The 57,671-nt window shown below is 73.2% G+C and carries 46 protein-coding genes, 1 tRNA gene, 1 pseudogene and 1 riboswitch (2 of these 49 only partly in view); of the genes and pseudogenes, 34 read left to right on the top strand and 14 right to left on the bottom strand.

Annotated features, from left to right (window positions below; genetic code table 11):
- The 9 genes from IE305_RS25900 to IE305_RS25860 form a co-directional block, all read left to right on the top strand.
- Nucleotides 1-1,420: the 3' portion of a penicillin-binding transpeptidase domain-containing protein gene (locus tag IE305_RS25900; RefSeq protein ID WP_190132166.1), read on the top strand. The gene continues 191 nt to the left of window position 1, outside the view; 1,420 of the gene's 1,611 nt are visible here — the last part of the coding sequence; its start codon lies beyond the left edge, outside the window; the stop codon is at nt 1,418-1,420.
- Between the two features lie 118 nt (nt 1,421-1,538).
- Nucleotides 1,539-2,402: an EamA family transporter gene (locus IE305_RS25895; RefSeq protein WP_190132165.1), complete on the top strand. Its 864-nt coding sequence runs from the start codon at nt 1,539-1,541 to the stop codon at nt 2,400-2,402.
- A gap of 141 nt (nt 2,403-2,543) precedes the next feature.
- Nucleotides 2,544-2,987, top strand: a complete 444-nt coding sequence (locus IE305_RS25890; protein WP_190132164.1) for a DUF6299 family protein — start codon at nt 2,544-2,546, stop codon at nt 2,985-2,987.
- 59 nt (nt 2,988-3,046) lie between these two features.
- The gene (rsmI, locus tag IE305_RS25885; protein ID WP_190132163.1) at nt 3,047-3,901 is read left to right on the top strand and encodes a 16S rRNA (cytidine(1402)-2'-O)-methyltransferase; all 855 of its coding nucleotides are present in this window, start codon (nt 3,047-3,049) and stop codon (nt 3,899-3,901) included.
- A 182-nt stretch (nt 3,902-4,083) separates the two neighbouring features.
- Nucleotides 4,084-4,563: a hypothetical protein gene (locus tag IE305_RS25880; RefSeq protein WP_229891534.1), complete on the top strand. Its 480-nt coding sequence runs from the start codon at nt 4,084-4,086 to the stop codon at nt 4,561-4,563.
- 51 nt (nt 4,564-4,614) lie between these two features.
- Entirely contained in the window at nt 4,615-5,532 is a 918-nt protein-coding gene (locus IE305_RS25875; protein WP_190132162.1) for a TatD family hydrolase, read from the top strand.
- Nucleotides 5,533-5,657: 125 nt separating this feature from the next.
- Nucleotides 5,658-7,265: a resuscitation-promoting factor gene (locus tag IE305_RS33575; protein ID WP_190132161.1), complete on the top strand. Its 1,608-nt coding sequence runs from the start codon at nt 5,658-5,660 to the stop codon at nt 7,263-7,265.
- Nucleotides 7,262-8,152: a 16S rRNA (adenine(1518)-N(6)/adenine(1519)-N(6))-dimethyltransferase RsmA gene (gene rsmA, locus IE305_RS25865; protein ID WP_190132160.1), complete on the top strand. Its 891-nt coding sequence runs from the start codon at nt 7,262-7,264 to the stop codon at nt 8,150-8,152. The genes IE305_RS33575 and rsmA overlap by 4 nt, the downstream gene beginning before the upstream one ends.
- Nucleotides 8,149-9,087 (top strand): 4-(cytidine 5'-diphospho)-2-C-methyl-D-erythritol kinase, encoded by a 939-nt coding sequence (locus IE305_RS25860; RefSeq protein WP_190132159.1) that lies wholly within the window; start codon nt 8,149-8,151, stop codon nt 9,085-9,087. Before rsmA ends, IE305_RS25860 begins: the two co-directional genes overlap by 4 nt.
- Before the next feature lie 77 nt (nt 9,088-9,164).
- Here IE305_RS25860 and IE305_RS25855 read toward each other — a convergent pair whose 3' ends face one another.
- Nucleotides 9,165-10,436 (bottom strand): acyltransferase family protein, encoded by a 1,272-nt coding sequence (locus IE305_RS25855; RefSeq protein WP_190132158.1) that lies wholly within the window; start codon nt 10,434-10,436, stop codon nt 9,165-9,167.
- 305 nt (nt 10,437-10,741) lie between these two features.
- On the opposite strand from IE305_RS25855, the gene IE305_RS25850 reads away from it, so the two are divergent.
- The 7 genes from IE305_RS25850 to IE305_RS25820 all read left to right on the top strand — a co-directional run bounded on the left by IE305_RS25850 (nt 10,742) and on the right by IE305_RS25820 (nt 20,486).
- Nucleotides 10,742-12,553, top strand: coding sequence for an ABC-F family ATP-binding cassette domain-containing protein (locus IE305_RS25850; RefSeq protein ID WP_190132157.1), 1,812 nt, complete (start codon nt 10,742-10,744; stop codon nt 12,551-12,553).
- A gap of 315 nt (nt 12,554-12,868) precedes the next feature.
- Nucleotides 12,869-14,833, top strand: coding sequence for a PQQ-binding-like beta-propeller repeat protein (locus IE305_RS25845; protein ID WP_190132156.1), 1,965 nt, complete (start codon nt 12,869-12,871; stop codon nt 14,831-14,833).
- 332 nt (nt 14,834-15,165) lie between these two features.
- A complete protein-coding gene (locus IE305_RS25840; protein WP_229891531.1) occupies nt 15,166-15,945 on the top strand; it encodes a response regulator transcription factor in 780 nt (259 codons plus the stop codon).
- Nucleotides 15,946-16,191: 246 nt separating this feature from the next.
- Nucleotides 16,192-17,235, top strand: a complete 1,044-nt coding sequence (gene galT, locus IE305_RS25835) for a galactose-1-phosphate uridylyltransferase (RefSeq protein ID WP_190132155.1) — start codon at nt 16,192-16,194, stop codon at nt 17,233-17,235.
- A complete protein-coding gene (gene galE, locus IE305_RS25830; RefSeq protein WP_190132154.1) occupies nt 17,232-18,218 on the top strand; it encodes a UDP-glucose 4-epimerase GalE in 987 nt (328 codons plus the stop codon). The genes galT and galE overlap by 4 nt, the downstream gene beginning before the upstream one ends.
- Nucleotides 18,215-19,351 (top strand): galactokinase, encoded by a 1,137-nt coding sequence (gene galK, locus IE305_RS25825; RefSeq protein WP_190132153.1) that lies wholly within the window; start codon nt 18,215-18,217, stop codon nt 19,349-19,351. The genes galE and galK overlap by 4 nt, the downstream gene beginning before the upstream one ends.
- 304 nt (nt 19,352-19,655) lie before the next feature.
- On the top strand, nt 19,656-20,486 hold the full coding sequence (locus IE305_RS25820) for a response regulator transcription factor (RefSeq protein ID WP_229891529.1): 831 nt from the start codon (nt 19,656-19,658) through the stop codon (nt 20,484-20,486).
- Here the strand turns inward: IE305_RS25820 and IE305_RS25815 are convergent.
- On the bottom strand, nt 20,445-20,942 hold the full coding sequence (locus IE305_RS25815) for a MarR family winged helix-turn-helix transcriptional regulator (protein ID WP_190132151.1): 498 nt from the start codon (nt 20,940-20,942) through the stop codon (nt 20,445-20,447). The two genes, IE305_RS25820 and IE305_RS25815, sit on opposite strands and share 42 nt — an antisense overlap.
- Before the next feature lie 72 nt (nt 20,943-21,014).
- Here IE305_RS25815 and IE305_RS25810 point away from each other — a divergent pair, with 72 nt between their 5' ends.
- A complete protein-coding gene (locus IE305_RS25810) occupies nt 21,015-21,812 on the top strand; it encodes a trans-aconitate 2-methyltransferase (protein WP_190132150.1) in 798 nt (265 codons plus the stop codon).
- A gap of 18 nt (nt 21,813-21,830) precedes the next feature.
- Here IE305_RS25810 and IE305_RS25805 read toward each other — a convergent pair whose 3' ends face one another.
- Nucleotides 21,831-22,511 carry a TetR family transcriptional regulator gene (locus tag IE305_RS25805; RefSeq protein ID WP_373311747.1) on the bottom strand — a complete coding sequence of 227 codons (681 nt, stop codon included), beginning with the start codon at nt 22,509-22,511 and terminating at the stop codon, nt 21,831-21,833.
- Nucleotides 22,512-22,524: 13 nt separating this feature from the next.
- A complete protein-coding gene (locus IE305_RS25800; protein ID WP_190132148.1) occupies nt 22,525-23,517 on the bottom strand; it encodes an acyl-CoA desaturase in 993 nt (330 codons plus the stop codon).
- Nucleotides 23,518-23,709: 192 nt separating this feature from the next.
- On the opposite strand from IE305_RS25800, the gene ppc reads away from it, so the two are divergent.
- Nucleotides 23,710-26,433 carry a phosphoenolpyruvate carboxylase gene (ppc, locus tag IE305_RS25795; protein ID WP_190132147.1) on the top strand — a complete coding sequence of 908 codons (2,724 nt, stop codon included), beginning with the start codon at nt 23,710-23,712 and terminating at the stop codon, nt 26,431-26,433.
- A gap of 64 nt (nt 26,434-26,497) precedes the next feature.
- On the opposite strand, the gene pth is transcribed toward ppc, so the two are convergent.
- From pth to IE305_RS25765, 6 genes and pseudogenes are all read right to left on the bottom strand, one after another.
- A complete protein-coding gene (gene pth, locus IE305_RS25790; protein ID WP_190132146.1) occupies nt 26,498-27,088 on the bottom strand; it encodes an aminoacyl-tRNA hydrolase in 591 nt (196 codons plus the stop codon).
- A 94-nt stretch (nt 27,089-27,182) separates the two neighbouring features.
- Nucleotides 27,183-27,464 (bottom strand): annotated as a pseudogene (locus IE305_RS25785) (50S ribosomal protein L25); the annotation flags it as partial.
- A gap of 217 nt (nt 27,465-27,681) precedes the next feature.
- The gene (locus IE305_RS25780; RefSeq protein ID WP_190132144.1) at nt 27,682-28,659 is read right to left on the bottom strand and encodes a ribose-phosphate diphosphokinase; all 978 of its coding nucleotides are present in this window, start codon (nt 28,657-28,659) and stop codon (nt 27,682-27,684) included.
- A gap of 73 nt (nt 28,660-28,732) precedes the next feature.
- The gene (gene glmU / locus IE305_RS25775; RefSeq protein WP_190132143.1) at nt 28,733-30,190 is read right to left on the bottom strand and encodes a bifunctional UDP-N-acetylglucosamine diphosphorylase/glucosamine-1-phosphate N-acetyltransferase GlmU; all 1,458 of its coding nucleotides are present in this window, start codon (nt 30,188-30,190) and stop codon (nt 28,733-28,735) included.
- A gap of 118 nt (nt 30,191-30,308) precedes the next feature.
- A tRNA-Gln gene (locus IE305_RS25770) sits at nt 30,309-30,379 on the bottom strand.
- Between the two features lie 11 nt (nt 30,380-30,390).
- Nucleotides 30,391-31,086 (bottom strand): hypothetical protein, encoded by a 696-nt coding sequence (locus IE305_RS25765; protein ID WP_190132142.1) that lies wholly within the window; start codon nt 31,084-31,086, stop codon nt 30,391-30,393.
- A gap of 155 nt (nt 31,087-31,241) precedes the next feature.
- On the opposite strand from IE305_RS25765, the gene IE305_RS25760 reads away from it, so the two are divergent.
- On the top strand, nt 31,242-32,600 hold the full coding sequence (locus IE305_RS25760) for a sensor histidine kinase (RefSeq protein ID WP_190132141.1): 1,359 nt from the start codon (nt 31,242-31,244) through the stop codon (nt 32,598-32,600).
- Between the two features lie 8 nt (nt 32,601-32,608).
- Here IE305_RS25760 and IE305_RS25755 read toward each other — a convergent pair whose 3' ends face one another.
- A complete protein-coding gene (locus tag IE305_RS25755) occupies nt 32,609-33,103 on the bottom strand; it encodes an SUKH-3 domain-containing protein (RefSeq protein WP_190132140.1) in 495 nt (164 codons plus the stop codon).
- Nucleotides 33,104-33,115: 12 nt separating this feature from the next.
- Complete coding sequence (locus IE305_RS25750) at nt 33,116-33,655, bottom strand: YwqJ-related putative deaminase (protein ID WP_190132139.1); 540 nt, start codon at nt 33,653-33,655, stop codon at nt 33,116-33,118.
- 405 nt (nt 33,656-34,060) lie between these two features.
- Here IE305_RS25750 and IE305_RS25745 point away from each other — a divergent pair, with 405 nt between their 5' ends.
- From IE305_RS25745 to IE305_RS25735, 3 genes are all read left to right on the top strand, one after another.
- A complete protein-coding gene (locus tag IE305_RS25745) occupies nt 34,061-35,038 on the top strand; it encodes an SMI1/KNR4 family protein (protein ID WP_190132138.1) in 978 nt (325 codons plus the stop codon).
- A 7-nt stretch (nt 35,039-35,045) separates the two neighbouring features.
- On the top strand, nt 35,046-38,531 hold the full coding sequence (locus IE305_RS25740; RefSeq protein WP_444546174.1) for an SUKH-4 family immunity protein: 3,486 nt from the start codon (nt 35,046-35,048) through the stop codon (nt 38,529-38,531).
- A 186-nt stretch (nt 38,532-38,717) separates the two neighbouring features.
- A complete protein-coding gene (locus IE305_RS25735; RefSeq protein ID WP_308440276.1) occupies nt 38,718-39,611 on the top strand; it encodes a coiled-coil domain-containing protein in 894 nt (297 codons plus the stop codon).
- A gap of 67 nt (nt 39,612-39,678) precedes the next feature.
- Here the strand turns inward: IE305_RS25735 and IE305_RS33570 are convergent, their stop codons facing one another.
- Nucleotides 39,679-41,508: a lytic transglycosylase domain-containing protein gene (locus IE305_RS33570; protein WP_190132136.1), complete on the bottom strand. Its 1,830-nt coding sequence runs from the start codon at nt 41,506-41,508 to the stop codon at nt 39,679-39,681.
- A gap of 546 nt (nt 41,509-42,054) precedes the next feature.
- Between IE305_RS33570 and mfd the strand changes: the two genes are divergently transcribed.
- Nucleotides 42,055-45,600 carry a transcription-repair coupling factor gene (gene mfd / locus IE305_RS25725; protein ID WP_190132135.1) on the top strand — a complete coding sequence of 1,182 codons (3,546 nt, stop codon included), beginning with the start codon at nt 42,055-42,057 and terminating at the stop codon, nt 45,598-45,600.
- Between the two features lie 27 nt (nt 45,601-45,627).
- Here mfd and IE305_RS25720 read toward each other — a convergent pair whose 3' ends face one another.
- Nucleotides 45,628-47,082, bottom strand: a complete 1,455-nt coding sequence (locus IE305_RS25720) for a DUF2079 domain-containing protein (RefSeq protein WP_190132134.1) — start codon at nt 47,080-47,082, stop codon at nt 45,628-45,630.
- A gap of 270 nt (nt 47,083-47,352) precedes the next feature.
- Between IE305_RS25720 and IE305_RS25715 the strand changes: the two genes are divergently transcribed.
- From IE305_RS25715 to IE305_RS25665, 11 genes are all read left to right on the top strand, one after another.
- Nucleotides 47,353-47,973, top strand: a complete 621-nt coding sequence (locus IE305_RS25715) for a SurA N-terminal domain-containing protein (RefSeq protein ID WP_190132133.1) — start codon at nt 47,353-47,355, stop codon at nt 47,971-47,973.
- A 71-nt stretch (nt 47,974-48,044) separates the two neighbouring features.
- Complete coding sequence (locus IE305_RS25710; protein WP_190132132.1) at nt 48,045-49,037, top strand: nucleoside triphosphate pyrophosphohydrolase; 993 nt, start codon at nt 48,045-48,047, stop codon at nt 49,035-49,037.
- Between the two features lie 76 nt (nt 49,038-49,113).
- A complete protein-coding gene (locus tag IE305_RS25705; RefSeq protein WP_190132131.1) occupies nt 49,114-49,533 on the top strand; it encodes a DUF6479 family protein in 420 nt (139 codons plus the stop codon).
- Nucleotides 49,534-49,575: 42 nt separating this feature from the next.
- Nucleotides 49,576-50,907, top strand: a complete 1,332-nt coding sequence (locus tag IE305_RS25700; RefSeq protein ID WP_190132218.1) for a cytochrome P450 family protein — start codon at nt 49,576-49,578, stop codon at nt 50,905-50,907.
- 142 nt (nt 50,908-51,049) lie between these two features.
- Nucleotides 51,050-52,111 (top strand): LysM peptidoglycan-binding domain-containing protein, encoded by a 1,062-nt coding sequence (locus IE305_RS25695; protein WP_190132130.1) that lies wholly within the window; start codon nt 51,050-51,052, stop codon nt 52,109-52,111.
- 271 nt (nt 52,112-52,382) lie between these two features.
- Nucleotides 52,383-52,559: riboswitch (cyclic di-AMP (ydaO/yuaA leader) on the top strand.
- Nucleotides 52,560-52,562: 3 nt separating this feature from the next.
- The gene (locus IE305_RS25690; RefSeq protein WP_190132129.1) at nt 52,563-53,309 is read left to right on the top strand and encodes a LysM peptidoglycan-binding domain-containing protein; all 747 of its coding nucleotides are present in this window, start codon (nt 52,563-52,565) and stop codon (nt 53,307-53,309) included.
- 260 nt (nt 53,310-53,569) lie between these two features.
- A complete protein-coding gene (gene eno, locus IE305_RS25685; protein WP_190132128.1) occupies nt 53,570-54,859 on the top strand; it encodes a phosphopyruvate hydratase in 1,290 nt (429 codons plus the stop codon).
- A 131-nt stretch (nt 54,860-54,990) separates the two neighbouring features.
- Complete coding sequence (locus IE305_RS25680) at nt 54,991-55,470, top strand: FtsB family cell division protein (RefSeq protein WP_190132127.1); 480 nt, start codon at nt 54,991-54,993, stop codon at nt 55,468-55,470.
- Between the two features lie 77 nt (nt 55,471-55,547).
- Nucleotides 55,548-56,111 carry a DUF501 domain-containing protein gene (locus IE305_RS25675; protein WP_190132126.1) on the top strand — a complete coding sequence of 188 codons (564 nt, stop codon included), beginning with the start codon at nt 55,548-55,550 and terminating at the stop codon, nt 56,109-56,111.
- Entirely contained in the window at nt 56,108-57,049 is a 942-nt protein-coding gene (locus IE305_RS25670) for a Ppx/GppA phosphatase family protein (protein ID WP_190132125.1), read from the top strand. Before IE305_RS25675 ends, IE305_RS25670 begins: the two co-directional genes overlap by 4 nt.
- A gap of 358 nt (nt 57,050-57,407) precedes the next feature.
- A protein-coding gene (locus IE305_RS25665) for an NAD(P)/FAD-dependent oxidoreductase (protein WP_190132124.1) crosses the window boundary here: on the top strand, nt 57,408-57,671 show its start. It continues 1,122 nt past the right edge of the window; the window shows 264 of its 1,386 coding nt (coding positions 1-264); its start codon is at nt 57,408-57,410; the stop codon falls past the right edge of the window.

Here is a 57,671-nt window from a genome sequence, read left to right as displayed (position 1 = left end):
CGGCGGCGACACCGCCAGGGCCGCCGCCCTCACCACCGACGCCGGCGCCGCCGGCACCGCCCTCGCCGGCTACCGCGAGACCGCCCACGTCGAACAGGTCGCCTTCAAGCGCGGCACCGCCGAGGGCGCCAAGGTGCCGTTCTCCGTCACCGCCCACGTCGCCTACGGCGACAAGCGCTCCACCTGGACGTACGACTCCGCCCTCGAGGTCGTCCGCGGCCGCACCACCGGCAAGGCCCTCGTCGACTGGCGGCCCGCCGTGCTCCACCCGAAGCTCACCCCCGGCCAGACGCTGCGCACCGGCCCCTCCGGCACCCCGCAGGTCGCCATCACCGACCGGGACGGCAGGGAGATCTCGGAGAGCGACTACCCGTCGCTCACCCCGCTCCTGCCCGCCCTCCGCAAGCGCTTCGCGGAGAAGGCCGGCAGCACCCCCGCCATCGAGGTACGCGCCGAGGGCGGCACCGCCCCCACCGCCGGCCGGCCGCCCCTGCACACCGTCGCACCCGGCAAGCCCGGCACCCTGCGCACCACCATCGGCGCCGCCGCCCAGCGCGCCGCCGAGTCCGCCGTCTCCCGGCACGCCGACGCCTCCGTCGTCGCCGTCAAGGCGAGCACCGGCGAGATCCTCGCGGTCGCCAATGCCAAGCGCACGGAATTCAACCCCGCGCTCAGCGGCCAGACCGCCCCCGGCTCCACCCTGAAGATCGTCACCTCGGCGCTCCTCCTCGAACAGGGCAAGGCGTCCCCCGGCAAGCCCCTGCCCTGCCCCAAGACGGCCACCTACGGGATGACCTTCCACAACGTGGAGAGCAGCGAGAACCCCGGCGCCACCTTCGCCCAGGACTTCGCCGCCTCCTGCAACACCGCCTTCATCGGCCTCGCCGGGCAGCTCTCCGACGACGCCCTCGCCACCGAGGCCCGGGACGTCTTCGGGCTCGGGCTGGAGTGGAAGGCCGGCGTCCCCACCTTCGACGGCAGCGTGCCGTCCGACGGCGGCGCCGGGAAGGCCGCCGCGATGATCGGCCAGGGCCGGGTGCAGATGAACCCCCTCAATATGGCCTCCGTCGCCGCCACCGTCCGCGCCGGCTCGTTCCACCAGCCCTACCTCGTCGACCCCTCCGTCGACGGCCGCACCCTCGCCCGCGCCGCCCGCCCGCTGCCCCCGCAGGTCGCCGGCGACCTGCGCGCGATGATGCACCGCACCGCCGTCTCCGGCACCGCCGCCAAGGCCATGTCCGGCCTCGACGGCGACACCGGCGCCAAGACCGGCTCCGCGGAGGTCGACGGCCAGACCGCGCCCAACGGCTGGTTCACCGCCTACCGCGACGACGTGGCCGCCGCCGCGGTCGTCCCCGGCGGCGGCCACGGCGGCGACTCCGCGGGCCCGGTCGTGGCGGCGGTGCTGCGCGCGTCCTGACGGGTGACCGGCGCTACTGCCGGCGCCCCCAACGGGCGCTAGCGTCACGCCACATGAGCCTCCCCGTACGGATACCACCGGCCCCCGGCCACGCCCGGCACGCCCGGGGGCGTGCCGCATGACGCCCCTCGTCGTCTGCGCCGTCCTCGTCGCCGCCGTCACGCATGCCGGCTGGAACGCCATGGCGCACGCCGTCAAGGACCAGCTGGTGGCCTTCACGCTCGTGGGCGGCGGGGGCGCGCTGTGCGCCGTGGCGATCCTGCCGTTCGTCCCCGCGGTGGCCGCCGCCACGTGGCCGTACCTGCTGACCTCCGTCGTCCTGCACGTGCTCTACCAGCTGCTGCTCATGCGGTCGTTCACGCTCGGCGACTTCGGGCAGATGTACCCGATCGCCCGCGGCACCGCGCCCCTGGCCGTCACCGTGCTGGCCGCCGTCCTCGCCGGCGAACTGCCCGGCGGCGCCCAGCTCGCCGGCGTCGCCGTGGCCTCCGCCGGCCTGGTAGGGCTCGCCGTGTGGGGCATCCGCGGCTCGGGCACCCGGCCGCCCTGGGCCGCGATCGGCGCGGCCGCGGCCACGGGCCTGGCCATCGCCTCGTACACGGTCGTCGACGGCATGGGCGTCCGCACCTCCGGCTCCTCCCTCGGCTACCTCGCCTGGCTGCTGCTCCTCCAGGGCGTCGCCATTCCCGCGTACGCGCTGGCCGTACGGCGCGGCGCGCTCGCCGCCCAGCTGCGGCCCGTGGTCGTCCGCGGCCTGCTCGGCGGCGCGCTGTCGGTGGCGGCGTACGGGCTGGTGCTGTGGGCCCAGACGCGGGCGGCGCTGGCGCCCGTGGCCGCGCTGCGCGAGTCGTCCATCCTCGTGGGCGCGGCGATCGGGGCGGCGGTGATGAAGGAACGGTTCGGGGCGCCGCGGGTGGCCGCGGCCGGGCTCATGGTCGTGGGCATCGGCCTGATGCTGCTCGGCCCGGCGCACGCGGCCTGACTCGCGCCGGGCGTACGGGACGTGACGCGCCGTCCGACGCGCCGCCGCGCGGGTGATGTACGCACCAGGAACGCGCCCCCGGGTGTATCCATGGCCGTCCGTCCAGCCCGAGCCGTCCGACCCCGAGGGACCCCTGACGCCATGCGCCTCCGCGAAGCCGTCGCCGCCACGCTCACCCTGACCGCCGCCGCCCTGACCCCGGTCACCGCCCAGGCCGCCCCGGCCCCCCGGCAGACCGCCCACCGCATGACCATCGACCCCGTCGTCAGCCTCGCGCCCGACGGCACCGTCACCATGACCGGCACCTACCGCTGCACCCTCGGCCGCCCCCTCACCACCGTCTACATCGGCAGCAACCTCATGCAGAGCGCCCGCACCGAGGGCATCGGCGGCTCCACCGCCACCTGCGACGGCCGCGTCCACCGATGGCGCAACTCCGCACGCCCCTCCCGCGCCCCCTTCCAGCCCGGCCCCGCCCGCGCCGACGGCACCCTGATGCACTTCCGCCCCGACCACAGCGGCATCCCCGTGCCCCACTTCCTCGCCGTGACGTCGGTCCGCACCGTCACCGTCGTGGCCCGCTGACGCCCGCTGACGCGCCGGCGCGCGGCACCCCCGCGCGCCACCCCTGCGAGGATGGGGGAGTGACAGGAACGCTCGTACTCGCAGGAACGCCCATCGGCGACGTCGCCGACGCCCCGCCCCGGCTGGCCCAGGAGCTCGCCGCCGCCGAGGTGATCGCCGCCGAGGACACCCGGCGGCTGCGCCGGCTCACCCAGGCGCTGGGGGTGCACACCACCGGCCGCGTCGTGTCGTACTTCGAGGGCAACGAGTCGGCCCGCACCCCCGAGCTGGTGGAGGCGCTGGCCGGCGGGGCACGGGTGCTGCTCGTCACCGACGCCGGCATGCCGTCCGTGTCCGACCCCGGCTACCGGCTGGTCGCCGCGGCCGTCGAGCGCGACATCAAGGTGACCGCCGTGCCGGGCCCCTCCGCCGTGCTCACCGCGCTGGCCGTCTCCGGGCTGCCCGTGGACCGCTTCTGCTTCGAGGGCTTCCTGCCCCGCAAGCCCGGTGAACGGCTCTCCCGGCTGCGCGAGGTCGCCGCCGAGCGCCGCACCCTCGTCTACTTCGAGGCCCCGCACCGCCTCGACGACACCCTCGCCGCCATGGCCGAGGTCCTCGGCGCCGACCGCCGCGCCGCGGTCTGCCGCGAACTCACCAAGACGTACGAGGAGGTGCGGCGCGGCCCGCTCGCCGAACTGGCGGCCTGGGCCGCCGAGGGCGTGCGCGGCGAGATCACCATCGTGGTGGAGGGCGCGGCCGAGCGCGGCCCGGAGGAACTGGACGCCGCCGAGCTCGTGCGCCGCGTCCGGATCCGCGAAGAGGCGGGGGAACGTCGGAAAGAAGCCATCGCCGCGGTGGCCGCCGAGGCCGGGGTACCCAAGAGGGGCGTGTTCGATGCCGTCGTTGCGGCAAAAAATGCCGCACAGCGGGATTGAATATAAGGTAAAGGGCTGAGCTGAAAAGCAAAGCCCAGGCATGGCAGCCACGCGTCCAGGGCATGAAGCCGCCAAGTTTGCCCCAATTCGCGGGCCGGGCTGCTGCGCCGGCGGCGGGATGGGCGTTCCCTGGTGGTGGGACGTCCGATCCCGGACTTGTCCTCCGGACAAGAGGAGCTGCCATGAGCGAGACCGCAGGAGCCCCCAGCGGCGTCGACCCGGTCACCCGCACGCACCCGGTCACCGGCGCCGGCGCCTCACCCGGCACCGGCCCCGGCACCGCACCGGGCACCCACGTGGGCCACGAGTCGTACGCGTTCGCGTGCATGAGCTGCGGGCACGGCTGGGAGCAGTCCTACGAAATACGGCACTACACCGACGCCAAGGGCCGCCCCTTCGTCGTGTACTACGCCGACGGCGAGCGCGTCCCGTCGCCCCTCGGCCGCCCCACGTGCCCCAACTGCGACGCCCACGTCGTCCGCATCATGCGCTCCGGGCAGGTGTCCGTGATCGCCGACGCCCTGCACCTGACCCCGCGCACCGAGGTGCCGCGCACCGACCAGCCGGCCGCCGGCCCCGTCTTCGACGGCGGCGGACGCGAGTCGCAGCAGCACCACCACTGGCACCTCTCCGACCTGCTCAAGCCCTTCCACCGGAAGTGAGGCTTCCACCGGAAGCGAGGCCCGCCGCCCGTCGTCCTTAGAATCGGCGGCATGGCGGCAAGAGCATCGAACAGCGGCGATACGGACCACGGCAACGGCGGGAAGGACGTCCCCCCGCCGCCCCCGCCCCCGCTGAACGTCCCCGTGGCCGACTCCCACACCCACCTGGACATGCTGCCGCACGGCACCACCGTCCAGGACGCCCTGGACCAAGCCGCCGCCGTCGGCGTCACCACCGTCGTCCAGGTGGGCTGCGACCTCGCCGGTTCCCGCTGGGCGGCCGACACCGCCGCGGCGCACGACGCCGTCTGGGCCACCGTGGCCCTCCACCCCAACGAGGCGCCCCGCATCGTGCTGGGGGATCCCGACGGGTGGTCGCGGCAGGGCGAGCGGGCGGCCGGGGGCGATGCGGCCCTGGAGGCCGCGCTCGAGGAGATCGACCGGCTCGCCGCGCTGCCGCACGTCCGCGGCGTCGGCGAGACCGGCCTCGACTTCTTCCGCACCGGCGACGAGGGCCGGGCCGCCCAGGAACACTCCTTCCGCCGCCACATCGACATCGCCAAGCGGCACCGCAAGGCCCTGGTCATCCACGACCGCGACGCCCACGACGACGTGCTGCGCGTCCTGCGCGAGGAGGGCGCGCCCGAGACCGTCGTCTTCCACTGCTACTCCGGCGACGCCGCCATGGCCAAGATCTGCGCCGACGCCGGCTACTACATGTCCTTCGCCGGCAACGTCACCTTCAAGAACGCCCAGCCGCTGCGCGACGCCCTGGCCGTCGCCCCCGACGACCTCGTCCTCGTCGAGACCGACGCGCCGTTCCTGACGCCCGCGCCGTATCGCGGACGGCCCAACGCGCCCTACCTCATTCCGGTCACCTTGCGCGCGATGGCTGCCGTCAAGGGCGTCGACGAGGACGCGCTGGCCACGGCCGTCGCCGCCAATACCGCACGCGCCTTCGGCTACTGACACCACGATCCGCGACACCGTGTGACCATACGACTTTGGTCCGTGACAGTCCCTCCGCTACAGTCCCGGACCTAGGTCGTCCCCGTCCCCTGGCCGGATCCACCGAGGTGCCCCGCGGGAGTGTCGTGAGCCAAGCACAGGGCAGCCCCCAGGCTGCGCCCCGCACCACGACGAACACGTCGTACGACCCCTACGCGCCGTACGACCCCCACCGCCCGTACGACCCGTACGGGCCGCAGGACCACCAGGCCCCGTACGGGAGCCCGTACGAGCCCTACGTCCCGTACGACCCGTACGGGCCCTACGGGACGCCCGGCACCCCCGGGCCCTACGACCCGTACGGGTCCTACGGGTCGGCGCCGGCCGCCCCCGCGCCCGCCCCCGACGCCCTCCACGACCCGTACGGGCCGTCCGGCCCGCCCACGGCCGGCGCCCCGCACGGCCCCGCCGAGCCGCTGGAGCCCTTCGGCCGCCCCCACCTGCCCCGCCAGGCCGGCGACCAGCACGGTGACCCGCAGCAGGCACCCGGCACCGACACTCCCGGCACCCCCGCCACCGTCCCCGCCGACGCCCTGCCCGGGTCCCGCGCGGCCGCCCGCCGCGCCGCCGACCGCCGCAAGCGCCCCGCCGGCCGCGACCGCACCGACCAGCTGCGCCGCCTCCTGCCCCAGGCCCTCGTCGTCGCCTTCCTCGCCGGCGGCACCTCCGCCTTCCTCGCCGGCGACAAATCCGTCCAGCTCAGCATCGACGGCAGGCCCCGCACCCTGCACACCTTCGCCGGCGACGTCGCCGAGCTCCTCGCCGACGAGGGCATGACCGTCGGCGACCACGACATCGTCGCCCCCGGCCCCGACCACGACCTCGCCTCCGGCGACCGCGTCGTCGTCCGCTACGGCCGCCCCGTCGACCTCACCATCGACGGCGAACGGCACCGCGTGTGGACCACCGCCCGCACCGTCGACGCCGCCCTGCGCCAGCTCGGCGTCCGCGCCGAGGGCGCCTACCTCTCCGCGTCCCGCTCCGCCGCCATCGGCCGCAAGGGCCTCGACCTCGACGTCCGCACCGAGCGCACCGTCACCTTCATGGCCGACGGCCGCGAACGCACCGTCCGCACCAACGCCGCCACCGTCCGCGAGGCCATCGAACAGGCCGGCATCACCCTCAACGGCGAGGACACCACCTCCGTCGACCCCGACAGCTTCCCCCGCGAGGGCCAGACCATCTCCGTCATGCGCATCACCGGCACCCGCCAGATCCGCGAGGTCCCCATCGACTACGCCACCGAACGCCACGACGACCCCACCCTCTACAAGGGCACCGAGGTCGTCGCCCAGCGCGGCGAGAAGGGCGTCGAACGCGTCACCTACGAGCTGCGCACCGTCAACGGTGTCCAGCAGAAGCCCAAGCGGATCTCCTCCGAGATCGCCAAACAGCCCCGCACCGAGATCATCAAGGTCGGCACCAAACCCCGCCCCACCTCCGTGCAGGGCGCCGACGGCCTCAACTGGCAGGCGCTCGCCCAGTGCGAGGCCGGCGGCCGGCCCAATGCCGTCGACCCCTCCGGCACCTACGGCGGGCTCTACCAGTTCGACGTGCACACCTGGCGCTCCCTCGGCGGCGACGGCCGCCCCCAGGACGCGCCCGCCTCCGAGCAGACCTTCCGCGCGAAGAAGCTGTACGTCAGCCGGGGGGCGAGCCCCTGGCCCGTGTGCGGCCGTAAACTTCACGGGTGAGCTCCAGCCCCAGCACAGACGAGTCCGGCGAGTCCGGCGCCCTCCTCGGCCCCGCCGACGTCCGCGACCTGGCCACCCGCCTCGGGGTCCGCCCCACCAAGCAGCGCGGCCAGAACTTCGTGATCGACGCCAACACGGTCCGGCGCATCGTCCGCACCGCCGGGGTCCGTCCCGACGACGTCGTCGTGGAGGTCGGCCCCGGCCTGGGCTCCCTGACCCTCGCCCTGCTGGAGGCCGCCGACCGGGTCACCGCCGTCGAGATCGACGACGTGCTCGCGGCGGCGCTGCCGGACACCATCGCCGCGCGCCTGCCCGGCCGCGCCGACCGCTTCGCGCTCGTCCACACCGACGCCATGCACGTCACCGAGCTGCCGGGCCCCGCGCCCACCGCGCTCGTCGCCAACCTGCCGTACAACGTCGCCGTGCCCGTGCTGCTGCACATGCTGGACACCTTCCCCAGCATCGAGCGCACCCTCGTCATGGTGCAGGCCGAGGTCGCCGACCGGCTCGCCGCCGACCCCGGCTCCAAGGTCTACGGCGTGCCCTCGGTGAAGGCCAACTGGTACGCCGAGGTCAAGCGGGCCGGCGCCATCGGCCGCAACGTCTTCTGGCCCGCCCCCAACGTCGACTCCGGCCTCGTCTCCCTGGTCCGCCGCGAGAAGCCCGTCGAGACGACCGCCACCAAGGCCGAGGTCTTCGCCGTCGTCGACGCCGCCTTCGCGCAGCGCCGCAAGACGCTCCGCGCCGCCCTGGCCGGCTGGGCCGGCTCGGCCGCCGCCGCCGAGGCCGCCCTCGTCGCCGCCGGCGTCTCCCCGCAGGCCCGCGGCGAGTCCCTGACCGTCCACCAGTTCGCCGCCATCGCCGAGCAGAAGGGCGCCGCCCAGTGACCCGCTCCGTCACGGTCCGCGTACCGGCCAAGGTCAACGTGCAGCTCGCCGTCGGCGGCCTGCGCCCGGACGGCTTCCACGACCTGGCCAACGTCTTCCTGGCCGTCGGCCTGTACGACGAGGTGACGGCCACCCCCGCCGACGAGCTGCGGATCACCTGCGCGGGTCCCGGCGCCGCCGAGGTCCCGCTGGACGCCACCAACCTGGCCGCCCGCGCCGCCACTGCCCTGGCCCGCCGGCACGGCCGCACCCCGGCCGTGCACCTGCACATCGCGAAGGACATCCCGGTGGCGGGCGGCATGGCCGGCGGCAGCGCCGACGCCGCCGGCGCGCTCGTCGCCTGCGACGCCCTGTGGGGCACCGGCGCCTCCCGCGAGGAGCTGCTGGAGATCTGCGCCGAGCTGGGCAGCGACGTGCCCTTCAGCCTCGTCGGCGAGGCCGCGCTGGGCCGCGGCCGCGGCGAGCTGCTGGAGCCGCTGCCGGTGGGCGGCACCTTCCACTGGGTCTTCGCCGTCGCCGACGGCGGCCTGTCCACGCCCGCCGTGTACGCCGAGTGCGACCGCCTGCGCGAGGCCGCCGGTACGGGCGCCACCACCGCGGACGTCCCCGACCCCGAGCCCTCCCCGGCCCTGCTGTCCGCCCTCCGCTCCGGCGACGCCACCGCCCTGGCCGCCGCCCTGAGCAACGACCTCCAGCCGGCCGCGCTCTCCCTGCGCCCGTCGCTGGCGGCCACGCTGGAGGCCGGTACGCGCGCGGGCGCCCTGGCCGCCCTCGTCTCGGGCTCGGGCCCGACGACGGCGTTCCTGGTGGCGGACGCGGAGCAGGCGGACCGGGTGGCGGCGGCGCTGCGCGCCTCGGGCACCTGCCGCACGGTCCGCACGACGACGTCCCCGGCGCCGGGGGCGCGAGTGTGCGAGCCCGCCACGGCGCACTGAGAACGCAAGAACGCAAGAACGCAAAGAGGTGCCCCCGGCCGCTGACGGCCGGGGGCACCTCTTGTTGCGTCCATCGCTCAGGAGCGCTGGCCGAACCAGTCCGGCGCGGGCGCCGTGGTCTGGGCCGGGGCCGCCACGGGGGGTGCGGCCGGCACGGTCGCGGCGACCGGCTCGTACGGGTGCGGCTGCGCCGGCGTACGATCCTCGGCGGCGGGGCGCTCGCGGCCGGAGTGCTCGGCGCTGCGGGGGGCCGGGGTGTGCAGGCGGATCTCCGCCATGCCCTTCTTGAGGGCGGTGCGCAGCTTCTTGCCCAGCGGTACCTCGATGTAGCGCTGCATGAGCCAGGCGGCGCCCAGCATCACCACGACGAGGCCGGCCACGAGGAGCGGGGCGGGGACGCGGTCGCGGAGCGCGTAGATGATCGTCAGGCCGATGTACTGGTGCAGCAGGTACAGCGGGTACGTCAGGGCGCCGGCGGTGGTGAGCCAGCGCCACTGGATGCGGTTGAACCAGCCGTTCGCCATCATCGCCATGATCACGAAGGCGACCAGGACCATCAGCCGGGCCGGCCAGTAGGGGGCGCCCGGGTCGACGTTGTCCTTGACGCGCTTGATCATGTGGTGGTCGGCGAGCAGGAACGAGATGCCGACGATGCCCCACAGGACGGCGGTGGGCCGGTAGCGGTACATCAGGTAGAAGGCGATGCCGGCCACGAAGTAGGGGGCGAACAGCGGCATGGCCCAGGTGGTGAGCAGCTTGTTGTTCACCGAGGGGGCGATGACCGCGGCGACCGTCCAGACGCCGCAGAACAGGACGCAGCGGCGGTAGGTGACGCCCATGGCCACGACGACGGCGAACAGCAGGTAGAACTTGAGCTCGGTGAAGAGCGTCCAGTAGACGCCGTCGACGTCCCACACGCCCAGTCCCTGCTGGAGCATGGTGAGGTTGGTGAGCACCACGTCGAGGTCGTGGACCTGGCGGACCTGCGGCCAGGTGATGATCACCCCGGCGGTGATCAGGACCGCCGCCCAGTATCCGGGATAAAGCCGGGACGCCCGGGAGATCACGAAATCACCCAGGGTCCGGCCCCAGGTGCTCATGCAGATCACAAAGCCGCTGATGAGAAAGAAGATCTCCACGCCGACCCAGCCGTACTGGGCGTATTTGTGCAGCGTGGGAAAGATCGTTTTGGGGCTGTGCCCCCAGCCGCCCTTCAGGGCGAGGTAGTGGTAGAACACCACCAGGAGTGCGGCCACCAGGCGGAAGCCGTCCAGGGCGTAGAGCCTGGGCGGGGCACCCGGGGCGGTTATCCGCCCGTCGTCGAGTGGCCCCCGTCGGGCGAAACGCATCCCGCCTTCTCCCTATCTGTTCGGTGTCTGCTCGGTATCTGCTCGGTCCAGGTACCTGGCGTCAGCGCATTCTCACAGAAATGCGACAAAAAATCGGCGCCTTCGGTCGTGAGAGAGCTCTCTTCTGGCATGAGGGCACCCGGCGGAGCGTACCCCCCGGAGCAATGCCCTCCACTCCCGCCCCGAGAACCGGAACCTTCCGCTCCAGGGTGACTGCGGGCCGCCGGGCCCTCCGTCCCCGGGACCGGGACCCGCCACCCGGGGCCCGTGGGATCCTGGAGACAGTCCCACGAGCGAGGAGCCCCATGGCAGCCAACCTGGTCAATCTGGAAGCCGTCGACAAGGTGTACGGCACCCGTGCCCTGCTCGACGGCGTCTCCCTCGGCGTCAACGAGGGCGACCGGATCGGCGTGGTCGGACGCAACGGCGACGGCAAGACCACCCTCATCCGCATCCTCGCCAAGCTGGAGGAGGCCGACAAGGGCCGCGTCACGCACGCCGGCCACGTCCGGCTCGGCGTCCTCACCCAGCACGACTCGCTCGACCCCGCCGCCACCATCCGGCACGAGGTCATCGGCGACCTCGCCGACCACGAGTGGGCCGGCAACGCCAAGATCCGCGACGTGCTCACCGGCCTCTTCGGCGGCCTCGACCTGCCCGCCTTCCCCCAGGGCCTGGACACCGTCATCGGCCCGCTCTCCGGCGGCGAGCGCCGCCGCATCGCCCTGGCCAAGCTCCTCATCGCCGACCAGGACCTCATCGTCCTCGACGAGCCCACCAACCACCTCGACGTCGAGGGCATCTCCTGGCTCGCCGGCCACCTCCGCGCCCGCCGCTCCGCCCTCGTCTGCGTCACCCACGACCGCTGGTTCCTCGACCAGGTCTGCACCCGCATGTGGGACGTCCAGCGCGGCACCGTCCACGAGTACGAGGGCGGCTACAGCGACTACGTCTTCGCCCGCGCCGAACGCGAGCGCATCGCCGCCACCGAGGAGGCCAAGCGGCAGAACCTCATGCGCAAGGAGCTCGCCTGGCTGCGCCGCGGCGCCCCCGCCCGCACCAGCAAGCCCCGCTTCCGCATCGAGGCCGCCAACGAGCTCATCGCCGACGTGCCGCCGCCGCGCGACAACGCCGAGCTGATGAAGTTCGCCAGCTCCCGCCTGGGGAAGACGGTCTTCGACCTGGAGGACGTCACCGTCACCGCCGGCCCCAAGCAGCTCCTCGAGCACCTCACCTGGCAGCTCGGCCCCGGCGACCGCATCGGCCTCGTCGGCGTCAACGGCGCCGGCAAGACGTCGCTGCTGCGCACCCTTGCCGAGGCCGCCGTCTCCGAGGGGGAGAAGCAGCCCGCCGCCGGCCGCATCGTCGTCGGCAAGACCGTCAAGCTCGCCTACCTCTCCCAGGAGGTCGCCGAACTCGCCCCCACGCTGCGCGTCCTGGAGGCCGTGCAGCAGGTGCGCGACCGCGTCGACCTCGGCAAGGGCCGCGAGATGACGGCGGGGCAGCTGTGCGAGAAGTTCGGCTTCACCAAGGAGAAGCAGTGGACGCCGGTCGGTGACCTTTCCGGCGGCGAGCGCCGCCGCCTCCAGCTGCTGCGGCTCCTCATGGACGAGCCCAACGTCCTCTTCCTCGACGAGCCCACCAACGACCTCGACATCCAGACCCTCACCCAGCTCGAGGACCTCCTCGACGGCTGGCCCGGTTCGCTCGTCGTCATCAGCCACGACCGCTACTTCCTGGAGCGCACCACCGACCGGGTCCTCGCCCTCCTCGGTGACCGCACCCTGCGCATGCTGCCGCGCGGCGTCGACGAGTACCTGGAGCGCCGCGAGCGCGCAGCGCAGGCCGCCGCCGCGCCCACCGTGCCCGCGCAGGCCGCGCCGGCGGCCGCGAAGGCCAAGCCGGCCGCCGACGCGCGCGCGGCGAAGAAGGAGCTGCAGAAGATCGAGCGGCGCCTGGACCGCATCGGCGAGCAGGAGGCGAAGCTGCACGAGCGCATCGCCGAACAGGCCACCGACTTCGAGGCGGTGGCGAAGCTCGACGCCGAACTGCGCGAGCTGGCGGCCGAACGCGAGGAGCTGGAGACCCGCTGGCTGGAACTGGCCGAGGACGCCTGACCGTTCACCCCCCAAGGGGGGATGCCGGGGCGCGCGGGCTGCGCACCCCGGCGCGCGGGTCCCGCGCCGGGCGCCCGGCGCTCGCGGCGCAACAGTCTCGTCACGGCCCGGTCTCAGGTGGTGGATTCGGCTGAGACCGGCCCGTGGCCCGTCGGTGGTGAGTGATACAAAGAACACCCGCTCGCCAGCCGCACACCGGCGGGATTCACACCCGATGCGCTCCTTCCCGGACGCACCCGGCCCCCGGGCCGCCGTGCCACCGGGATCGCGGGGGAGGCCGGTCGGGCCGTGGACCCGCGCAAAAGAGGAAAGCTGATGTCACAGCCGCCCCAGCCGCCCCAGCCACCGGCCCAGCCGGGCGGAGGCTTCGGCGCGCCGCAGGACCCGCCCGCCGGGGACGCCGGGGAGAAGCCCAAGCCCGGCGCCGGTTTCGGCGCGCCGCCGCCCTCGCAGCCGCCGGCCCCGCCCGCGCAGCCCCCCCAGCCGCCCGCGGCACCGGCGCAACCCGGTTACGGCTACCCCCAGGCACCCCAGGCACCCCAGGCACCCCAGCCGCCCCATGCCCCGCCGCCCCCGCCGGGCGCCCCCGGCGCACCCGGCGCACCCGGCGGCTACGGCTACCCGGCCGCGCCCCCGCCGGGCACCCCCGACGCCGCCGCGCACGCCGCCATGCCCACCCAGGCGTTCGGCGCCGCCGCACCCCCGCCGCCCCCGCCGCAGCAGCCCTACGGCGCCGCGCCCGGCGGCTACGGCGCGCAGCAGCCCTACGGCGCCCAGCAGCCGTACGGTGCCCAGCCGCCGTACGGCGGGTACCCGGGCCCCGGCCAGTACCCCGGCGCCCCGATGCCCGGCGGCCCCGGCTCCGGCGGCGGGTCCAAGCAGAAGATGGCCATCATCGTGAGCGCCGTCGTGGCCCTCGCGCTGGTCGTCGTCGGCGGCGTCTGGTTCGCCACCAAGGGCGGTGGCGGCGACGAGCCGAACGCCAAGCCCACCGGCCAGGCCAGCGGCAACACCAAGGGCGGCGGTGGCGGCGGCAAGGACCTGCCGAAGAACGCCGACGCCAAGCTGCTGTTCAGCGTCGACCAGCCCATCGCCGACGACCTCGTGTCCGTCAAGGGCATGTGGGCCACCGACCAGGTCTTCGCCAAGGTCGACCTGTACAAGGTCGTCGGCTACGGCCTGTCCGGCGGCAAGAAGTGGGAGCTGCCGCTCGACGGCGAGATCTGCTGGGCCTCCCGGCAGGCCACCGCCGACGGCAAGACCGCCATCCTCGTCAAGGACGGCAAGCCCAGCGCCGACAAGAAGTACGGCGGCCCCTGCACGCAGGTCATCGCCTTCGACCTGAACAACGGCCGCAAGCTGTGGCAGAAGACCGCCAAGGACGGCGACGACGACGTCCGCTTCGACGAGGTCACCGTCGGCGGCGGCACCGTCGCCGCGGGCGGCGTCAGCGGCGGTGCCGCCTGGTCGCTCGCCGAGGGCAAGGAGCTGTGGAAGCCCAAGCGCGGCGAGGACTGCCGCGACGACGGCTACGCCGGCGGCTCCAAGCTCGTGGCCGTGCGCCGCTGCGGCGACTACGAGCGCCCGCAGATGCAGGTGCAGACCCTCAACCCGGCCACCGGCGCCGTCCAGTCGAGCTTCAAGGTGCCCTCGGGCCTGCAGTACGTGCACGTGGCCTCGACGAACCCGCTGGTGATCGCGGTCGACGCGGGCACCTTCACGTCCGACTTCATGGCGATCGACGACAGCGCCAAGGAAGGCAAGCTGCGCAGCAAGATCTCCACGGAGAACAAGAAGTACACGCCGCGCTGCCCGGCCACCGACGTCGAGGGCTGCTTCAAGGTCGCGGTCAGCAAGGACATGCTGTTCATGCCGACCGAGGACCACCAGAGCGGCAACTCCGACGTGATCGGCCGCATCAACGAGATCGTCGGCTTCGACCTCGCCACCGGCCAGGCCAAGGGCAAGGCCGAGGGCACCGCCGGCTCCACGATGATCCCGCTGAGCACCGAGCAGGACGGCTCCGTCATCGCCTACCAGGGCGCCACCTACCGCCTCGGCGGCAAGGTCGTACGGATCGACTCGAAGACCTTCAAGACCGAGGTGCTGCTGAAGAACCCGGCCGAGTCGGCCGACAGCGAGAGCAACCTGTCGCCCGACATCCACCCCGCCCTGTGGGCGCAGAACCGGCTGTTCCTGGGCGGCGAGTACGCCCGGGAGAAGCAGCGGTCCTACGGCCTCGGCAAGGAGTACCTGGCCATGGTGTTCGGCGCCAGCTGAGCCCACGGGGGTGATCCCGGTGCGATTCCGGGGCGATCCCGGGGCCGCCCCGGGGCGCCCGCCGACTGATCACCGGTGAGCGCTCCGGGCGCATCCCTGGCGTAACCTGCCGGAAGCCTGCCGTATCCCTGTCCATCGCGCGTACATGCCTGAACGATCCGTTTCAGTCGCGAAGTACACGTGATTGGCAGGGATTTCGGCATTCCGGGGGACTTCTCACCGGTAGGGGGCGCGGAACGTCGAACAAGCGTGTAGCTTCCGGAGACAAGAGGGTGCCGGGGAGACGCGCGCGGGCGCCAGGGGTGGCGACGGGCGATCAGGGGGGAAGCACAATGGGCGTGCGGCTCATGGTGGTCGACGACCATCGTCTGCTGGCCGAGGCCCTCGCCTCGGCACTGAAGCTGCGGGGCCACCGCGTGCTGGCCGCCGCCGCACCGAGCGCCGGCGCGGCCGAGCTCGTCATCAGCCGCGCCCCGGAGGTCTGCCTGCTCGGCACGGCCTCCCCGGCCGAACCGGGCGTCTTCGACCCGGTGGTGCGCATCAAGCGGGAGCGGCCCCAGGTCGCCGTCGTCGTGCTCGGCCCCGTGCCCAGCCCCCTCGGCATCGCCGCCGCCTTCGCCGCCGGCGCCTCCGGCTACGTCCGGCACAACGAACGCATCGAGGGCGTCGAGCGCGCCATGATGAAGGCCCGCGCCGGCGAGGCCGCCGTCGACCCCCAGCTGCTCCAGGGCGCCTTCACGGAGCTGCTCAACCCCGCCGTCCAGCCCGACGACGAGGGCGCCCGGCTGCTCCAGCTGCTGACCCCGCGCGAGGTCGAGGTGCTGGTCCGGGTGGCCGAGGGCGAGGACACCCGGCTGATCGCGGCGGGCATGGGCATAGCGCCCAGCACGGCGCGCACGCACGTCCAGCGGGTGCTGATGAAGCTCGGCGTCGGCTCCCGCCTGGAGGCCGCCGCGCTCGCCGCCCGCACCGGCCTGCTGGACCGCGCCACCACCGGCGTCCCCGCCCAGCCCACGGCCCCGCCGCCCGCGCCCCCGCAGGCCCCCGGCCCCCCGCCGGGCCTCCAGCGCGGCCTGCCCCCGGGCCCGCCCCGCCCCCCGACGGCCCGGTAGACGCCCGGGGACGGGGCGCGGGCCGCGCCGGGCGCCCGGGTGCCGGCGGCCGGACGGACGGGCGGCTGCCGGGCGGCCGGACGCGGGTGCCGCGCGGCCGGGGGTGGTTGACCGCCGCCCCCGCGCGTGATTCGTTGGGTGCCGGTGCGGTCCCGGCGGCCCGTGCGTCCCCTGCGGTCCGCGCCACGCGTGCGGCACCGCAGCACCGCGGTGACTGAGGAGCGCGGAGGAGGGCGGTGTGGCGGTGTGAAGAAGACGGCGACCCGGCTGTCCGACGGCCGTGAGCTGCTCTACTACGACTCCCACGGCAACGCCGGCCGCGACGCCCCCGACCTGCGTGGCCTGCCGCCCGCCGCACCCGCCGTCGAGGTCCGCCACGACGTGCTCCTCGGCGAACACGTCGCCATCGCCTCCCACCGCCAGGACCGCACCCACCTCCCGCCCGAGGGCGCCTGCCCGCTGTGCCCCTCGCGCGACGGCCGGCTCACCGAGATCCCCGCCGCCGACTACGAGGTCGCCGTCCTCGAGAACCGCTTCCCGTCCTTCGCCGGCGCCACCGGCCGCTGCGAGGTCGTCTGCTTCACCGCCGACCACCACGCGTCCTTCGCCGGCCTCGGCGAGGACCGCGCCGCCCTCGTCCTCGCCACCTGGACCGACCGCACCGCCGCCCTGTCCGCCCGGCCGGGCGTCGCCCAGGTCTACTGCTTCGAGAACCGCGGCGAGGAGATCGGCGTCACCCTCGCCCACCCCCACGGCCAGATCTACGCCTACCCCTTCGTCACCCCGCGCACGGCCCGCATGCTGGAGACCACCGCCGCCCACGCCGCCCGCACCGGCGGCCGCAACCTCTTCGACGACGCCGTGGCCCGCGAGTACGCCGACGGCCGCCGCATCGTCCTCGACGGCGACCACTGGGTCGCCCACGTCCCGTACGCCGCCCGCTGGCCGTACGAGGTGCACCTGCACCCCCGCCGCCGCGTGCCCGACCTCACCGCGCTCGGCGACGCGGCCCGCCGCGAGTTCCCCCGCGTCTACCTGGACCTGCTGCGGCGCTTCGACCGCCTCTTCGGCGACGGCCGGCCCACGCCCTACGTCTCCGCCTGGCACCAGGCGCCGGTACGCCACCCCCACCGCGCGGAGTTCGCGCTCCACCTCGAGCTCTTCACCGTCCGCCGCGCCGCCGGAAAGCTGAAGTTCCTCGCCGGTTCCGAATCCGGCATGAACGTGTTCGTCAATGACGTGCCGCCCGAGGCCGCGGCACGACGACTGCGGGAGGTAGCCGGTCCGTGAGCGGGAAGCACAGCGAGAAGTACCTGGTCACCGGGGGCGCCGGCTATGTCGGCAGCGTCGTCGCCGCCCACCTGCTGGCCGCCGGCCACCAGGTGACCGTCCTCGACGACCTCTCCACCGGCCACCGCGACCTCGTCCCCGCCGGCGCCGCGTTCACCGAGGGCCGCGTCCAGGACGCCGCCCGGCACCTCGACGCCTCGTACGACGCCGTCCTCCACTTCGCCGCCTCCTCCCAGGTCGGCGAGTCCGTCACCCACCCCGAGAAGTACTGGCGCAACAACGTCTGCGGCACCCTCGACCTGCTCACCGCCATGCGCGACGCCGGCGTCCGCCGTCTCGTGTTCTCCTCCACCGCCGCCACCTACGGCGAGCCCACCGCCGTCCCCCTCACCGAGACCGCGCCCACCGCGCCCACCAGCCCCTACGGCGCCACCAAACTCGCCGTCGACCACATGATCGCCGGCGAGTGCGCCGCGCACGGCCTCGCCGCCGTCTCCCTGCGCTACTTCAACGTGGCCGGCGCCCACGGCCCGCACGGCGAACGGCACGTCCCCGAGACCCACCTGATCCCCCTCGTCCTCCAGGTCGCCCTGGGCCGCGCCGACGCCGTCCGGGTCCACGGCGAGAACTACCCCACCCCCGACGGCACCTGCGTCCGCGACTACCTCCACGTCGCCGACCTCGCCGAGGCCCACCTCCTCGCCCTCACCGCCGCCCGCCCCGGCCGGCACCTCGTCTGCAACCTGGGCAACGGCACCGGCTTCTCCGTCCGCGAGGTCGTCGAGACCGCCCGCAAGGTCACCGGCCACGCCATCCCCTGCACCACCGGCCCCCGCCGCCCCGGCGACCCCGCCGTCCTCGTCGCCTCCGCCGACCGCGCCCGCGACCTCCTCGGCTGGCGGCCCACCCGCACCGACCTCGCCGGCATCATCGCCGACGCCTGGGACTTCGCCCGCCGCGACGCCGCCCCCACCACCCCGTGACCACCGCCGCCCGCGCGGCCACCGCCTTCCGGGCCCGCTACGGCACCGGCTGCGCCGGCGTCTGGGCCGCCCCCGGCCGCGTCAACCTCATCGGCGAGTACACCGACCTCAACGAGGGCTGGGTGCTGCCCCTCGCCCTGCCCCACGCCACGTACGTCGCCGCCCGCCCCCGCGCCGACGGCGTCCTGCACCTGCACTCGGCGGCCGCCCCCGGTGTCGTCCGCGTCCGCGCCGGCGACCCGGCGCCCGGCTGGGCCGCCTACCCCGCCGCCGTCGTCCGCGCCCTGCACGAGGCCGGGGCCGCGGTGGGCGGCGCCGACCTGCACGTCGAGAGCGACGTCCCCACCGGCGCCGGCCTGTCCTCCTCGGCCGCGCTCCTCGTCGCCACCGCCCTCGCCCTGGACGGCCTGTACGGGCTCGGGCTGGCCCGCGAGGACATCGCCCGCCTGGCCCGGCACGCCGAGAACGCCCACGTCGGCGTCCCCTGCGGCGTCATGGACCAGACCGCGTCCGCCTGCTGCACCGAGGGCCACGCCCTGCACCTGGACACCCGTCACCTGACGTACCGGCAGCTGCCGCTGCCGCTCGCCGCGCAGGGGCTGCGGCTGCTGGTCGTCGACACCGGCGTGACCCACGCCGTGGGCGCCGGGGAGTACGCGCGGCGGCGCGACGGCTGCCACGAGGCGGCGCGGGCCCTGGGCGTCCGCGCCCTGCGTGACGTGCCGTACGAGGAGCTGGAGCCGGCCACCGCCGCCGTACCGCCGCGGCTGCGCGGGCTGCTGCGGCACGTCGTCGAGGAGAACCGGCGCGTGGCCGCGGTCGCCGCGCTGCTGACGGCCGGGGACCTGCGGGCCGTCGGGCCGTGGCTCACCGCCGGCCATCGCTCGCTGCGCGACGGCTTCCGCGTCTCCTGCCCCGAGCTGGACCTGGCCGTGGCGGCGGCCTGCGCGGCCGGGGCGCTGGGCGCCCGCATGACGGGCGCCGGCTTCGGCGGCTCGGCGGTGGTGCTGGTGGAGGAGGCGGGCGCGGACGAGGTGGGACGCGCCGTCCGGGACGCCTTCGCGACCGCAGGGTTCCGGCCGCCGCGCGTCTTCCCAGCTGTTGCGGCGGCGGGCGCACGCCGCGTGGCGTGACGGCGCTCGGCGTGATGGCGCGAAAGTGTTGTGAACCGGACGTTCACCGCCTCAATACTGAACAGAAAGCTCACCATAAACAGCTGGGCCAGGCAGTTTTGCCAATCGGCTTCCGATGCCCCACCCCGGCCGTACGCTGATGCACAGCGTCGGTGGGGGCCGACGCTGATCAGGGGGCGAGACAGGCAGGTACGACGCCCGGGGCGGGGTCCTGGCGGGACACGGCGGCGGCCGTGCGCCTGCGACGGCCCCGGCTCCGGGCGCCGTACCCGCACTGCCTTGCCGTCGGGACTTGGGGGTGGTTGTGGCACGTATTCGGGTCTTGGTGGTCGACGACCACCGCATCTTCGCCGAGTCGCTGGCCGCCGCCCTCGCGGCGGAACAGGACGTGGACGTCTCGGCAGCCGGCAGCGGGCCGGCGGCGCTGCGCGCACTGGAGCGCGCGGCCGGTGAAGGACGGCGCTTCGACGTCCTGCTGATCGACGCCGACCTCGGCACGGTCGGCCCGGACCCGGCGCAGCAGGCGCCGCGTCCGGCCGGGCCACCGGGGCCCACGGGGCCGCCGGGACACGCGGCACACGCCGGGCACGAGAGCGGCGGCGGGCCGGGCGACGGCGTGGTGGACGGCATCTCGCTGGTGGCCCGGGTGCGCGCCGCGCATCCCGGGGTGCGGACGGTGGTGCTGGCCGAGCGGGACGACCCGCGGCGCGCGGCCGGCGCGCTCCAGGCGGGCGCGGGCGGCTGGGTCGCCAAGGACTGCTCGCTGTCGCGGCTGCTCGCGGTGATCCGCGGGGTGCTGCGGGACGAGACGCATCTGCCGCCCGCGCTGCTCACGGGCGTGCTGCGGGAGCTGACGGCGGCGCGCAAGCACCGTACGGAGAGCGAACGGCTGGTGGAGTCGCTCACGCCGCGCGAGCGCGAGGTGCTGCGCTGCATGGTGGCGGGGCTGGGCCGCAAGGCGGTGGCCGAGCGGCTCTACCTCTCCCCGCACACGGTCCGTACGCACATGCAGAACGTGCTGGGGAAGCTCGGCGTGCACTCCACGCTGGCCGCGGTGGCGCTGGCGCGCCGGGCCGGGGTGGGGCCGGCCGACCTAGCCGGGGACGTTGTCGAACGGGGCGGTCAACTGGCGTAGCAGTCCGGCGAGTTCGCCGCGCTGGGCGGGGGACAGCTCGGCGAGGATCGCGCGCTCCTGGGCGAGCAGCCCGGCCAGTGCCTGGTCGGCGCGGTCCCGTCCCTCGTCGGTGAGGCGGACGAGCACGCCGCGCCGGTCGTTGGGGTCGGGTTCGCGGCGGACCAGGCCGCGCTTGGCGAGGCGGTCGATGCGGTTGGTCATCGTGCCGGAGGTGACCAGGGTCTGGGTCAGCAGCTGCCCGGGGGAGAGCTGGTAGGGCGCGCCGGCCCGGCGGAGCGCGGTGAGGACGTCGAACTCCCACGGTTCGAGCTCGTGCTCGGCGAAGGCGGTGCGGCGCGCGCGGTCGAGGTGCCGGGCGAGCCGGCTGACGCGGCTGAGCACCTCCAGGGGCTCCACGTCGAGGTCAGGGCGCTCTCGGCGCCAGGCTGCCACCAGTCGATCGACCTCGTCCTCCATGAGGTCAGTGTAGTAGGTGTGTCGACATGAAGTCTCTTGACGTCGAGATATTTGCGGGGTGATGCTGGCGGCATGTCGCAGCCCGCCTGGGACCCGGCCCAGTACCTCCGGCACGCCGACCACCGCACCCGCCCCTTCCACGACCTCCTCGCCCGCGTCCCCGACCCGGCCCGCCCCGCACCCCGCATCGCCGACCTCGGCTGCGGCGCCGGCAACGCCACCGCCCTCCTCGCCCGCCGCTGGCCCGACGCCCACGTCACGGGCCTCGACAACTCCCCGGCCATGCTCGAACGCGCCGCCGCCCACGCCGGCCCCCGCCTGGCCTTCCGCCACGCCGACCTCACCACCTGGACCCCGCACCCCGGCACGTACGACCTGCTGATCTCCAACGCCGCCCTGCAATGGGTCCCCGGCCACGCCGACGCCTTCCCCGCCTGGCTCGCCGGCCTCACCCCCGGCGGCACCCTCGCCCTCCAGGTCCCCGGCAACGACCCCGCCCCCAGCCACACCCTCCTGCGCAACCTGTGCACGACCCCCCGCTGGCGCACCCGCCTCGCCGAGGTGGGCAACCGCACCCTCGACGGCCTCACCCCGCAGGAGTACCTCGAACGGCTGACACAACTGGGCTGCGAGGTCGACGCCTGGGAAACGACCTACCTGCACGTCCTCCAGGGCGACGACCCCGTCCTCGACTGGATGCGCGGCACAGGCCTCCGCCCGGCCCTCACAGCCCTGGCGGACGACGAGGAGGCGACGACGGCCTTCCTCGACGAATACGGGGCCCTGCTCCGCGAGGCGTATCCGAGGCGCCCGTACGGGACGGTGTTCCCGTTCCGGCGGGTGTTCGTGGTGGCCCGCACCCAGGGCTGACGGCCACCACACGCACCCTCAGTTCTTCCGGTGCCCCACCAGTCGCGGCTTCGGCTCCAGGCCGTCCAGGCCGTGCCAGGCCAGGTTCACCAGGTGCGCCGCCACCTCGGCCTTCTTCGGGCGGCGTACGTCCAGCCACCACTGGCCGGTCAGCGCCACCATCCCCACCAGCGCCTGCGCGTACAGCGGCGCCAGCTTCGGGTCGAAGCCCCGGGCCTTGAACTCCAGGCCCAGGATGTCCTCCACCTGCGTCGCGATGTCACTGATCAGCGACGCGAACGTCCCCGTCGACTGCGCCACCGGCGAATCCCGCACCAGGATGCGGAAACCGTCCGTGTACTGCTCGATGTAGTCCAGCAGCGCGAACGCCGCCTGCTCCAGCAGCTCCCGCGGATGGCCCGCCGTCAGCGCGCCCGTCACCATGTCGAGGAGCTGCCGCATCTCCCGGTCGACCACGACCGCGTACAGCCCCTCCTTGCCGCCGAAGTGCTCGTACACCACCGGCTTGGAGACCCCCGCCTTCGCGGCGATCTCCTCCACCGATGTGCCTTCGAACCCCCGCTCGGCAAACAACGCGCGACCGATGTCCAGCAGCTGCTCCCGGCGCTCCGCGCCCGTCATCCGTACCCGGCGCGGGCGCGAGCGCCGCGCCGGCGCCGGGGAAGTCGGGCCGTTGTCTCCGGAGGTCCTGCTGTCGATCGCCACCCGACCATCATGCCGCCTGAGCGGCGCCTTCCTTCTCCGGGGACCGGCGCCGCGACGCGATCCGGTTCGCGTCCGGCCACCGCACGTCGTACGCCCAGCCCGCCTTCTCGAACCAGCGGATCAGCCGCGCGCTCGAGTCCAGCTGGCCCTTCAGCACCCCGTGCCGCGCCGACGTCGGGTCCGCGTGGTGCAGGTTGTGCCACGACTCACCGCACGACAGCACCGCCAGCCACCACACGTTCCCCGACCGGTCCCGCGACTTGAACGGCCGCTTGCCCACCGCGTGACAGATCGAGTTGATCGACCACGTCACATGGTGCAGCAACGCCACCCGCACCAGCGACCCCCAGAAGAACGCCGTCACAGCCCCCTGCCACGACCACGTCACCAGGCCCCCCACCAGCGGCGGCAGCAGCAGCGACACCACCGTCCACAGCACGAACTGGCGCGAGATCGCCCGGATCACCGGGTCCTTCACCAGATCCGGCGCGTACTTCTGCTGCGGCGTCTGCTCCTCGTCGAACATCCACCCCACATGCGCCCACCACAGGCCCTTCAGCAGCGCCGGCACGCTCTCCCCGTACCGCCACGGCGAATGCGGGTCACCCTCCGCGTCGGAGAACTTGTGGTGCTTGCGGTGATCCGCCACCCACCGCACCACCGGGCCCTCCACCGCCAGCGACCCCATGACCGCCAGCGCGATCCGCAACGGCCGCCGCGCCTTGAACGCACCGTGGGTGAAATACCGGTGGTAACCGATCGTGATGCCATGGCAACCGATGTAGTACATCGCCGTCATCAGCCCCAGATCCAGCCAGCTCACCCCCCAACCCCACGCCAGCGGCACCGCCGCCAGCAGGGCCAGGAACGGTACGACGATGAACAGCAACAGCGTGATCTGCTCGACCGACCGCCGCTGCTCGCCGCCCAGTGTGGCGGAGGGCAGCGCGGTCTCCTGGGCCTTCGGCGCGTCTTCCAGCACGTCGGGGCTTGCAGTCATGAAGATCCCTCGGGGGGTTCGGGGGCTTGGCTACGGTTCCGTAACCTACGGCGACGTAAGTATGGCAGGGCCCGGCCCCCCGGCACGAGGCCGCAGGCAACCGCGTCGCCCCGCGACCTATGCTGGTGACCGTCGGACAGCGCGGTCCGCCACCCCTCCAGATGCACGGAAACACCGCAAGGAGCCGCACCTGTGAGCAGTGCCGACAACACCAACGCCGCCCTGCGCGCCGACATCCGCCGTCTCGGTGACATCCTCGGCGAAACCCTGGTCCGCCAGGAGGGTGAAGAACTCCTCGACCTCGTGGAACGCGTCCGCGCCCTCACCCGCACCGACGGCGACGCCGCCGCCGCGCTCCTCGGCCGCACCGACCCGCAGACCGCCGCCAAGCTGGTCCGCGCCTTCTCCACCTACTTCCACCTGGCCAACGTCACCGAGCAGGTGCACCGCGGCCGCGAGCTGCGCGCCCGCCGCGCCGCCGAGGGCTCGATCCTCGCCCGCACGGCCGACCAGCTCAAGGACGCCGACCCCGACCACCTCCGGCAGACCGTCGAGCACCTCGGCGTCCGCCCCGTCTTCACCGCACACCCCACCGAGGCCGCCCGCCGCAGCGTCCTCAACAAGCTCCGCCGCATCGCCCAGCTCCTCGACACCCCCACCACCGGCACCGGCGACAAGCGCCGCACCGACCTCCGCCTCGCCGAGAACATCGACCTGCTCTGGCAGACCGACGAACTGCGCGTCGCCCGCCCCGAACCCACCGACGAGGCCCGCAACGCCATCTACTACCTCGACGAACTCCACGCGAGCGCCGTCGGCGACGTCCTCGAGGACCTCCAGGCCGAACTCGACCGCGTCGGCCTCACCCTCCCCGCCACCGCCCGCCCCCTCACCTTCGGCACCTGGATCGGCGGCGACCGCGACGGCAACCCCAACGTCACCCCCCACGTCACCCGCGACGTCCTGATACTGCAGCACGAACACGGCATCACCGACGCCCTCGCCGTCGTCGACGACCTCCGCGGCGCCCTCTCCAACTCCATCCGCAACAGCGGCGCCACCGAGGAACTCCTCACCTCCCTCCAGCGCGACCTCGAACTCCTGCCCGAGATCAGCCCCCGCTACAAGCGCCTCAACGCCGAAGAGCCCTACCGCCTCAAGGCCACCTGCATCCGGCAGAAGCTCCTCAACACCCGCGAACGCCTCGCCCGCGACACCCCCCACCAGGAAGGCCGCGACTACCTCGGCACCGCCGAGCTCCTCGCCGACCTCCAGATCCTCCAGGACTCCCTGCGCGCCCACCGCGGCCGCCTCATCGCCGACGGCCGCCTCGAACGCGCCATCCGCACCCTCGCCGCCTTCGGCCTCCACCTCGCCACCATGGACGTCCGCGAACACGCCGACGCCCACCACCACGCCCTCGGCCAGCTCTTCGACCGCCTCGGCGAGGAATCCTGGCGCTACGCCGACATGCCCCGCGACTACCGGCGCAAGCTCCTCGCCAAGGAACTCCGCTCCCGCCGCCCCCTCGCCCCCAGCCCCGCCCCCCTCGACGCGGCCGGCGCCAAGACCCTCGGCGTCTTCCACACCATCCGCGACGCCCTCGAACGCTTCGGCCCCGAAGTCGTCGAGTCCTACATCATCTCCATGTGCCAGGGCGCCGACGACGTCTTCGCCGCCGCCGTCCTCGCCCGCGAAGCCGGCCTCGTCGACCTCCACGCCGGCTGGGCCAAGATCGGCATCGTGCCGCTGCTGGAGACCACGGACGAGCTCCGCGAGGCCGACCGCATCCTCGACGACATGCTCGCCGACCCCTCCTACCGCCGCCTCGTCGCCCTCCGCGGCGACGTCCAGGAGGTCATGCTCGGCTACTCCGACTCCTCCAAGTTCGGCGGCATCACCACCAGCCAGTGGGAGATCCACCGCGCCCAGCGCCGCCTCCGCGACGTCGCCCACCGCTACGGCGTCCGGCTGCGGCTCTTCCACGGCCGCGGCGGCACCGTCGGCCGCGGCGGCGGCCCCACCCACGACGCCATCCTCGCCCAGCCCTGGGGCACCCTCGAAGGCGAGATCAAGGTCACCGAACAGGGCGAGGTCATCTCCGACAAGTACCTCCTCCCCTCCCTCGCCCGCGAAAACCTCGAACTCACCGTCGCCGCCACCCTCCAGGCCAGCGCCCTCCACACCGCACCCCGCCAGTCGGACGAGGCCCTCGCCCGCTGGGACGCCGCCATGGACACCGTCTCCGACGCCGCCCACCACGCCTACCGGCGCCTCGTCGAGGACCCCGACCTCCCCGCCTACTTCTTCGCCTCCACCCCCGTCGACCAGCTCGCCGAACTCCACCTCGGCTCCCGCCCCTCCCGCCGCCCCGACTCCGGCGCCGGCCTCGACGGCCTCCGCGCCATCCCCTGGGTCTTCGGCTGGACCCAGTCCCGCCAGATCGTCCCCGGCTGGTACGGCGTCGGATCGGGACTGAAGGCGGCCCGCGAAGCCGGCCTCGACACCGTGCTCGACGAAATGCACGAGCACTGGCACTTCTTCCGCAACTTCCTCTCCAACGTCGAAATGACCCTGGCCAAGACCGACCTCCGCGTCGCCGGCCACTACGTCGACACCCTCGTCCCCGACGAACTCCGCCACGTCTTCGACACCATCCGCGCCGAACACGAGCTCACCGTCAAGGAAGTCCTCCGCATCACCGGAGAAGACGAACTCCTCGACTCCAACCCCGTCCTCAAGCAGACCTTCCACGTCCGCGACGCCTACCTCGACCCCATCTCCTACCTCCAGGTCTCCCTCCTCCACCGGCAGCGCCAGGCCGCCGCCCACGGCGAGGACCCCGACCCCCTGCTCGCCCGCGCCCTGCTCCTCACGGTCAACGGAGTGGCGGCGGGCCTCCGCAACACGGGCTGAGGACGGACGGACACAGACAGGCGGGGCGCCCCGAAGGGGGCGCCCCGCCTGTCTGTGTCCACGCTCAGGAGTTGTACGTGCTCTGGGCCCGCTCCAGACCCTCCAGCACCAGCGCCTCCACCGCGTCCGCCGCACGGTCCACCTGGTAGTCCAGCTCCTTGCGCTCCGTGGACGAGAAATCCTTCAGCACGAAGTCCGCCACCTGCATCCGCCCCGGCGGCCGCCCGATCCCGAACCGCACCCGGTGGTACGCCGGCCCCATCGCCTTCGTGATCGACTTCAGACCGTTGTGCCCGTTGTCGCCCCCGCCCAGCTTCAGCCGCAACGTGCCGTAATCGATGTCCAGCTCGTCGTGGACCACCACGATCCGCTCCACCGGCACCTTGTAGAAGTCCCGCAACGCCACCGTCGGACCACCCGACAGATTCATGAACGACATCGGCTTCGCCACCACCACCCGGCGCGACGACACCCCCGGCGCACCCAGCCGGCCCTCCACCACCTGGGCCCGCGCCTTGTGCGCCTTGAACCTCCCGCCCATGCGCTCCGCCAGCAGGTCCGCGACCATGAACCCCACGTTGTGGCGGTTGCCCGCGTACTCGGCACCCGGATTGCCCAGGCCCACGACCAGCCAGGGACTGCTGTCGTCCGTCATCTGCATGTCTCCTTCATACGCCAACCGCCGCCCCGCTCCGGACAAGGAGCGGGACGGCGGTCGGAGCGAAAACCCGAAAGGGCCTCGGTCAGCCCTTGACGACCAGCAGGTCGACGTGCTCCAGGAAGCCCTTCAGCGCGTCACGCTGGACCTGCTTCGGAACGACGACCTCGGTGCGGCCCTCGATGTCCAGGGACAGGACGACACCCGGGTTCTTCAGCGCCATCATCAGGTCGTGACCCGGCAGGGTGACGTGAACCGGCTCGGAACCGGAGCCGTAGACGACACCGGGAACGCGGTCCTCGCGACGGACACGGCGGGCGGCACCCTTGCCGAAGTCGGTGCGGATGGTGGCGGCGAGCTTGATCTCGGCCATGATGCACACTCCTCGTGAGCAGTTGAAGTGGACGGTCACCCGGCCACGACTGGCCTGCTACGAAGAGCGCGTCGATAACGGACCGCCGCACGCAACAGTGCGGCCTCCCTCGCCGAGCAACTCGAGGAGTCTACCCGGCGAAGGAGGCCGCCCAAAAATCGATCAGAAGCCGATCGGAAGTCGATCAGGAATCGACCAGAGAATGATCAGGAGTCGATCAGCCCAGCTCGTCGAAGAGGCTGGTCACCGAACCGTCCTCGAACACCTCACGCACCGCACGCGCGATCGTCGGAGCGATCGACAGCACCGTGATCTTGTCGAGCTCCAGCTCGTTCGGCGTCGGCAGCGTGTTCGTGAACACGAACTCGCTCACCTTCGAATTCTTCAGCCGGTCCGCAGCCGGACCCGACAGCACACCGTGCGTCGCCGTCACGATGACATCCGCGGCACCGTGCGCGAACAGCGCATCGGCAGCGGCACAGATCGTGCCACCCGTGTCGATCATGTCGTCGACCAGCACACACACCCGGCCCTTGACGTCACCCACGACCTCGTGGACCGTCACCTGGTTCGCCACGTCCTTGTCACGACGCTTGTGCACGATCGCCAGCGGCGCACCCAGACGGTCGCACCAACGGTCCGCCACCCGCACACGACCCGCGTCCGGGGAGACGACCGTCAGCTTGTCCCGGTCCACCTTCGCACCCACGTAGTCCGCCAGGATCGGCAGCGCGAACAGGTGGTCCACCGGACCGTCGAAGAAGCCCTGGATCTGGTCCGTGTGCAGGTCCACCGTCAGAATGCGGTCCGCACCCGCCGTCTTCATCAGATCCGCGATCAGACGCGCCGAGATCGGCTCACGACCACGGTGCTTCTTGTCCTGACGCGCATAACCGTAGAACGGCAGGATCACGGTGATGGAGCGCGCCGACGCGCGCTTCAGCGCGTCGATCATGATCAGCTGCTCCATGACCCACTTGTTGATGGGAGCCGTGTGGCTCTGCATCAGGAAGCAGTCCGCGCCACGCGCCGACTCCTGGAAACGGACGTAGATCTCACCGTTCGCGAAGTCGAAGGCCTTGGTCGGGACCAGGCCGACGCCCAGCTGGTGCGCGACCTCCTCGGCAAGCTCGGGGTGGGCGCGGCCGGAGAAGAGCATCAGCTTCTTCTCGCCGGTCGTCTTGATCCCGGTCACAGCACAGTCTCCTTGGATGTCGCTTTGTGTGCGCTTATCACGGTACGCCCCGCACGGCGTTCCGGTGTCACGGTCACTGCTCGCCCTCGGTGTCGGAAAGAGCGGCGGAAGCGGCCTGCGCGGCCGCACTACCCGGGCGCTTGCGCGCCACCCAACCCTCGATGTTCCGCTGCTGACCACGCGCGACGGCCAGCGAACCCGGGGGCACATCCTTGGTGATGACCGAGCCGGCCGCGGTGTACGCGCCGTCCCCGATCGTGACAGGAGCCACAAACATATTGTCCGAGCCCGTACGGCAGTGCGAGCCGATCGTGGTGTGGTGCTTGTTCACGCCGTCGTAGTTCACGAACACGCTCGCCGCACCGATGTTGGTGTGGTCACCGATCGTCGCGTCACCCACGTACGACAGGTGCGGGACCTTCGTCCCCTCGCCGACCTCGGCGTTCTTCATCTCCACGTACGCACCCGCCTTGGACTTCCGGCCCAGCCGCGTCCCCGGCCGCAGATACGCGAACGGACCCACCGTCGCGTCCTCACCGATCACCGCGGAATCCGCCACCGTGTTGTCCACACGAGCCCCGGCACCCACGGACGTGTCCTTCAGGCGCGTGTTCGGGCCGACCTCGGCACGCTCCGCCACATGCGTCGCACCCAGCAACTGCGTACCCGGGTGCACCAGAGCATCCGCCCCGAACGTCACCGACACGTCCACCCACGTCGACGCCGGATCCACCACCGTCACACCACTCAGCATCGCGGCCTCCAGCAGCCGCCCGTTCAGCAGCCGGCGCGCCTCCGCCAGCTGCACCCGGTTGTTGATCCCCAGGATCTCCCGGTGATCCCCGGCCGCGGCCGCACCCACCCGGTGCCCCGCCTCCCGCAGAATGCCGAGCACGTCCGTGAGGTACTCCTCGCCCTGGCTGTTGTCCGTCCGCACCTTCCCCAGCGCGTCCGCCAGCAGCTGCGCGTCGAACGCGAACACACCCGAGTTGATCTCCCGGATCGCCCGCTGCTCGTCGCTCGCGTCCTTGTGCTCCACGATCGCCGTCACGGCCCCGGTCGCCTCGTCCCGCACGATCCGGCCGTAGCCGGTGGCGTCCGGCACCTCGGCGGTCAGCACGGTCACGGCATTCCCGTCGGCGGCGTGCGTACCGGCCAGGTGCGCCAGCGTCGCGCCCGTCAGCAGCGGGGTGTCACCACAGACGACGATCACGGTCCCGTCGAGGGTGATCCCACCCTGCGCCAGCTCCTCCAGACCCATGCGCACGGCGTGCCCGGTGCCGTTCTGCTCGTACTGCACGGCGGTACGGACCCCGGGGTCGATCTCGGCGAGGTGCGCGGAGACCTGCTCACGGGCGTGGCCGACGATGACGACGAGGTGCTCGGGGTCCAGCTCACGGGCGGCGGCGACGACGTGCCCGACGAGGGACCGGCCGCAGATCTCGTGCAGGACCTTGGGGGTCGCCGACTTCATGCGGGTGCCCTCACCCGCTGCGAGGACGACGACGGCTGCCGGGCGGTTGGCGCTCACGGGTGTGCCCTTCGGCTTCGAGGGGGTGGACACCCGCAGGATACCGGGGGGTGAGCGGGGGGTAACGAGCGCGGGTCCTGACCTGGGAGGTCAGGACCCTGTGAAATCGAACTTTGGGCTCCCGGGGAAGGAATCGAACCCTCATTCAACGGACCAAAACCGTTTGTCCTGCCTTTAGACGACCCGGGATGGCTTGCGCGTTATGTCCGATTATGGTGATCGGTTGCGCGCGCAGAAGACACTATGCCGTACCACCAGCCTTCGATGCGACGGTACAGGTCGGCGCTGTCCAGAACGCGCACGATGAGGCAGCCGCGATAGTGCTCGCCGACGTTTTTGCGCACCGTCTTGGGGTTGTGCTTCTTGAGTGTCGTCTTGCCCAGGCCGGTGATGTCGACACCGACCAGGTCGGCCCAGAACTGCTCGACGGCCGCCACATTCGCGTTCTCGTGGACCATCACGTGGAACCGCAGCCGCTCTGGCTTCACGCCCAGCAGGGCGAGCCACCTCAAGTACAGGTAGATCACATCGGGGTCGCTGTTGATGAAGGTGGCGCGTTCGCTCGGCCTGTGCGGCTTGCTCTTCGTCCCCTCGGCCCAGTAAAGGGCCACGCCGGCGATGAAGAGGTCCCGGTCCGTCATTGCTCCGATCTCGGCCGTCGCCGCCCGCTTGACCTCCTCCCGCTTGGCGTCGCGCGCCTCCCGGTACGGCGCCCAGCGCGCCTCCGACATCTCCCGCATCTGCTTCACCGTCTTGCGTGGCTTCGGCAGATCCCGCACCCACAGCGACACCGAGCTCTTCGCCACTCCCAGCTCGGCCACGATCTCGTCGTACGTCTTCCCGGCCCGGCGCAGTTCGCGCGCCCGGTCCCGCATTTCCGGTTTGGCTTGAACCATGGCGGCAGCTTCGCCTCGTACGTCAGGTGGAATGGCGCATACCTGATCGATTCACTAGTTCGAGCGAAATGCCTCCATTCCGTACGCACTCGCGTACGCTCCGTGCTGCTGTCCGGACGGGAAATCGGGTGGCGGGCGCCCGTAGTCTGGGTGTTATGACCACAACGGGGGCAATGGCGGACGTCACGGCGCGGAGCGCGGTGGCGGGGCCGTGGTGGTGGGCGCGGCGGCGCGCGATGGTGCTGGATGTCGTGCTGGCGGCGGTGTCGGCCGTGGAGTGCGGGCTGGAGGGTTTGCCGTTCGCGTCGGAGACGGGGATTCCGGCGGGGCTGGGTGTGCTGCTGGGTGTGCTGGTGGGGGCGTCGCTGTTGGTGCGGCGGCGGTGGCCGGTGGCGGTGGTGCTGGTGTCGATCGGGTCGACGCCGGCGGAGATGGGTGCGTTGCTGGGGGTCGTGTCGCTGTACACGTTGGCGGCGTCGGACGTGCCGCGTCGGGTGATCGCGTTGTTGTCGGGGTTGTCGCTGGTGGGGACGCTGGTGGTGGCTTTGGCGCGGTTGCAGCAGGACGTGGCGGCGGATGGTTACCGGCCGGGTGTGTGGGCGTTGGTGATGTTCGCCGGGGTGGTGACGCTGGGGTTGACGGCGCCGCCGGTGTTGCTGGGGTTGTACGTGGGGGCGCGGCGTCGGTTGGTGGAGAGTCTGCGGGAGCGGGCGGACGGCTTGGAGCGTGAGCTGTCGTTGCTGGCGGAGCGGGCGGAGGAGCGGGCGGAGTGGGCTCGTAACGAGGAGCGGACGCGGATCGCCCGGGAGATGCACGACGTGGTGGCGCACCGGGTGTCGTTGATGGTGGTGCATGCGGCGGCGTTGCAGGCGACGGCGTTGAAGGATCCGGAGAAGGCGTCGCGGAATGCGGCGTTGGTGGGGGATATGGGCCGGCAGGCTCTGACGGAGTTGCGGGAGATGTTGGGGGTGTTGCGGTCGTCGGAGGCCGGTGCCGGTGCCGGTTCGGGTTCGGGTGCGGGGGAGCCGGAGCGGTTGGCGGCGGTGGCGGCTGCGGCGTCGGCGCGGGTGCGGGTGGCGGCGGATGTGGTGGGTGCGGGGGACGGTGGCCCGTGTCTGGAGGGGCTGGCGGATCTGGTGGGGCAGTCGCGGGCGGCGGGGATGGCCGTGGAGCTGTCGGTGCTGGGGGAGGTGCGCGCGTATGGGCCGGGGGTGGAGCAGACGGCGTACCGGGTGGTGCAGGAGGCGTTGACGAATGTGCACAAGCATGCGCCGGGGGCGCGTGCGGTGGTGCGGTTGGCGCATCGGGACGCCGAGGTGGCGTTGCAGGTGGAGAACGGGCCGGCGGAGGCGGGTGCGGAGGGTGGTCCGCGGTTGCCGAGTGGGGGGAATGGCCTGGTGGGGATGAGGGAGCGTGTGGTGGCGCTGGGTGGGGTGTTTGTGTCGGGGCCGACGGAGGCGGGGGGTTTCCGGGTGTCGGCGGTGATACCGGCGAAGGGTGCGTCGGTCGTCTGACGGGTGGGTCAGGCGGTGAGGCGGGAGGGCCTGGTGCCGGTGACGAGGGTGCGGATGGCGTGGTCGATGTGGGAGCCGAGGTACCAGTCGCCGGTGTGGTCGAGGCTGTAGACGCGGCCGTGGGCGTCGATGGTGAGGAGGGCTTGGCCGTCGAGTTCCTGGCCGAGGGGGCAGACGTCGGTGCCGAGGGCGCGGCCGAGGTCGGCGACGGTGCGGGCGAGGTGGAGGCCGTGGAGGGGGTCGATGTGGAAGGGGGTGGGGGCGATGTGGCGGCCGGGTCCGGGTGGGGTGATGTGGAGGCCGCCGAATTCGGCCCAGGCTTCGACGGCGGCGGGGAAGACGGTGTGGCGGTGGCCGCCGGGTGAGGTGTGGGCGCGGAGGGTGTCGGCCCAGTTTTCTGCGGCTTTGATGTCCCAGCGGCCGGGTTGCCAGCCGGCTTCGCGGAGGGCGGCGTCGACGGCGACGGGGAAGCGGGTGGCTGCGGTGCGGTCGAAGGCGTGCATGGCGTGTGGGGGTCAGTTCCTGCCGGGGGTGGGGGTGGGGGTGGCGGGGTCGACGGGGCGGACGCCGAAGTGGGTGAGGAGTGCGGTGCAGGTGCGGCAGGGGGGTGCGTAGGTGCCGTGGCGGGGGTCGCCGTCCTCGCGGATGTGGCGGGCGGTGATTTTGGCTTGTTTGAGGGCGCGGCGGGCTTCGCCGTGGGTGAGGGGTTTGCGGCTGGCGCGTTTGCTGCGGGCGGCTTCGTGTCCGGTGAGGTAGCGGGTGAGGAGGACGGCTTCGGGGCAGCGGCCGGTGAAGCGTTCGCGGCGTTCGATGGTGAGGGTGTCGAGGAAGTCCTGGACGAGGGGGTGGAGGCGGGGTGGTTGGTCGGTTTTGGTGGCGGTGCAGGTGAAGGTGGTGCCGCGGACGGAGAGGGCGGCGGCGACGGCGGGCAGGATGCCGTCGCGGCGGTGGAGCAGGGCGGGTGGGCGGTCGGTGTCCTCGGTGCTGCTCCAGGTGAGGCGGGGGTCGCCGGGGGTGGTGGTGTGGCCGGCGTTCCGTTCCTGTGTGGTGTGCAATGCGGTGTCTTCCCTCCCGTGCAATCCCCCTGTTGCGGGTGCCAGCCTGCCAAATGGGGCGGCGGGTGTGGAAGGCAGGTCGGTGTTGCGTGGGGTTGTTGTGACGTTTGATCACTATGAGGTCGTGTGTGGTGGCGGATCGGGGCGTGAGCTGGGGGTGTGGCGGCGGGTGTGGTGACGGGGCGTGAGGGGCGCGTGTCGCGGGTGGGGTGTGCGCGGGGCGGGCGCCCCTGAGTGGGGTCGGGGTCGGGGATGGGGGGAAGGCCGGGGGCGGGGGCGGGCCGGTGGCGGGTGGCAGCGCATAGGCTGTCGGTCACGAGAGCGAGCCCGGCGTCCGCCGCATGTCCGGGCCGCCACGGGTCACGTCAGGTCCCGCAGGGACACAGTCAGCAGGGGGCTTCCGCCATGACGACAGGTCGGCTCGGGCAGCAGGCCGCGCCACCGAACGCGGCCTATGCCGGGCAGGTCGTGCACTTCCCGGACCCGGTTCGGCGCAGCCGTTATCCCAAGGGGGTGCGGGTGGACGCGGACGGTTTTCCGGACTTCTCGCCGTATGCCCGGGCGGCCGCGGAGATCGCGGAGCCGCCGGAGGGTTTCGGCGTGGACGAGCTGCGGCTGACGGACTACGTGTCGGCGAACGCGGCGTTGCACGCGGAGGGGCACGAGCTGTGGGCGAGTCTGTCGCCGGTGGCGACGCCGCACGGCTGGACGTGGCACCACGTGGCGGGGACGCGCCGGCTGGAGCTGGTGCCGGTGGAGGTCAAGGCGTTGCTGCGGCACCACGGTGGGCTGGCGACGGCGGCGGTGGACCAGGAGAAGCGGGGGACGCGGCCGTTGCAGGAGACGCGGCCGGTGCATTTTGCGTTGCCGCAGCGGGATGTGGCGGTGACGGAGGAGCAGATCCAGGGGGTCGAGGAGGATCTGGGATACCGGCTGCCGGGTGCGTACCGTTCGTTCCTGAAGGCGGCGGGCGGGTGCGCGCCGGTGGCGGTGGCGCTGGATGCGGAGCTGGGTCTGCTGGTGGACCAGCCGTTCTTCACGGTGCGTGAGGAGGCGGCGGTCAATGATCTCGTCTACATCAACAAGTGTCTGCGGGACCACTTCACCAAGGACTATCTGGGCGTGGCGTTCGTCCAGGGCGGTGTGCTGGCGGTGAAGGTGAAGGGCGAGGGGATCGGCTCGGTCTGGTTCTGCGCGTACGACGATGCGCGGGACCGGGACGGTATGGCGCTGGAGGAGCGCGTGGGCCGGTTGCTGCTGCCGTGTGGTGAGGACTTCGACGTGTTCCTGTCGCGGCTGGCGGGTGGTCCGCCGGAGCTGGAGACGGTGGCGAAGCTGATGGTCGACGGTGGTTTCGCGTACGCCGTCCCGGTGGAGGGGTGAGCGCGGGATGGTGACGTTCGCGCAGGCGCAGGAGCGTGCGGAGCGCTGGGTGAACGGCGATGTGCCGGCGTATCTGCAGCGTGAGGTCCGGGTCAGGGAGTTCGACCTGGGTTTTGTGGCGTGGGCCGAGGACCGGGAGGACGGTCCGAGGAGCGACGGCGGCGATCAGCGGCTGGTCATTGCGCGGGACAGCGGGGAGACGACGCTGTGGCCGGCGCTGCCGGTGGGTGAGGTGATCCGCCGCTACGAGGAGGAGTACGGCGTGGTGGAGGAACCCCCGGCCGAGAAGGCGCCGCCGCGCCGCCGCCTGGACTTGGAGGCGACGTCGTTCCTGCTGACGCCGCCGCAGTGGCTGCAGGACGCGGCGGACGCGATGGGCATCCCGGACCAGCGCAAGGAGGGGTCGGGGGCGCCGGCGACTTCCGGTGCGGGTGCGTCTGCGGCTGCGTCGGTGCCGGATGCTGCGGTGCCGGGTGTGGATGCGTCTGCGCCGGTGCCGGGCGCTGCGGTGTTGGGTGCGGACGCGCCGGGCGGTGCGGTGCTGGGTGCGGATGCGTCTGCGCTGGGTGCGGGTGCGTCGGGCGGTGCGGTGACTCCGGACGGTGCGCTGGCTCCGGGCGAGGGCGCTGCGGTGCCGGGTGTGGATGCGTCTGTGCCCGGTGCGGGTGCGTCGGTGCGGGACGCTGCGGTGCCGCCGCGTGCGGGTGCGGGTGACGGTTCTGCCGTGCCGGGTGCCGGTACGTCGGACGACGCGGCGGTGCTGGGTGCTGTGGCGCCGGGCGACGGTGTGAACGACGGCGCTGCGGTGCCCAGTGCCGGTGCTGCGGCGTTGGGTGCGGGTACGTCGGACGGCGCGTTGTCGGGTGCTGTGGCGCCGGGCGACGAGTCGCGTGACGGTGTGAGTGACGGCGCTGCGGTGCCGGGCGCCGGTGCCGGTGCGGAGGGCGTTGCGGTGCCGGACGCGGGTGACGGTTCTGCCGTGCCGGGTGCCGGTCTCCAGGGCCAGGGTGCTGCGGTTCCGGGTGATGGCCGCGCCGATGATGCTGCGTCGCTGGGCGCGGGCTCTCCGGTGCCGGGCGACGCTGTGCGTGACGGAGCTGTGGCGCCGGGCGCGGGTGCCGGTGCGGAGACCGCTGCGGCGCAAGGCGCCGACCGGGTGGACGGCGCCGGGGCTGAGGGCGACGGTGCTGGGGTGCGGGGCACCGGCCCCCACGGCCAGGGTCTCGCAGCGCCGGGTGACGGCCCTGCCGATGATGCTGCGGTGCCGGGTGCCGGTGCGGAGGGCACTGCGGCGCGGGGCGCCGGTCTGGCGGACGGCGCCGGGGTGCCGAGCGCGGAGAGCGCTACCTCGGTGCTCGGTGCCGAGGCGCGGGGCACCGGTGACAGTGCTGCGGCGCGGGGTGTCCGTGGTGGTGACGGCCGTGACCCGGAGGGGGTGGACCCCTCCTGGCCCGCGGCCGGGACCGCGGCGGCGGAGCCGCCCGTCGTGGCGGAGTCGTGGGCCGCGGCCGGTTCCTCGGCCGAGAGCGACGGCTCCGAGCCCTGGCCCGGGGCCGACGTCACAGAGGAGGACGACCGCTCCGTCGGCCTGCCGGCGACCGTGCTGGCGCCTGCGCTGTCCGGCGCGGACGACGAGGACACGCCGCGTCCGGGCGTCCGCCCCGACGCCAAGACGGAACTCATGCCCCAGGGCAGCGCGCTGCCGCGCACGACGATCGCCCCGGCGATCGACGCCCCCGACGCGGCGGCCACGCCGACCGGCCCCGGTGCGCCCGGGGCCCCCGGCGGGTCGGCCGCGTACGCGGCGACCATGCTGGCGCACCCCGACGCCGCCGGTGGGCCCGGCATACCGGGTGCTCCCGGTGCCGGTGCCCCGGGGGCGCCCGCGGCCCCGTCGGCGCCTGGTGCCCCAGGCACCCCTGGCGGGGGCGTGCATCATGCCGCCACCATGCTCGCGGCTCCCGGAACGCCCGGCATGCCCGGTGCCCCGGGTGGCCCCGCGGTTCCGCCGGCCCCGGGCGCCCCCGGCGCGCCCCGCAACTCCGGCGGCCCGGCGGTTCCGCCGGCGCCTGGTGCCCCCGGCACGCCCGGTAACCCGGGCGGGCCCGCGGCCCCGTCGGCGCCTGGTGCTCCCGGCGCCCCCGGCGGGGGTGTGCACCACGCCGCCACCATGCTCGCGAGCCCGGGTACACCTGGCATGCCCGCTGCTCCCGGCGCGCCTGGTGCGCCCCGCAACTCCGGCGGCCCGGCTGTCCCGCCGGCCCCGGGCGCCCCCGGCGTCCCCGGTGCCGTACCGGGCCACGGCGCCCCCGGCGCCCCCGGTGCCGCGCCGACCCCCGGCGCCCCTGGTGCACCCGGCGCCCCCGGCCCGGCCCCGGGCGCTCCCGGCGTCCCGGGCGTACCCGGCACCCCCGGCCCCGCCCCGGCCCACGGCGCCCCCGGCGCCCCGGCCGTACCGGGCACCCCCGCCGCCCCCTCCTACGGCTACCCCCCCGCCCCCGCCGGTGTTCCCACCGTGGGGCCGGGGTACATGGCCGTGTTGCGGTATCGCGCTCCCGATGGGTCCGAGCAGCAGATCATTCGGCGGAGTGCGCCCGGGACGCCGCATCCCGAGTGGCAGATCCTGCATGAGTTGCGGGCCATGGGGGTGCCGCCGCAGCAGGTGCTGGAGTTGCACACCGAGCTGGAGTCGTGTGATCTGCCCGGTGGGTACTGTGCGCGCATGGTGCGGGAGAGCTGGCCGCAGGTGCGGGTCAGTCATACCGCTGCCTATGGGCGGGATCTTCCGTCGCGGCAGCAGGGCATGCGGCATCTGCTGGAGCACCAGGGCGAGTTGCATCAGGTCGCGGACGGGCCGGCGCGGCCCGCGCCGAACCGGGTGCCGTTGCCGCATCCGGCGCACGTCCGGCCGGCGCCGGCCGTGGGGCCGGATGTGATCGGCCGGGAGCTCGTCGAGTCGTTCGGTCCGCAGGGCGTGTTCCGTTGCGATCAGCGGGCCGTGTCCCGGCAGGGCGTGCCGGAGATCGTGGCGCACACCCTGGTGTGGGCGGGGCTGCCGGTGGATCTGGGGCCGTTCTTCTGGGCGCAGGCCCAGCCGGGCCGCCCGGTGCCGACGCTGGCGGAGCTCGCCGCGGAGCGTGGTGTGCGTCCGGCGGCGGACGCCGGCTCGTATCTGGTGATGGGCAGTGACTACGGGCGTCAGCTGTGTGTGCAGTACGGCACGGCGCACATCGTCGCCGTCCCCTTGGAGGCGGGCCCGGACGGTGCTCCGGCCGTGCCGCAGTTCGTCAACACGAGTCTCCCCCAGTTCGTACGCTCTTTGGCGCTGCTCGGGAAGATGTGGCGTTGGCGCTACGGGCTGACGCCGGAGCAGGCCGGCCGCTGGACCGTGGATTTTCAGGACCAGTTGGCCGCCCTGGACCCTGCCGCTCTGGCCTCGCCGGAGAACTGGTGGGCCGTGCTGGTGGAGCAGATGTGGGACGGTCTCTTCTAGCGGCCGGCCGCGGCATGCAGTCCGTGCGGCAGGGCGTTCGATCCGTGGACGGCGGGTCGGGCGCCCTGCGCCGTCATCGGTCGGCGCGTCCCCGGCGGGCGCGTCGTCCGTCCGGGAATGATGGACGCCGGACCGTGTCGCATACCGGATTTCCGGATATAAGGGGCTACAAGGATGAGTTCATCGGTGTCTCCTGACGGTTTCGCTGTCGTACGGGGCCGGGGGTACCGGCCCGAGCAGGTGGACCGTGCGATGGCGGAGTTCGCCCGCCAGCGCGACTCCGCCTGGGAGCGGGCGGCGCGGCTGACTGTCCTGGCGCGCGAGATGGAGGACGAGGTCCGGCGTCTCGCGCAGGTGGTGGCGAAGCTGCCGCCGCAGACGTACGAGTCGCTGGGCCCGCGTGCCCAGGGTCTGGTGACGACCGCGGAGCTGGAGGCGGCGGGGCTGCGCGAGCGTGCCGAGGCGGAGGCGGCCGAGCTGCAGGAGGCGGCCGAGGAGTACGGCCGGGAGGTGCGCGAGGCCGCCCACGAGTACGCGGTGGCGGTGCGTGCCGAGGCGGAGGAGTGGGCGCGGCAGGCGCGTCTGGCGGCGGAGACGGTGGCCGACGAGATTGCCACGACCGCCCGCCAGGAGGCCAAGGAGCGGCGTGAGGAGGCGCTGGCGCAGCTGAAGGAGATGCGGCAGCGCACCGCCATGATCCTGGCCGAGCAGGAGAAGGAGCAGGCGGAGCGGTGGGATGCCGCGGGCCGGGAGATCGCCGAGCGCGAGGCCGCGATGGACGCCCGGGTGGCGGCGCTGGAGGAGTACGCGCGGACGGCGCTGGGTGACGCGCGGCGGCGGTACGCCGACACGGAGGAGGCCGCCCGGCACGGGCAGGAGGACGCCGAGGCGCAGGCCGCGGCGGTCATCGCGCAGGCCCGGGTGCGGGAGGAGCGGATCGCTCGGGAGACGGAGCGGGTGCTGCGGGAGCACGAGGAGCGGCGCGAGGAGCTCAAGTCGCACATGGCGCATGTGCGGCACAGTCTGGCGGCCCTCACGGGCAAGCCGGTGGCCGAGGACCTGGTGACCGGGGAGGGCTGAGGCCCGGCCGGCCGGTTGCCGGGGCGGTGTACCGGAGGGACGCCCCTCCGGTACACCGCCCCGCGCCTCAGTGCGTCGCCGGTGCGGCGACGGTGACCGTGATGTCGAGCGGCTTGACGTCCTGGCCGCTCTGCGGGTCCTTGAGGGACACGCGGACGGTGAAGGTGCCGGGCTGCTCGTCGGCGTGGAGCTGCGGCAGCGTCACCGTGCCGTCCTTGTCCGTCTTCGGGAGGATGAGCGACCGTACGGGCTTGCCCTCGGCGTCCTTGAACCAGGGGCCCTTGGCACAGGGCTTTCCCTTGTCGTCGAGGAGGACGACGGTGAGGACGGTGCCGGGGACGGCCTTGTCCCCGGCGAGCGCCTTCACCTGGATCTTCTGCTCGAACGCCGTGCCCGGCGCTGTCTTGAGGGCCTCGTCGCCGACCCGCTTGAGGGTGTCCGCGACGGGCGCGGGCGCCTCCTTCACGGTGGCGGCGAAGTCCACGGGGGTCACGCGGCTGCCGTCGCCGTTGTCGACGGTGGCCCGGAGGGTGAACGCGACCGGCTTGTCACCCGCGATCAGCTCGGGCGCGGTGGCCGTGCCGTCCTTGCCGGTGGTGACGGTGGCCAGCTGCTTGCCGTCGGCGAAGTGGGCGACGTTCAGGCCGATGATCTCGAACTGGACGCGCGTGCCCGCGGGCATCGGCTTCCCGGCCTTGTCGACGGCCCGTACGGCCGGGCGCTCGGCGAACGCCTTGCCCGCCTCGGCCTCGATCCGCTCCTTGCCGATGCGCTCCAGGCGCGCGACGGTCGGCGTGGGCGGCTTCGGCGTCGGAGGGGTGGGCGGCTTCGGCTTGTCGGTGCTGCCGCCACCACCGGGCTGGTGCGTGCTGCCCCCGGTACTGCCTCCGGTGCCGGTGCTTCCGCCGGTGCCGCCGCTGCCGTTGTGGCCCGTGCTGCCCCCGGTGCTGCCGCTGCCGTGACCGCTGCTGCCCGCGTTCCCGGTACCGGAGTTGCCCGTTCCGCCCGGCTTCTGCCCGGCCGGCGTGTTCGTACCGGCGCCGGTCCCCGTACCGGAACCCGAGCCCGAGCCCGTACCCGAGCCCGTGCCTCCCGGCACCGGCGGCAGTCCCGGGCCGTCCGGCAGCGCGTCCGTGCCGTTGGCGTACTTGCGGGCCCACGCCAGTACCGCGTTCACGTACTCGCGCGAGTTGTTGTAGCTGAGGATCGCGGTGTCGAGGTCGCCGGGGCGCCGCAGGTCCCTGCCGCCCGCGCACAGGTAGCGGGCGGTGGCGGCGGTGGCGTCGAAGACGTTGTTGGGGTCCTTGACGCCGTCCCCGTTGCCGTCCATGCCGTAGCTCGCCCACGTGGACGGGATGAACTGCGTCGGGCCGACGGCCCGGTCGTACTCCTTGTCCCCGTCCCAGCGGCCGCCGTCCGTGTCCGGGACGACGGCGAACTCCCCGCCCGTCAGGCGGGGGCCGAGGATCTGTCTCTCCGTGGTGCCGTCCGGGTTCATCCGGCCGCCCATGGCGCCGTGCTGCGACTCCACCTTGCCGATGCCCGCGATCAGCGACCACGAGATGTGGCAGTTGGGGTAGAGGTCGGCGGCCAGTTTCTCGGCGTTCTTGTAGGCGGCCAGCGCCGTGGACGGGATGCCCTCGACCGCCGGCCCGCCGCCCGTGACGCCGCCCGGCGGCGGGGTCGCGCCGGGGCGCGGACGGAGGTCGGGCAGGGCCAGGTTGGGCGTGCCGTGCGGCCGGCTCTGGGGGTTGTCGGTGCCGGGGGTGGGGTCGCTGTCGGCGGTGTTGTGGGGCGGGCTGGCGCCGACGGCGGCCGTGGTCAGGCTGGCGACGAGCAGGGCGGTGCACAGTCCCTGGCGGGAGACGCTCGCAGCGCGGGTTCGGAGTATCTTCACGGAGGCTGCTTCCTTCGGAGACCGGCGGCCATGCGAAGGGGGTCAAGGGCGCCGGCCCCCCTCGGCCATGGAACCGAACACTAATTCCCTCTGGCCGCAATTGTCTTGCCCGGGGGCCCGCTTCACGGCTTCTTCGCCGTTCGTTCCCCCGCAAGAGGCGTACGGCCGCGCCCCCGCCCGCCGTTGTGCGTAGCCGGCCCGTACGCCGTCCCGTCCGCTCCTGTACTGCTCCCGTACTGCGCCCGCATCACGCCGGGCTGAGGCTGCCCTCCACCTGTGCCGCCGCCGGTAGTTGGGCCGCCCGCAACCCACCAGCCCGCAAAGCAGGGCGTATTGTCACAAGAGAGATGTCCCGCCCACCCCCTCCGGAACCCCCACCCCTCCCATCGTAGCAGGACAATCACTCTCCGTAGTCATCCGCCACCCGCCGCCCCCGCGGACAAGCGGACGGCGCGTGTCCGTACGGCGTCGTAGGCTGGAACCGCCCGGCCCGTAGTCCACGCGTCGGGCCGTTCGCGTTGTCCACCCCCGGGACGGAATCTCTCCATGAGCCTGCACGGTCTGCTCGACGCCGTCGTCAAGGATCCGGCGCTCGCCGAAGCGGTGAAGGCCGCGTCCGGCGGCAACCGGCCGCACGTCGACCTGGTCGGGCCGCCCGCCGCCCGGCCCGTCTCCATCGCCGCGCTCGCCGCACGGGCCGGCCGGCCCGTGCTGGCCGTGACCGCCACCACCCGGGAGGCCGAGGACCTCGCCGCGGCGCTCCGCTCCCTCCTGCCGCCGGAGCTGGAGAACGCGGTCGTGGAGTACCCCTCCTGGGAGACCCTGCCGCACGAGCGGCTCTCCCCGCGCTCCGACACCGTCGGCCGCCGCCTCGCCGTGCTGCGCCGCCTGGCGCACCCCAGCAAGGACGACCCGGCCGCCGGCCCCGTCAGCGTCGTCGTCGCACCCGTGCGCTCCGTGCTCCAGCCGCAGGTCAAGGGGCTGGGCGACCTGGAGCCGGTGAGCCTGCGCAGCGGGCAGAGCGCCGACCTGCAGCAGGTCGTGGCGGCCCTCTCCGCGGCCGCGTACGCGCGCGTGGAACTGGTGGAGAAGCGCGGCGAGTTCGCCGTGCGCGGCGGCATCCTCGATGTGTTCCCGCCCACCGAGGAGCACCCGCTCCGTATCGAGTTCTGGGGCGACGACGTCGAGGAGATCCGTTACTTCAAGGTCGCCGACCAGCGCTCCCTGGAGGTCGCCGAGCACGGTCTGTGGGCGCCGCCGTGCCGTGAGCTGCTGCTCACCGACGCCGTGCGGGAGCGCGCCGCGGCCCTGGCCGAGGACCACCCCGAGCTGGGCGAACTGCTCGGCAAGATCGCCGAGGGCATCGCGGTGGAGGGCATGGAGTCCCTCGCACCGGCCCTCGTCGACGACATGGAGCTGCTCCTCGACGTGCTGCCCGCCGGCAGCATGGTGGTCGTCTGCGACCCCGAGCGGGTCCGCACCCGGGCCGCCGACCTGGTGGCCACGTCGCAGGAGTTCCTCCAGGCGTCCTGGGCCGCCACGGCCGGCGGCGGCGAGGCGCCCATCGACGTGGACGCCGCGTCGCTGTGGGGCATCGCCGACGTCCGGGACAGAGCCCGCGAGCTGGGCATGATGTGGTGGTCGGTGAGCCCCTTCGCCGCCGGCGAGGACGAGACCGACGGCGACACGCTGAAGCTGGGCATGCGGGCCCCCGAGAGCTACCGCGGCGACACCGCCCGCGCCCTGGCCGACACCAAGGGCTGGGTGTCCGACGGCTGGCGCACCGCGTACGTCACCGAGGGCCACGGCCCCGCCGCCCGTACGGTCGAGGTGCTCGGCGGCGAGGGCATCCCCGCCCGCCTGGACGCCGACCTCACCGGCCTGTCCCCGTCCGTCGTGCACGTGGCGTGCGCGAGCCTGGACAGCGGCTTCGTCGACGCGGCGCTGAAGATCGCCGTGCTGACCGAGACCGACCTGACCGGCCAGCGCACCACCAGCAAGGACATGGGCCGCATGCCGGCCCGGCGCCGCAAGACCATCGACCCGCTCACCCTCCAGGCCGGCGACTTCATCGTGCACGAGCAGCACGGTGTCGGCCGGTACCTGGAGATGGTGCAGCGCACCGTGCAGGGCGCCACCCGCGAGTACCTGCTGGTGGAGTACGCGCCCGCCAAGCGCGGCCAGCCCGGCGACCGCCTGTACATCCCCACCGACCAGCTGGAGCAGGTCACCAAGTACGTCGGTGGCGAGCAGCCCACGCTGCACCGTCTCGGCGGCGCGGACTGGACGAAGACGAAGGCGCGCGCGAAGAAGGCGGTCAAGGAGATCGCCGCCGACCTGATCAAGCTGTACTCGGCGCGGATGGCGGCGCCCGGCCACACCTTCGCACCGGACACGCCGTGGCAGCGCGAGCTGGAGGACGCCTTCCCGTACGCGGAGACGCCCGACCAGCTCACCACCATCGCCGAGGTCAAGGAGGACATGGAGAAGTCGGTCCCCATGGACCGTCTGATCTGCGGCGACGTCGGCTACGGCAAGACGGAGATCGCAGTGCGGGCCGCGTTCAAGGCGGTGCAGGACGGCAAGCAGGTGGCGGTGCTGGTGCCCACCACGCTCCTCGTCCAGCAGCACTTCGGCACGTTCTCGGAGCGGTACGCGCAGTTCCCCGTGAACGTGCGGGCGCTGTCCCGCTTCCAGACGGACGCGGAGGCGAAGGCCGTCCTGGAGGGGCTGCGCGAGGGCTCCGTCGACGTCGTCATCGGCACCCACCGCCTGTTCTCGTCCGAGACGAAGTTCAAGGATCTGGGCCTGGTCATCGTCGACGAGGAGCAGCGGTTCGGCGTCGAGCACAAGGAGCAGCTGAAGAAGCTGCGGGCCAACGTCGACGTGCTGACGATGTCGGCCACGCCCATCCCGCGCACCCTGGAGATGGCGGTGACGGGCATCCGCGAGATGTCGACGATCACCACGCCGCCGGAGGAGCGGCACCCGGTGCTCACCTTCGTCGGCCCGTACGACCAGAAGCAGATCGGTGCGGCGATCCGCCGTGAGCTGCTGCGCGAGGGCCAGGTCTTCTACATCCACAACCGGGTGGAGTCCATCGACCGGGCGGCGGCGCGGCTGCGCGAGATCGTGCCGGAGGCGCGCATCGCCACGGCGCACGGCCAGATGTCGGAGTCGGCGCTGGAGCAGGTCGTGGTGGACTTCTGGGAGAAGAAGTTCGACGTGCTGGTGTCGACGACGATCGTGGAGTCGGGCATCGACATCTCCAACGCCAACACGCTGATCGTGGAGCGCGGCGACACGTTCGGCCTGTCGCAGCTGCACCAGCTGCGCGGCCGGGTGGGCCGCAGCCGGGAGCGGGGCTACGCCTACTTCCTGTACCCGCCGGAGAAGCCGCTGACGGAGACGGCGCACGAGCGGCTGGCCACCATCGCCCAGCACACGGAGATGGGTGCGGGCATGTACGTGGCGATGAAGGACCTGGAGATCCGTGGTGCGGGCAATCTGCTCGGCGGCGAGCAGTCGGGTCACATCGCGGGCGTGGGCTTCGACCTGTACATCCGCATGGTGGGCGAGGCCGTCGCCGACTACCGGGCGTCGCTGGAGGGCGGTGCCGAGGAGGAGGCCGCCCCGCTGGAGGTGAAGATCGAGCTGCCGGTCGACGCGCACGTCCCGCACGACTACGCGCCCGGGGAGCGGCTGCGCCTCCAGGCGTACCGGGCCATCGCCTCGGCGACCAGCGAGGAGGACATCAAGGCGGTCCGCGAGGAGCTCACCGACCGGTACGGCAAGCTGCCGGAGCCGGTGGAGAACCTGCTGCTGGTGGCGGGCCTGCGGATGCTGGCGCGGGCCTGCGGGGTCACGGACATCACGCTCCAGGGCAGCAACGTGCGGTTCGGCCCGGTGGAACTGCGCGAGTCGCAGGAGCTGCGGCTGAAGCGGCTGTACCCGCGTACGGTGATGAAGCCGGCCACCCGGCAGATTCTGGTGCCGCGCCCGGCGACCCGGCCCATCGGCGGGAAGCCGCTGGTCGGGCGGGAACTGCTGGCGTGGACGGGCGAGTTCCTGACGACGATTCTGGGGTCGTGACGACGGCGGGCGCCCCGTAAGGATCCGTTACGGGGTGCCCGTCCGCTCCAGCACCGTGTACCCGCCGGCGGTGCCCAGCACGGCGTAGTGCGTGCCCGGGTGCCGGTGCTGGGCGTCGGCGGCGAGCTGCTGCGGGGTCCTGCCGTCGGTCAGGCGCAGTGCCACGTAGCCGGGGGCGATGCCGCGGGTGTCGCCGATCCAGAAGACGCGGCAGCGTCCGGCCAGGCGGCTTATGGGGGTCACGTCGGCTTCGACGGTGGCGTTGTCGGGGATGCGGTCCAGGAGCCGTTCGGTGGCCTTCACGCTGTCCGGTACCCGGTACGTCTCGGGCAGCGTCAGGCTGTACGCGGGCAGGGAGGCGCTGAGCGCGAGGGCCGCCGCGGCGACGGCGGCCGGCAGCTGGTGCGCGTACCGGCGGAGCCACGGGGTGGTGCTGTGCCGGGCGCGGTCGAGGGCGTCGGCGAGGGCGACGAACACGACGGGCATGAGGACGGCGCTGTAGTGCCAGTCGGTGCCCCAGTAGTGGTCGTCGTGGGAGGCGAACCGCCAGCCGAGGGTGGGCAGGGCGACGAGGAGGACGGGGGAGCGGAGGGCGAGCAGGCCGGTGGTGGGCAGCAGCGTCCACAGCAGGGTGCGGAGTGCGGTGTCGGCGGGGATGACGGGGGCGGGGCCCTCGCCGCCGCTGAGCTTGTTCCAGTAGTCGTAGGAGCCGCCGCTGTTGAAGCCGGGGATGATCACGCCGAGGGCGAGGGCGGTGCCGGCCGCGCCGAAGCAGATCAGGGCGACGGCGGAGCCGGGGACGCGCCGCTCGGTGCGGCGGGCCCGCAGCAGGATCAGTACGCCGACGGCGGCGGCGGTGATGCCGAGGTCCTCCTTGACGAGGACGAGGGGTGCGGCCCAGCAGGCGGCGGCCCGCCACCGTCCCCGGACGACGGCCTCCAGCGCGAACGCCAGCAGGGGCATGGCGAACGCGATCTCGTGGAAGTCGAAGTCGACCGCGCGCTGCACGCCCCACGACAGGCCGTAGGCGACGCCGAGGGCCAGGCCGCGACCGCGGCCCAGCAGGTGAGCGGCGAGCCGTGCGACGGGCACGGCCGACACGGCGAACAGCGCGGCCTGCACGACGAGCAGCGTCACGGGGCTGGGGAAGACCCGGTAGAAGGGGGCGATCAGCGCGGTGACGGGGCTGAAGTGGTCGCCGAGGATGTTGGTGCCGGGACCCTTGAGGTCGGCCACGGGGGCCTGGAGATGGGCGTAGCCGCGTATGGCCTGCTCGAAGATGCCCAGGTCCCAGGACATGGTGAGCATCCGCAGGTGCCGGCTCAGCGACAGCGTCGTGTAGACGGCGAAGAGGGCGGCGGCCAGCCAGTACGGGTCGAGCCGGGGTGCCCGCAGCCGCGCGAGGCGGCCGGGCGCGGCGGGGGAGGCGGCCTCGGCCGTGCTCCGGCCCGGTGCCGGAATGGCGGCGGTGGCCGAGTCCATGCGGGTCCTTCTCTCCGGTCGGTGGTCGGTCGGTGGTCGGCCGGCGTCCAGGGGCGGCACGTCCAGGGGTGACACACCGACGATATGCGCACTGCGCAACCGGCCGGGTCCTGGCCGCCCCACCGCTCGTTGGCCGAATCAGTGGCCCGGGCCACGGTGACTGCCTACCATCGATCACCACCAGCTCCGCCCGGGTCCGCCGCGCACGGCCGGACCCACCGTTCGATGCGCCCACGTGCCGGTACGTTCACGTCTCTGTCTGGAGGCCCCATGATCCGCCGCAGGACCGCGCTCACCCTCTCCGCCGCCGGGCTGCTCGCCGCGGCCCCCCTGCTGACCGCGTGCGGCTCGGCGCCGCACCCCGGCGCGGCGGCGGTGGTCGGCGGCGAACGGATCACCGTCTCGGAGCTCCAGCGCGAGGTCGAGGACGTACGGCGGGCGCAGCGCGAGTCGCCGCAGGCCCAGCAGCTGCTGGCGGGCAGCTCCCGGCTGGGCCAGGACACGCTGGTGCGGCTCATCCAGTACCGCATCATCGAGCGGGCCGGCGCGGACAACGGCGTCGGCGTCACCCGCCGCGAGCTCCAGGAGCGCCGCACGCAGGTGGAGCGGATGCTGGGCGGGTCCGGGGCGGTCGAGGGCCGCTTCCTCGCCGCGAACATCGCGCCCCGCCAGATCGACCAGGAGCTGGAGGCCGGCCTGGTGCGGGCCAAGCTGGAGCAGAAGCTGGGCCCGGCGCGGACCACGCAGGCGCTGGTGCGGACGTCCGACGCCATGCGCGTCGACATCAATCCGCGGTACGGGGCGTGGGACCCCGAGCGCGGCACGGCCAAGGCGGCGAGCGAGCCGTGGCTGCGCCGGGCCGACGTGCCGCCGGCCGGCCGCCCCGCCTGAGCCCCGGCCGGTCACCTGGGGGTGCCGCCCGCCTGGGCCGGCCCGCCCGGCACGGCCTAGGCTCGGTCGGTGTGAACGACTCCCTCGGCCGCATCGTCCTGCTCACCACCAGCCACCGCGTCGCCCCCGGCCTGCTGTCCTGGCCCGCCTGGCAGGCACTGCGCGGCGCCGACCGCGTGACCTGCGCCGACGCCGCCCACCCGCAGCTGCCGTACCTGCGGGAGGCCGGCGTCGAGGTGGAGCACGCCGCGCCCACGGCGCGCGAGCTCGTCGACCAGTGCCGCGACGGCGGCCGCAGCGTCGTGGTCCTCACCTCCGGCGAGGGCGAGTCGGCGCTCACCGACGGCCTGGCGCGGCTGGCCGGCTCCGGCCGCGAGTCCATGCCGGCGCTGGAGCTGCTGCCCGGCTCGTACGACCTGCCCGGCGCGCGGCTGCTGGACCTCGTGCAGGTGATGGACCGCATCCGGCGGGCCTGCCCGTGGAGCGGCATCCGCACCCACGAGGACCTGGCGAAGTACGGCCTGGAGGAGATGTACGAGCTGCTGGAGGCCATCGAGACCGGTGACCGTGAGGCGCTGCGCGAGGAGCTCGGCGACGTGCTGCTCCAGGTCGTCTTCCACGCGCGGATCGCCGAGGACGACGCGGACGAGCCGTTCTCCGTCGACGACGTGGCGGGCACGATCGTCGACAAGCTCGTCCACCGGCACCCGCACGTCTTCGGCGACGAGCGGGCCGAGACGCCGGAGGACGTGAAGGCGCACTGGCTGCGCCGGAAGGCCGCGGAGAAGCGCCGCGCGTCGGTCACCGAGGGCGTGCCGCTGGGCCAGCCGGCACTGGCGCTGACCGCCAAGCTCGCCTCCCGGGCCCGCGCCCAGGGCCTGGACGTGCCGCTGCCGCGGGGCGAGGGCATCGGCTACGAGCTGCTGGCGCTGGCCGTACGGGCCGAGGCGGCCGGTACGGAGCCGGAGACGGCGCTGCGCGCGGCGGCCCGCGCCTACCGCGACGCCATCCTGGCCGCGGAGCGCCGCCACGCGGCGGACGGCGGCGAGGTGGGCGAGGACTGACTCGTCCGCCACTCGTCCGCCACTCGTTCGGCCCAGCGGCGGTCTTGACGGGCCGGTCGCCGGGTACCCGTCACCCATGCGTACCGATCTCACGGATCTGGCCCTGCCGGCCTGGGTGGGCGGGGCCGCCCCCTTCCTGGTGGGGCTCTGCGTCGTCGCCCTGCTGCTCCTCGGCTTCTTCTTCGGGCAGCGGTGGCGGGACCGGGAACCGCCGCCGCCCGGCCAGCCGCAGCGGCGCATGGGGGCGTGGAGCACGCCCCAGGAGCGCGGGCCGGCCGAGGACCACGGGCCCGGCCACGCCGACGAGGAGGGCATCGGCTACGTCGTCGAGCACCGAGAGGCCGACCAGCTGCACCCGGAGGCCAGCGGGGAACGTGTGCTGCCGCACGAGATCAAGAGCCCCGGCAGCCACCCCGAGGAGCCCGACGAGGAGCGCAAGAAGTGGCACCCGGGCACCAGCGGCTCCTTCGGCAGCGGCGGGGCCGGCGGCCCCTGACCGGCCGAGTAGCGTCGGGGCGTGCACGACACGAACGACCGTATGACCGACCGGACGAACGACCGCCCCGGCGCCACCTCCGCTCCCGGCGGTGCTCCGCCCGCCCCGCCCCTGTTCACCTGGGAATTCGCCACCGACCCGTACCCGGCGTACGCCTGGCTGCGCGAGCACGCGCCCGTCCACCGCACACGGCTGCCCAGTGGCGTGGAGGCGTGGCTGGTCACCCGGTACGCCGACGCCCGGCAGGCGCTCGCCGACCAGCGGCTGTCGAAGAACCCCGTGCACCACTCCGAGCAGGCCCACGGCAAGGGCAAGGTCGGCATCCCCGGCGAGCGCAGCGCCAACCTCATGACGCACCTGCTCAACATCGACCCCCCGGACCACACACGGTTGCGTCGCCTGGTGTCCAAGGCGTTCACTCCGCGCCGGGTCGCGGAGTTCGCGCCCCGCGTGCAGGAGCTGACGGACGAGCTCATCGACGCCTTCGCGGAGAAGGGGGAGGCGGACCTCATCCACGAGTTCGCCTTCCCGCTCCCCATCTACGCCATCTGCGACATGCTCGGCGTCCCGCGCGAGGACCAGGACGACTTCCGCGACTGGGCGGGAATGATGATCCGCCACGGCGGCGGGCCGCGCGGCGGCGTCGCCCGCTCGGTGAAGAAGATGCGGACGTATCTCGCGGAACTGATCCACCGGAAGCGGGAGGATCTGGGCGATGATCTTATTTCTGGACTGATCAGGGCGAGTGACCACGGCGAGCACCTCACCGAGAACGAGGCCGCCGCGATGGCGTTCATCCTCTTGTTCGCCGGTTTTGAAACAACTGTGAACCTGATCGGTAACGGAACCTACGCCCTGCTGCGCAACCCCGGGGAGCGTGAACGGCTCCAGCGCGCCCTCGCCGCGGGGGACGAGGCGCTGCTCGCCACGGGCGTGGAGGAACTGCTGCGCTACGACGGCCCCGTCGAGCTCGCGACCTGGCGTTTCGCCACCCGGGAGCTGACCATCGGCGGGCAGCGGATCGACCGCGGCGACCCCGTCCTGGTGGTGCTCGCCGCCGCCGACCGGGACCCCGCGCGATTCCCCGACCCCGACGTCCTGGACCTCGCCCGGCGCGACAACCAGCACCTGGGCTACGGCCACGGCATCCATTACTGTCTGGGCGCGCCCCTGGCCCGCCTGGAGGGGCGGACCGCGCTCGCGACCCTGCTGCGCCGCCTGCCCGACCTGCGGCTGGCCGGGGACCCGGACGACCTGCGGTGGCGCGGCGGGCTCATCATGCGCGGGCTGCGGACCCTGCCGGTGGCCTTCACGCCGCAGTCCGCGAAAGGGACGGACAACGGGGCGGACAACGGGGCGGAAAACGGGGTGTAAAACGCCCTCCGACCAGGGCGTATGACCGAAAGTCAGCTGCCGTTATCGCCGTGTGACCTCCGCGACGCCGGCTTGTGATGATCGAAGGCCGTGGCTATCTTTCACGACCATCACGCAGCCGCCGACACGAGAGGCCCGGTTCATGCGCTCCGGCACTGGCAGACATCGCCGCCCCAAGCAGGTCCCCGCAGTCGTCCTCGCAGCGGGGGTGACCGGCGCCAGCATCGCCATGCCGCTGCTGGCCGCGACCGGCGCCCAGGCGGCCGACACGGAGACCTGGGACCGCGTCGCCCAGTGCGAGAGCGGCGGCATGTGGAGCGCCCACGCCGGCAACGGCTTCTCCGGCGGCCTGCAGATGACGCAGGAGATGTGGGAGGCCAACGGCGGCACCGACTACGCCCCGCGCCCCGACCTCGCCAGCCGCTCGCAGCAGATCGCCGTCGCCGAGCGCGTCCTCAAGGCGAACGGCCCGACGGCCTGGCCCAGCTGCGGCCTGTCGTCGGGGCTTTCCCGGCAGGAGCCGGCCGCCGAGGTCGACCCCGGCCGGCCCGAGCCGCAGGCGCCGCGTACGACGCCGGAGCCGTCGCACGGCACCGGCGACAGCACCGGCCGCACCACCCCCGCGCCGTCCGGCACCCCGTCCGCGCCGGCGGCCGGGAGCACCACGCCCGCACCGGACGCCTCGCAGGGCACGGCCACGCCCACCCCCGCGCCGTCCACCTCCTCCACCACCGGCAGCACGCCCGACACGCCCTCCGGCAAGCACCGCAAGGACCCCTCGGGCGATCCGTCCACCACGCCGTCCCCCGGCAGCACCAGCCCGTCCGGCACCCCCGCACCCTCGACCGGTCCCGACCGGCCCGGACCGTCCCCGTCCGGCACGCCGGCTGACGGCGCGTCGACGCCGTCCCCCGCGGCCGGTGACACCGCCGCGGGCGGCGCGACCGGCGACGACGCGGGCCGCCACCAGGCCGAGCCGCAGCGCTCCGGCACCGATGAGCGCACCTCGCGGGGCGGTGCCACGCGTACCGACAAGGCGGGCGAACAGGACTACACCGTGCGTCCCGGTGACAATCTGTCAGTCATCGCCGAGCAGCATTCGGTCTCCGGTGGGTGGCAGACGCTCTATCAAAAGAACCAGAAGGTGGTCGGATCCGATCCCGACCTCATCCACCCCGGTCAGCACCTGGAAGTCCGTCAGTAGGCCTTCCCCTGCCGCCGGATTGACGTCGAATGTCCGTCCCAGTCGAAAGTGAGACATGGCTCTCGTTGACTTGCGGGCGGACGGCGCCGTTCCAAAGCGCTGGAACCTGCTCCTACCTGGGGAAATGGTGGTGAGTCAACGGTAAGTTCAGGCAACTGTGGCCGAAAAGCAGGGTTTGAACCCGCGGGCCGCCTGTGCTTAACGTCGTCACCGCTCGCCACCGCGAGCACCACGGCCGCCACGCCGAATCCTGCCGGCGGCCGGGGGAGTCGTCGCGCAAGCGCCGTAGGCAGGAGCGGGGGAACCAAGGGAAGGTGCCGGAACGGACCGGCGGCCGGTGGCCGCGGGAACGGGACGGCTAGGGGTGAAGCCCGGTGCTCGCACCGGGCCGGGCGAACTCACAGCCCGAACCCGACAGCTCACCTCGTAGGCGTCGGTGAGGAATCGACTCATGTCCAAGGGCAAGCACCGTCGTCCGTCCAAAGCCGTTCGCATCGTCACGCTCGCCGGTGTCACCGGCGCCGCGGTCGCAGCCCCGCTGATGGTCGCGACCTCCGCCCACGCCGCCTCCGTCCAGACCTGGGACAAGGTCGCCCAGTGCGAGTCCGGCGGCAACTGGTCCATCAACACCGGCAACGGCTACTACGGCGGACTCCAGTTCTCCGCGCAGTCCTGGCGCGCCGCGGGCGGCACCCAGTACGCCTCCCTGCCGCACCTGGCCACGAAGAACCAGCAGATCGCGACCGCCGAGCGCCTGCTCGCCATGCAGGGCCCCGGCGCCTGGGGCTGCGCCGGCGAGGGCGGCCTGACCCGCGGCGGCGCCAAGGCCGACGTGGACACCTCCGGCTCCGGCTCCGCCAAGAAGTCCACCCCGAAGTCGTCGCAGTCGTCCAAGGCCGGCCGCGGCACCTCCGGCGGCCACGCCGACCGCTCCACGCGCCCCACCGGCAAGCACGCCAAGCCCGTCCAGGACGACGAGGAGACGCCGGTCACCACCCAGTCCGCGCCCAAGCACGCCAAGCCGCGCGCCGTGCAGACGGGTGACGGCGAGTACCTGGTCAAGGAAGGCGACACGCTCGGCAGCATCGCCACCGCGCAGAACGTCAAGGGCGGCTGGCAGAAGCTCTACGAGCTCAACAAGAAGGTCGTTCCCGACGCCGACCTGATCTTCCCCGGTCAGAAGCTGCACCTCAGCTGACCCCGGCCGCCCCGCTCCGATGCGCGCCCCGAGCCGCATCGGAGCGGGGCTTCGGCGTTCTGCCGCGACCCGTCGTGGGCCCGTCGTGCGCCCTGCCGTACGCCCTGTTGTCCGACTCGTCGTTCCAGCCCGAAATCCGACCCGTCATTTCGGCTTTTGTACCAATTTTCCTGCCGGGGTGCGGTCCAAGGGCGGGTACAGCCTCCGGGGCCCGTTAGGCTCGGGGTGCAGAACTCCAGACCCACACGAAGGAGACCCTCGTGCCGTCCATCGACGTCGTCGTAGCTCGCGAGATCCTCGACTCGCGAGGCAACCCCACGGTCGAGGTCGAGGTCGGCCTCGACGACGGCTCCACCGGCCGCGCCGCCGTGCCGTCCGGCGCCTCCACCGGCGCCTTCGAGGCCATCGAGCTGCGCGACGGCGACCCCAAGCGCTACCTGGGCAAGGGCGTGGAGAAGGCCGTCCTGGCCGTCATCGAGCAGATCGGCCCGGAGCTGGTCGGCTACGACGCCACCGAGCAGCGCCTGATCGACCAGGCCATGTTCGACCTGGACGCCACCGACAACAAGGGCTCGCTGGGCGCCAACGCCATCCTGGGCGTCTCCCTGGCCGTCGCGCACGCCGCCTCCGAGGCGTCGGACCTGCCGCTCTTCCGCTACCTCGGCGGCCCGAACGCGCACCTGCTGCCCGTCCCGATGATGAACATCCTGAACGGCGGCTCGCACGCCGACTCCAACGTGGACATCCAGGAGTTCATGATCGCGCCGATCGGCGCCGAGTCCTTCTCCGAGGCCCTGCGCTGGGGCACCGAGGTCTACCACACCCTCAAGAAGGTCCTGAAGAACCGCGGCCTGTCCACCGGCCTCGGCGACGAGGGCGGCTTCGCCCCGAACCTGGGCTCCAACCGCGAGGCCCTCGACCTCATCCTCGAGGCCATCAAGGAGGCCGGCTACACCCCCGGCCAGGACATCGCGCTCGCCCTGGACGTCGCCGCCTCCGAGTTCTACAAGGACGGCGTCTACACGTTCGAGGGCCAGGACCGCACCGCGGCCGACATGACCGCGTACTACGCCGAGCTCGTCGACGCGTACCCGCTGGTCTCCATCGAGGACCCGCTGTTCGAGGACGACTGGGACGGCTGGAAGACCATCACCGAGAAGCTCGGCGACAAGGTCCAGCTCGTCGGTGACGACCTGTTCGTCACCAACCCCGAGCGCCTCGCCCGCGGCATCGAGGAGGGCACCGCCAACGCCCTGCTGGTGAAGGTCAACCAGATCGGCTCGCTGACCGAGACCCTGGACGCCGTCGAGCTGGCCCAGCGCAACGGCTTCAAGTGCATGATGTCGCACCGCTCCGGCGAGACCGAGGACGTCACCATCGCCGACCTGGCCGTCGCCACCAACTGCGGCCAGATCAAGACCGGCGCCCCGGCCCGCTCCGAGCGCGTCGCCAAGTACAACCAGCTGCTGCGCATCGAGGAGATCCTCGACGACGCCGCGGTGTACGCCGGCCGCAGCGCGTTCCCGCGGTTCCGCTCTGCGGACAAGTAGGGACAGTAAGGGCTGACCTTCTCGCCAGTCTCCGTACGTCCCCGGCCACGGTCCCGTACCGTGTCCGGGGACGTACGTTCGTCAAGGACGCTCAACTCTCGGGACTTCGAGGACTCTCCAGGGGAGGCGACGTGGGCGCGGACCGGTTCTCCACCGCGACCAGGCTGAAGGCGCTGGGCACGGCGCTGGTGCAGGGCCCGGCCGCGGCCCGGGTGTACCGCGCCCGGCCGCCCCGCCGCTCGCGGCTGACCGGCCGCGCGGCGATGCTCGCCCTCGTCGTCTGCTCCCTCGTCGTCGCCCTGGCGTACCCCATGCGGCAGTGGGTCACCCAGCGCTCGGACATCGCCGACCAGCGGCACCTCACCGAGCAGGCCCGCGAGCAGGTCAAGCGGCTGCGCGAGCAGAAGGACCGGCTCCAGGACCCGGCCTACGTCGAGCAGCAGGCGCGCGAGCACCTGCACTTCGTCCGGCCCGGCGAGACGGGCTACACCGTGGTGGACGGCAGCGGCGGCGACCGGCGCCCCCGGGACGAGGGCGCCGCCGACCGGCCCTGGTACGACAACCTGTGGGAGACCGTCGACAAGTCCGACCGCACGGCCCGCACGAGCTGACCCGCCGACCGCGTATCGCGTCCCCCCGAACACGTTCCCGAACCGACCCCAGCAGACCACCGAGCACGAGCGAGTACATGGACACCCCTCCGCCGAAGACCGAGCCCACCGAGCCGACCGCCGCCGACATCGCGGCGTTCAAGGAGCAGCTGGGGCGCCCGCCGCGGGGCCTGCGCGCCATTGCGCACCGCTGCCCGTGCGGCCAGCCCGACGTCGTCGAGACCGCGCCGCGGCTGGAGGACGGCACGCCGTTCCCGACGCTGTACTACCTGACCTGCCCGCGGGCGGCCTCGGCCATCGGCACGCTGGAGGCCGAGGGCGTCATGAAGGAGATGTCCGAGCGGCTGCAGACCGACCCGGAGCTCGCGGCCGCGTACCGCGCGGCGCACGAGGACTACATCCGCCGCCGGGACGCCATCGAGGTGCTGGAGGGCTTCCCGAGCGCCGGTGGCATGCCGGACCGGGTGAAGTGCCTGCACGTCCTGGTGGGCCACTCGCTGGCGGCCGGCCCCGGCGTCAACCCGCTGGGCGACGAGGCGATCGCCATGCTCCCGGAGTGGTGGCGCAAGGGCCCGTGCGTGACGCCGTGCGTCGCCGAGGACGAGGCCGAGGACGAGACCGGCGGGGACGGGGCCGCATGACGCGCGTCGCCGCCGTCGACTGCGGCACCAACTCCATCCGCCTGCTGGTCGCGGACGCCGACCCGGCCACGGGCGAGCTGGTCGAGCTCGACCGCCGGATGACGATCGTCCGGCTCGGCCAGGGCGTGGACCGTACGGGCCGGCTGGCGCCGGAGGCGCTGGAGCGGACGTTCGCGGCGTGCCGGGAGTACGCGGAGGTCGTCCGCGAGCTGAAGGCCGAGCGCATCCGGTTCGTGGCCACCTCGGCCTCCCGGGACGCGGAGAACCGCGCCGACTTCGTGCGTGGCGTCGTGGAGATCCTGGGTGTCGAGCCCGAGGTCATCAGCGGGGACCAGGAGGCGGAGTTCTCCTTCACCGGTGCGACCCGCGAGCTGGCGGCCGTGGACCATGTCGCCCCGCCCTACCTGGTGGTGGACATCGGTGGCGGCTCCACGGAGTTCGTGCTGGGCGACGGCCACGTCCGGGCCGCCCGCAGCGTCGACGTGGGCTGCGTCCGGATGACGGAACGTCACCTGGTGGCGGACGGGCGGGTCGTGGACCCGCCGTCGGCGGAGGCCGTGGCGGCGATAGAGGCGGACGTGACGGCGGCGCTCGACCTGGCGGAGCAGACGGTTCCGCTGCGGGGCGCGACCACCCTGGTGGGCCTGGCCGGTTCGGTCACCACGGTCGCGGCGATCGCGCTGGGGCTGGAGGAGTACGACTCGGCGGCGATCCACCACGCGCGGATCACCCTCGGCCAGGTCCGCGAGGTCACCGAGCGGCTGCTGGCGTCGAGCCACGACGAGCGGGCCGCGATCCCGGTGCTGCACCCGGGCCGGGTGGACGTCATCGCGGCGGGGGCGCTGGTCCTGCGCTGTGTGATGGAGCGGACGGGCGCCCAGGAGGTCGTGGTCTCGGAACACGACATTCTGGACGGAATCGCCTGGAGCGTCGCCTGACGGCGACGGCCGCCGAAAAATGTTCGTGAAATCCTTCACATGAAAAAGCGGTCCTGAAGCCCCGGGAAGGGGCCGGAAGGCCCCCGTCCGGGGGTCGGCCGGCCCTCCCGGCCGGAAACCATCCGGTATCGGCCGGGTTAAGGAAACGCTTATGCGCGTGGCGTGTGCCCCGTGGTCCAGTCGCCCGGCGCGGTCCAAGGCCAGTTCAGCGGGGGTGATGAACGCTCGTGCGAACCGCTTGGTTCCCCCGGCGGGGTATGGCGTGGGTCACGGGGGCGGCGGAGTGTAGCAGATACCCCCTCGGGCCTTGTGAAGGGGCGCACGAGCACCCCTTCGGCGTGTGCTGGATACTCGAATCATGAGCACCACGGAGCGTCCACGGATCCTCGTAGTAGGCGGTGGGTACGTCGGCCTGTATGCGGCACGCCGCATCCTGAAGAAGCTGCGCGCCGGTGAGGCGACCGTCACGGTCGTCGACCCGCGCTCGTACATGACGTACCAGCCCTTCCTCCCCGAAGCTGCTGCCGGCAGCATCTCGCCCCGCCACGTCGTGGTGCCGCTGCGTCGCGTGCTCCCCAAGGCGGAGGTCCTCACCGGCCGCGTCACCACCATCGACCAGGAC

Origin of the sequence: Streptomyces mashuensis (assembly GCF_014654785.1) — a bacterium.
GTDB classification, from domain to species: Bacteria; Actinomycetota; Actinomycetes; order Streptomycetales; family Streptomycetaceae; genus Streptomyces; species Streptomyces mashuensis.
Note: the sequence above shows the minus strand (reverse complement) of the source record. Positions and strands in the feature narration are given on the sequence as shown.

What these genes read in the sequence shown, in the direction of transcription:
- IE305_RS25715 (WP_190132133.1), top strand. Translation starts at nt 47,353, where the DNA reads ATGATCCGCCGCAGGACCGCGCTCACCCTCTCCGCCGCCGGGCTGCTC.
- IE305_RS25675 (WP_190132126.1), top strand. Translation starts at nt 55,548, where the DNA reads ATGGACACCCCTCCGCCGAAGACCGAGCCCACCGAGCCGACCGCCGCC.
- IE305_RS25875 (WP_190132162.1), top strand. Translation starts at nt 4,615, where the DNA reads ATGGCGGCAAGAGCATCGAACAGCGGCGATACGGACCACGGCAACGGC.
- IE305_RS25700 (WP_190132218.1), top strand. Translation starts at nt 49,576, where the DNA reads ATGACCGACCGGACGAACGACCGCCCCGGCGCCACCTCCGCTCCCGGC.
- IE305_RS25745 (WP_190132138.1), top strand. Translation starts at nt 34,061, where the DNA reads ATGACGACAGGTCGGCTCGGGCAGCAGGCCGCGCCACCGAACGCGGCC.
- IE305_RS25705 (WP_190132131.1), top strand. Translation starts at nt 49,114, where the DNA reads ATGCGTACCGATCTCACGGATCTGGCCCTGCCGGCCTGGGTGGGCGGG.
- IE305_RS25890 (WP_190132164.1), top strand. Translation starts at nt 2,544, where the DNA reads ATGCGCCTCCGCGAAGCCGTCGCCGCCACGCTCACCCTGACCGCCGCC.
- IE305_RS25760 (WP_190132141.1), top strand. Translation starts at nt 31,242, where the DNA reads ATGACCACAACGGGGGCAATGGCGGACGTCACGGCGCGGAGCGCGGTG.
- IE305_RS25850 (WP_190132157.1), top strand. Translation starts at nt 10,742, where the DNA reads ATGGCAGCCAACCTGGTCAATCTGGAAGCCGTCGACAAGGTGTACGGC.
- IE305_RS25720 (WP_190132134.1), bottom strand. Translation starts at nt 47,082, where the DNA reads ATGGACTCGGCCACCGCCGCCATTCCGGCACCGGGCCGGAGCACGGCC.
- IE305_RS25800 (WP_190132148.1), bottom strand. Translation starts at nt 23,517, where the DNA reads ATGACTGCAAGCCCCGACGTGCTGGAAGACGCGCCGAAGGCCCAGGAG.
- IE305_RS25815 (WP_190132151.1), bottom strand. Translation starts at nt 20,942, where the DNA reads ATGGAGGACGAGGTCGATCGACTGGTGGCAGCCTGGCGCCGAGAGCGC.
- mfd (WP_190132135.1), top strand. Translation starts at nt 42,055, where the DNA reads ATGAGCCTGCACGGTCTGCTCGACGCCGTCGTCAAGGATCCGGCGCTC.
- IE305_RS25695 (WP_190132130.1), top strand. Translation starts at nt 51,050, where the DNA reads ATGCGCTCCGGCACTGGCAGACATCGCCGCCCCAAGCAGGTCCCCGCA.
- IE305_RS25880 (WP_229891534.1), top strand. Translation starts at nt 4,084, where the DNA reads ATGAGCGAGACCGCAGGAGCCCCCAGCGGCGTCGACCCGGTCACCCGC.
- IE305_RS25670 (WP_190132125.1), top strand. Translation starts at nt 56,108, where the DNA reads ATGACGCGCGTCGCCGCCGTCGACTGCGGCACCAACTCCATCCGCCTG.
- IE305_RS25895 (WP_190132165.1), top strand. Translation starts at nt 1,539, where the DNA reads ATGACGCCCCTCGTCGTCTGCGCCGTCCTCGTCGCCGCCGTCACGCAT.
- IE305_RS25740 (WP_444546174.1), top strand. Translation starts at nt 35,046, where the DNA reads ATGGTGACGTTCGCGCAGGCGCAGGAGCGTGCGGAGCGCTGGGTGAAC.
- IE305_RS25690 (WP_190132129.1), top strand. Translation starts at nt 52,563, where the DNA reads ATGTCCAAGGGCAAGCACCGTCGTCCGTCCAAAGCCGTTCGCATCGTC.
- pth (WP_190132146.1), bottom strand. Translation starts at nt 27,088, where the DNA reads ATGACGGACGACAGCAGTCCCTGGCTGGTCGTGGGCCTGGGCAATCCG.
- IE305_RS25855 (WP_190132158.1), bottom strand. Translation starts at nt 10,436, where the DNA reads ATGCGTTTCGCCCGACGGGGGCCACTCGACGACGGGCGGATAACCGCC.
- IE305_RS25840 (WP_229891531.1), top strand. Translation starts at nt 15,166, where the DNA reads ATGGGCGTGCGGCTCATGGTGGTCGACGACCATCGTCTGCTGGCCGAG.
- IE305_RS25845 (WP_190132156.1), top strand. Translation starts at nt 12,869, where the DNA reads ATGTCACAGCCGCCCCAGCCGCCCCAGCCACCGGCCCAGCCGGGCGGA.
- IE305_RS25810 (WP_190132150.1), top strand. Translation starts at nt 21,015, where the DNA reads ATGTCGCAGCCCGCCTGGGACCCGGCCCAGTACCTCCGGCACGCCGAC.
- IE305_RS25765 (WP_190132142.1), bottom strand. Translation starts at nt 31,086, where the DNA reads ATGGTTCAAGCCAAACCGGAAATGCGGGACCGGGCGCGCGAACTGCGC.
- IE305_RS25755 (WP_190132140.1), bottom strand. Translation starts at nt 33,103, where the DNA reads ATGCACGCCTTCGACCGCACCGCAGCCACCCGCTTCCCCGTCGCCGTC.